Genomic DNA, 57671 nt, shown 5'->3' on the forward strand with positions numbered 1-57671 from the left:
CAAGGCGTGAAAGGTGAGCTAGGAGGTTACTACTTACTAGACGATGCATTGGTTTCTAAATTGATGCGTCCAAGCGAAACCTTTAACGCAATCATTAACAAGTAAGTTAGTGTTAAAAAACACGTCGTTTTCGGCGTGTTTCCTATCCTGTAAGTGCGTTGTAAGTGTTCCTTTTGTAACACGTGCTCTAAATAGTAAGAAACCCGCTATCTTGGCGGGTTTATTTTTCTCTTCAAAACATCAACGTGGCGTTTCGAGAGCAATATTTTTATATTTCGACAGCGCTCTAATTATTTGGCTTGGCCTTCAAGAGGCACGACGCTACTCGCGTGACAGCCTTTGGGACCTTTTTCAATCTCGTAAGAGACTTGTTGGCCTGCTTTCAGTGTACGATAACCGTCCATCTGGATAGTTGAGTAGTGGGCAAAGATATCTCCCTCTTCTTCATCTGAACAAATAAACCCAAATCCTTTGGCATTGTTAAACCACTTTACTGTACCTGTAGCCATGCTTTACATCCCTCATGCATTTTTTACTGATGTTGTTACTGCAACCAAGTTATACCTTTAACTTGGTACTACCATTGTCAGCGAATGCCAACAAACGTCAAATCAATGATAAGTCACATTCATCAAACCACTTAAAGAAGAGAGGTTTCAAAATGATGATTTATGCATCGACACTTTCCACTGTAGTCAATGAATTTCGACAGTCAATAGCAGTGAGCAACAAACAGAAACATAATTGAAAACAAATCACTTTTGAGATTAACAAATTTGCAAACAGTTTTTCGTATATACGCAGAAGTTTAGTCAATTTGCCTATGAAGTGGCTCATACTGAAAAAGCCATACTGTCCGTGTTGCTTATGGGAGAAGAATCCTCTGACTGAATAAAAAATGAAGTTTTCGTGATAATTACCGTATTCTCAATGAGGAAGTGTGATCCAGATAGAAGATGATGGGGTGGTTTGCAATAGTCCGAAAGCAATAAATAGAAAGTTCTTTTATAAGAAAAAATGTGTAACTTATCGACAAGCATCTTTTATTTGCGCCGTATCAAGACGTGCATTAGTCTCTATATTAGGTAGCAACTTTTATCGATCAAAGATCGAATTCGGTGCCATAACTCACTACACCGCGCTGCACGCTTGTGGTAGATTGTTTTTATAGGTCGAAAACATCAACCCTTTGATACGATATCTTTAGATTGCCATGAGTAAAAATTTTGAATGGGTCACTCCGGACTCTGATCTTCTGGAGCGAGAAAGTACGAAAGTCCAGCCACCTAAGCTGTACAATGTCGTACTCAATAATGATGACTATACACCTATGGATTTCGTCATAGAGGTGCTTGAGCGATTTTTCTCACATGATATTGATAAAGCAACTCAAATCATGCTTCAGGTCCACTATGAAGGAAAGGCAATTTGCGGCACATACAGCGCAGAAATTGCCGAAACAAAAGTAGCGCAAGTTACGATGTACGCAAGGGAAAATGAACATCCGCTACTTTGCACTATGGAGCAAGCGTAAACAAAGAAGACTTGCTCGAACAACCCCAGTTGTTTTTTCGGGAGGTACTTATGCTAAATAAAGAACTAGAGTCAAGCCTTAACGGTGCATTTGCTCGGGCGCGAGATAAACGCCACGAGTTTATGACTGTCGAACACCTCCTACTTGCATTGTTGGAAAATGATGCAGCTAAGGAAGCCCTTCTAGCTTGTAAGGCGGATCTTGACGCTTTACGCAACGAACTCGATATTTTCATCGATCAAACTACGCCTCTTATCCCAGATAGTGATGAGACGCGTGAAACGCAGCCGACTTTGAGTTTTCAACGTGTACTACAACGCGCCGTCTTTCATGTACAGTCGTCTGGTCGTAATGAAGTAACAGGCGCCAACGTGCTTGTTGCTATCTTCAGTGAGCAAGAGTCGCATGCCGCTTACCTTCTGAAGAAAAATGACATCTCCCGATTAGATATTGTTAACTTCATCTCCCACGGTATTACTAAAGCATCAGGTGCAGGTGAGGATTCATCATCAGACTCGTTTAGCTCAGAAAGTGTTGAAGAGCCTAATTCTGAAGAACGCTTAGAAAGTTTTGCGACGAATCTTAATCAAGTCGCTAAAGATGGAAACATCGACCCACTCATTGGACGTGATAAAGAGTTAGAGCGCACTATTCAGGTACTTTGTCGACGCCGCAAGAATAATCCCCTACTAGTGGGTGAGGCAGGGGTTGGTAAAACAGCCATTGCGGAAGGTCTTGCATGGAGAATTGTTGAAGGGCAGGTCCCTGAGGTCATTCAAAACAGCGTGATTTATTCACTAGATATTGGCTCTTTGCTCGCTGGTACCAAATATCGCGGTGATTTTGAAAAGCGCTTCAAGGCGATTTTGAAACAACTTGAAAAAGAAGAAGATGCCATTTTGTTCATCGATGAAATACATACCATCATCGGTGCAGGCGCGGCATCTGGTGGTCAAGTCGATGCAGCAAATCTTATTAAGCCTCTTTTAAGTAGTGGTAAGTTGCGTTGTATTGGTTCGACGACATACCAAGAATACAGCAACATTTTCGAGAAAGAGCGTGCGTTGTCTCGCCGTTTCCAAAAGATAGACGTTGTAGAGCCTTCATTGGATGATACAACTAAAATCTTGATGGGCTTGAAGCCGAAGTACGAAGCTCACCATGAAGTACGTTATACCAATAAAGCACTGCGTGCCGCGGTAGAACTGTCGGCTAAATACATTAATGAACGCCATCTACCAGATAAGGCTATTGATGTCATTGATGAAGCTGGTGCGCGTAGTCGTCTTGCTCCTGCAAGCCGTCGTAAAAAAACGGTCGGAGTGGCTGATATCGAATCAATGGTTGCCAAAATGGCGCGAATTCCAGAGAAGTCGGTTTCTTCTTCAGATAAAGACATTTTGAAAAACTTAGATAGCAAAATGAAGATGTTGGTATTTGGTCAAGATAATGCGATTGATGCATTGTCCGAGGCGATCAAGCTGACACGTGCAGGTTTAGGTGTAGACAACAAACCTGTTGGTTCATTCTTGTTTGCAGGCCCAACAGGGGTTGGTAAAACAGAGGTGACGGTGCAGTTATCTAAGCTTCTAGGTATCGAGCTACTTCGTTTTGATATGTCTGAGTATGGTGAGCGTCACTCCGTAAGTCGCTTAATTGGTGCGCCTCCTGGTTATGTCGGTTATGACCAAGGTGGTTTGCTAACCGATGCTGTTATTAAGCACCCACACTCAGTCGTATTACTTGATGAGATTGAAAAAGCGCACCCTGATATCTTTAACCTGTTGTTGCAAGTCATGGATAACGGTACGCTAACGGACAACAATGGTCGCAAAGCAGACTTCCGAAATGTCATTCTTGTTATGACAACTAACGCAGGTGTGGCGGAAACCGAGAAGAAATCAATTGGTTTGATTCAACAAGACAACAGTCACGATGCAATGGCGGAAATTAAGAAGGTGTTTACTCCTGAGTTCCGTAACCGTCTTGATAACATCATCTGGTTTAACAGCCTTGATGAAAGCGTTATCCATCAAGTGGTTGATAAGTTCATTGTTGAACTGCAAGTGCAACTTGATGCGAGAGGCGTTTCAATGGAAGTATCTCAAGACGCTCGCCATTGGTTAGCACATAAAGGTTATGACAAAGCTATGGGGGCTCGCCCAATGGGGCGTGTTATCCAAGAACAGCTTAAGAAGCCTTTGGCTAACGAACTGTTGTTTGGATCTTTAGTTGACGGCGGTACAGTGAAAGTAACGCTGGTCAACGATACGCTTGAGTTTGAATACTTAAGTGAGAAAGAGACAGCGATGCATTAATCGTTAGTCGGTAACAAACGCAAAAGCGCACGAGAAGATCGTGCGCTTTGTTATCTGAACTAAATCGGAAAAAATTGTGCAATAAAAAACGGAGCAGCTTGCTCCGTTTTTTATTGCATCCGAAAATCAGAGATTAACGAGCGCGGAAGACGATGCGGCCTTTTGACAGGTCGTATGGAGTCATCTCTACAGTTACTTTGTCACCCGTTAGGATACGGATGTAGTTCTTACGCATCTTGCCAGAGATGTGAGCAGTCACAACGTGACCGTTTTCAAGTTCAACACGGAACATAGTGTTTGGTAGAGTGTCAAGGACTGTGCCTTGCATCTCGATTACGTCTTCTTTAGCCATTTAATCCTCTTTAGAAATTAGGCAATATTAGCGGGCTATATTCTGCCGCTAAATAGTAATTATGTAAAGTTGAGGCGTATTCTACCCTCGCCAACGCTGATTTACTAGCCTTTGGTGGCGTTGAAAGCGTGTTTTGTAGCTCATTGCTGGGCACTCATCAATCTGATATCCCAAATATAGCCACTGTTGTTTGTTTTCTTGGCAGTATTTAATTTGATAAAGCACCGCTAATGTCCCAAGAGATAACTCGTAGTCAGGGTCAAAGAAAGTATAAAAAGCACTCGAGCATTGTGGCATCAAATCTGTCACTGCAATGGCGAGCAATTGATCTGATTCATCGTAAATGTGTAAAAACGACGTTGTCAGCCAGCTGGTTTGAGCAAATCGAGCAAACTCATCACGCTTTGGTGGGTACATAGTGCCGTTTTTATGCCGTTTGCAGATGTACCGACTGTAAAGCTCAAACCATTCCTCATCCATTTCAGGTTTCATTTCCCAGCGTAAAGACTGTGCTTTATTAAGCAGCCTCTTCTGACTTTTTGATAGTCTAACGTCTGGAATCGAGACTCGAATTGGCTGGCAAGCGGTGCAATGCTCGCAATGCGGTTTATATATGGTATCTCCGCTACGACGAAAACCGTTAGCCATGAGCAACTGGTAATTTTCTTCAGTATGCAGCCTTTCATCAAGCGCCACCGCAACCCGCTCTTGCCGTTCAGGCAAATAACTACAAGGGTGATTATTCGTCAACCCTATTCGAATATGTTGTATATCCGTACTCATACTGAATCCTGCAAAACTTGGGGCTGATAGGCATCAAATAGTGTTTGCTTTTCTCTTAAAGATAGTAGTTTTTGCATAAATTCGTCACGCTCAAGTTCAAATGCGCCAAGTGATGCCAAGTGAGAATTCATAACTTGGCAATCTATTAATTGACCTTGCTTTGACGCCAAATGGTTGCATAAGTACCACAATGCAATTTTGGATGCGTTATCTTTTAGACTAAACATCGACTCTCCGCAAAAAAGTTGGCCCACGCAGATGCCATATAGTCCGCCAATCAGGTTGGTGTCATGCCATACTTCTACAGAGTGACAGTGACCAAGTTTGGCTAACTCAATGTAGGAAGTTTGCATTTCCTCGTTGAGCCATGTTTCCTCTGCAGGGCGTGTTGAAGAACATAGTCTAATCACTTCTTCTGTCGCGAAATTGAGTGTTACTTTATAGTTATGTTTACGCTGAAATTTTTTGAGACTTTTAGATGGCTTAAACTGCAATGGGTCAAACACAGCGCGCGGAGAAGGGCTCCACCATAAAATAGGTTCACCAGGACCATACCAAGGGAAAATGCCTTGATAGTAACCATTGAGGATTCTCATGGGGTTTAAGTCACCACCAAAAGCCAGCAAACCATTGGGGTCGCTGAGTGCTTTATAGGGTGAGGGAAAGTTGAACGTTTCATCGAGTTCAGTTAAATAAATAGCCATAAGAAGTCGTTACCAACATTGGAGTCAGAGGAGTTTATGATGACCTGGTTAAGAAATATCGTAAAAGTATGGCTTGGGATCATACTGTTTTTACCACTTGTCGCCAACGCAGCCTATGAAAGAAATGTTGCCAAGCCAGTTAATGAAGTAGTTTACGGGAAGATTGACTCTGTCCGTTATATTACTCAACAAGAGGTTGTTCAATCGAAAAGTAACGGTTGGAAGACACTACTTGGTGCCACTATCGGTGGTTTAGTCGGTAATCAATTTGGTGGCGGTACGGGAAGAGAAGTCGCGACGGCAGTGGGTGCGCTTGCAGGTGCCGCAGTTGCTCAAAACCAAAGTAATTACCAATACACGGTTGAATATAAGTTAGTTGAGCTACTCATCAAAGTGAAGGGTGATAAGCTAATTAATGTCATCCAAGATGTTGATAAAAATATGTTATTTAGTCGAGGGGATGAAGTTCGTATTTTATATTTTGATGATGGAGTCAGGGTTGATATCACTTATTAACCCTAGGTTGTTTTAGTCTAACGAAGCCTAATCAGGCATGTACAGTCGGGCTGGCTTATCGTCAAATAAAGTCGAAATAGTTTGCTGTTTCGCCGTGCTTCTTTCGCTCTGATTTACATCTCTGGCAATGCCTTTAATTCTGTATCTTTAGGCTGCTTGAGGATATTCATAAATTAGCGCCGATTTACTCTGGTTTTGTCGTGTTTTTTTGGGTAGTCTGAATTCACGAAGAATTGTTTAGCCCTCATAAAAAATCGTATGTTGAGGGCACAAAGGATTATCAACTTTTAATGGAAAGCCTAACGTTACAACCTATCAATAAAATTCAAGGGGAAGTGAACCTTCCTGGCTCTAAAAGTGTTTCTAATCGAGCTCTTTTACTTGCTGCTCTTGCTAAAGGCAGAACTCGCCTTACTAATCTCCTCGACAGTGATGATATTCGTCATATGCTGAATGCGCTGACTAAACTAGGCGTTCAATACCAACTTTCCGAAGATAAAACAGAATGTCTCGTTGACGGCCTTGGGCGTCCGTTTTCTGTCTCAGAGCCGGTAGAGTTATTTCTCGGCAATGCTGGCACTGCGATGCGACCATTAGCTGCGGCTCTTTGTCTTGGAGAAGGGGAGTATGTACTGACGGGCGAACCTCGTATGAAAGAGCGTCCAATTGGTCACCTTGTCACGGCACTGAAAGATGCTGGTGCGAACGTTGAGTACATGGAAAACGAGAACTTTCCGCCTCTCAAAATAATTGGTACTGGCCTAAAAGCAGGTACAGTTTCTATCGATGGGTCCATTTCAAGTCAGTTCTTGACCGCTTTCTTAATGTCTGCGCCATTGGCTGAAGGTGAAATTCGCATCAACATCGAAGGCGATTTGGTTTCTAAGCCTTATATCGATATCACCCTGCATATCATGAAGCAGTTTGGAGTCGATGTGATCAACAACGACTATCAAGAGTTTGTGATCCCAGCCGGTCAGCAATACATCGCTCCAGGTGATTTCTTGGTTGAAGGTGACGCGTCTTCTGCTTCTTACTTCTTGGCGGCGGCAGCCATCAAAGGCGGAGAAGTTAAAGTCACGGGTATCGGTAAAAACAGCATTCAAGGTGATATTCAATTTGCTGATGCGCTTGAAAAAATGGGTGCAGAAATTGAATGGGGTGATGACTACGTAATTTCACGTGTTGGTCAATTAAAAGGCATTGATATGGATTACAACCATATCCCTGATGCTGCAATGACCATCGCGACAACAGCGTTATTTGCCGAAGGCACTACCGCTATTCGTAACGTTTATAACTGGCGTGTAAAAGAAACAGACCGTTTGTCAGCTATGGCGACTGAGTTACGTAAAGTTGGTGCGGAAGTGGAAGAAGGGGAAGACTACATCATCGTCAAACCTGTCTCTCAGTTAAAGCATGCTGCGATTGATACTTACGATGATCATCGAATGGCGATGTGTTTTTCGCTGGTGGCACTTAGTGATACGCCTGTGACGATTAACGATCCAAAGTGTACGTCGAAAACGTTCCCTGACTACTTCGACAAACTTAAGGCTTTAAGCTGCTAAATATTCTGACCTGAAACCGGAAAGCCAGAGTGAATAACACTCTGGCTTTTTTGTTTCCCAATACTATTTAACCAGCGTAAATTCCTTAGAAAGGTGATGCGCTAAGTATTTGAACATATTGAATACTGCAGTCGTATTTGAAGTTGGTAAACCTTTGTCATCAAGGAAGTATTCACCTTTAAAAACTAAAACACCTTCTTTTTCTTCTACGCTTGTTGCTCGCATTCCCTCGATGTAATCATCGTGCTCTTGGATGATTTGGTTAGCGATCAAAAGAAGGTCGAACTCTTCGATAAACGTTCTATCAGACATATTCTTTCTACCATTCTATTCAGTTAAGAGCGCTGAGTATACCTACAACTAAAATGGGTTTGCATGATTAATTCAGTCAATCGTTCAGTAAGACTAAACAGATCAATTTTTAGAGTATAAGTATGATGTGGAGGAAGATGGCAGAGCATTGAACCAAACTATTTTGTGATGGGTAACAAAATTTATTGCATTGGATTAGCGGATGCTAAGTTTGCCTGTTTAGATATGCCGCTCAATACCTTTCAGAACCCTGTCTCTTTGAAGTATAAAGACGATGAATTGTCAACCAATCGGATCTGAATTTCAAAAAAGCAGTTGATCTTCTTTTCATCTCGCACAATAGTAAAAAAAGAAGCAATGAAATAGAACATTATGCGGGTGGCCTTTAAATAAGGTTTCTACCCGCATTATTATGAAGGACGTTAGAGTCAGTTATGGGTAAATCACTCGTTATAGTGGAGTCACCAGCCAAGGCAAAGACGATAAATAAGTACCTTGGTAAAGACTTTATTGTTAAGTCTAGTGTTGGTCATGTGCGTGATCTGCCTACGGCCGGTCAAAGCACTGGTGAGAAAAAAGCCGCAGCCATCTCAACTAAAGGGATGAGTCCGGAAGAGAAAGCGCGCGTTAAAAAAGAGAAAGACCGCAAAGCGTTGATCAAAAAAATGGGGATTAACCCATATCATGACTGGGAAGCGAATTACCAAATCCTTCCAGGCAAAGAAAAAGTTGTCAACGAACTACAAAAACTCGCCAAAGACGCAGATTGCGTTTATCTCGCAACCGATTTGGACCGCGAAGGGGAAGCAATCGCATGGCACCTTCGTGAGATCATCGGTGGCGATGAAGAGCGATACAAACGTGTAGTTTTTAACGAAATTACGAAAAACGCGATCCAACAAGCTTTCCAGACACCTGGTGAGCTGAACATGGATGGTGTAAATGCCCAACAAGCACGTCGCTTCATGGACCGTGTCGTTGGTTTTATGGTTTCACCTCTACTTTGGAAAAAAGTGGCTCGTGGCTTATCTGCTGGTCGAGTGCAGTCTGTTGCGGTGAAACTGTTAGTTGAGCGTGAGCGTGAGATTAACGCGTTTGTACCAGAAGAGTTCTGGGACATTCATGCGAATACGAAAACGAAAGACAAAGCGGACTTTAAACTGCTTGTTGCTCAGAAAGACGGTTCTGCGTTTAAGCCAGTTAATGAGGCAGAAACCAAAGCAGCGATGTCTGTACTTGAGAATGCAAGTTACGAAGTATGTAAGCGTGAAGACCGCCCTACAAAGAGCAAGCCCTCAGCACCTTACATCACCTCTACGCTTCAACAGGCAGCAAGTACACGTCTGGGCTACGGCGTGAAAAAGACCATGATGCTAGCTCAGCGCCTCTATGAGGCCGGTTACATCACTTATATGCGTACTGACTCGACTAACCTAAGTGCCGAGGCTGTGGACGCTGTACGTGACTTTATTGGTTCTGAGTTTGGTGATAAGTACCTACCAGCGAAACCATTGACGTACGGTAGCAAAGAAGGAGCACAGGAAGCGCACGAAGCGATCCGTCCTTCAAATGTGGGTGTTAAGGCGGAAGACCTGCAAGGTGTCGATGCTGATGCGCACAAACTTTACGCTTTGATTTGGAATCAGTTTGTAGCGTGTCAAATGACGCCAGCAGAATACGATTCAACAACCATCAGCGTAAAAGCGGCAGAATACACGCTTAAAGCGAAAGGTCGTATCCTTAAATTTGACGGCTGGACTCGTGTACAGCGTCCAATGGGCAAAAACGAGGATACAATCCTTCCAGCGGTACAACTTGGCGATAAGCTAAGCTTAGAGTCACTTGACCCTAAACAGCACTTTACAAAGCCACCTGCGCGCTACACTGAAGCAGCACTGGTTAAAGAGCTGGAGAAACGAGGCATTGGTCGTCCGTCGACTTACGCATCGATCATTTCTACGATTCAAGATCGTGGCTACGTGAAAGTTGATCAGCGCCGTTTCTACGCTGAAAAAATGGGTGAAATTGTTACTGACCGCCTTGATGACAGCTTTAACGATTTGATGAACTACGACTTTACTGCGCGTATGGAACAGAAATTGGACCAAATCGCTGAAGGTGAAGTGAACTGGAAAGCTGTGTTAGACAACTTCTTTGCTGATTTTACTGGCGATCTTGAAAAAGCGGAGCTAGATGAGTCAGAAGGCGGTATGAAGTTAAATCACATCGTCATGACGGATATCGAGTGTCCGACGTGTAGCCGTCCAATGGGCATCCGTACTGCTTCGACAGGTGTGTTCTTAGGCTGTTCAGGTTACGCGTTACCACCAAAAGAGCGTTGTAAGACAACCATCAACTTGGGTGACGAAGAAGGTATTATTAACGTTCTAGAAGAAGACGTTGAAACCGCAGCTCTTCGTGCTAAAAAGCGTTGTCCGATCTGTGAAACAGCGATGGACGCATACCTGATTGATGACAAGCGTAAGATGCATGTTTGTGGTAATAACCCGAACTGTGAAGGCTACCTTGTTGAATACGGCGAGTTCAAAGTAAAAGGCTACGATGGTCCAGTTGTTGAATGTGACAAATGTGGCTCTGATATGGTGCTTAAGAACGGTCGCTTTGGTAAATACATGGATTGTACGAGCGAAACGTGTAAGAACACTCGTAAGATTCTTAAGAATGGCGAAGTCGCGCCACCGAAAGAAGATCCTGTTCATTTTCCTGAGTTACCTTGTGAAAACTCAGATGCGTATTTTGTGCTTCGTGATGGTGCTTCGGGGCTATTTATGGCGGCAAGCAACTTCCCTAAATCGCGCGAGACACGTGCTCCTTTGGTTGCTGAACTGGCGCGTTTTGAAGAGCGTTTACCTGAGAAGTTCAAATACCTAGCAACTGCGCCGCAAGAAGATCCTGATGGTCGTCCTGCTGTTGTACGCTTTAGCCGTAAAACAAAAGAGAACTACGTTCGTTCGGAAGAGAACGGCAAACCATCTGGTTGGACAGCGCTCTTTGTTGACGGCAAGTGGGAAGTCACTGATAAGCGTAAAAAAGCGAAAGCATAAAAACGTACGAACTAAGTAATGTAAAAAGGCAGCGATATCGCTGCCTTTTTTGCGTAAAGGCCACTGTGTTGTTCGTATAGATCTTTGCTGCTTTGACTGAGTTTTGCTGACGCGAGAAGATTCTAGCATCAATATTTCTTGGTCGCTGACGTATTTTTTATGTAAAAAATATTCGTTGTAACTTTCATTTTGCATTCACATATTTGTTATACATTGGGCTAAAAAATCGGCGGTGTAGTGAATCCGTTCGTAAATTGTTTTCATAATGTAATCGTTTGCTTTTCCATGTGTGATCTAGATATCGTCTTGAGTACGCAAGAGCTGTATGGTACACAGAATGGCGTATTAAAAATTGTAATTTAGAACCCGCTTAGATAATTTATTACAAAAATTAGTGCAACTGTGTGCATTGTTTGCGTCAAAAAATAAGGAAAGAGTGGACGTTGCATACTGGAAGTGCCGTAGCTTTTTTATCCGTGTTGTAAGAGTTCACAGAAACTCAGAGACGGTTGCTAAATGTATTCGCTTGACTCCCCGAGTATGACTCATTCAAGCGAGTACCAAATCCAAGCTATAACGATATGGAGAACAACAAATGGCTGGTGTTTTGGGAATGATTCTTGCTGGCGGTGAAGGCTCTCGTTTGAGACCTTTAACGGAATCTCGCAGTAAACCTTCGGTACCGTTTGGTGGTAGTTATCGATTGATCGATTTTGCTCTAAACAATTTTGTTAATGCGGATCTGATGCGCATTTACGTCCTAACCCAATTTAAATCTCAATCTTTATTCCATCACTTAAAAAAGGGGTGGAACATCAACGGCATTACAGACCGCTTTATCGATCCTATTCCCGCTCAAATGCGTACTGGTAAACGTTGGTACGAAGGGACGGCGGACGCGATCTATCAAAACCTGCGTTTTATGGAATTAGAGGAACCAGAGCAAGTTTGTATTTTTGGCTCTGACCATATCTATAAGATGGATATCAAACAAATGCTGAACTTCCACTCAGAAAAGAAGGCTTCTCTGACGGTATCTGCATTGCGCATGCCACTAAAAGAGGCGTCGCAATTTGGGGTTATCGAAGTGGATAGCGAAGGTCGTATGATTGGCTTTGAAGAAAAACCAGCAAATCCGAAGTCGATTCCTGGTGATCCTGATTACGCTTTAGTTTCAATGGGTAACTATGTTTTTGAAGCTCAGGTACTGTTCTCAGAGTTGGTCGAAGATGCGGATAATGAAGCTTCATCACATGATTTTGGAAAGGACATCATTCCAAAGATGTTCCCTAGAGGTGATGTGTTCGTGTATGACTTCAGTACCAACAAAATCAGTGGCGAAAAAGAAGAGGTGTACTGGCGTGATGTCGGAACTATTGATGCGTACTGGCAAGCGCATATGGATCTGCTAGAAAAAGATGCACCATTTTCGCTGTACAACCGTAAATGGCCATTGCACACTTACTACCCACCATTGCCACCTGCGACATTTACCGACTCTGATAATGGTCGTGTGCAGATAATCGATAGTTTAGTGTGTAATGGCAGCTATGTTAGAGGCTCAAGAATCGAAAAGTCGGTGCTTGGTTTTCGCAGTAATATTGCTTCTGCTTGCGATATCAGCGAATGTATACTTCTTGGTGACGTAAAAATTGGCGAAGGCTGTGTTTTACGTCGTGTGATTGTCGACAAGGATGCTGATATTGCTCCTGGTACTCAGATTGGTGTGAATCTTCAAGAAGATAAAAAACACTTCCACGTGTCTGAGGAGGGCATTGTTGTTATTCCGAAAGGAGCTCGAGTTGGCTACTAACAACTTATCTATTCTGTTTGTAGCTTCTGAGGTTGAAGGCCTCATTAAAAGTGGTGGCTTGGCAGATGTTGCCAAGGCACTACCGGAAGCCCTTCAAAACCTACAGCAAGACGTAAGAATTACCATCCCTGCGTACAGCAGTATTGATAAACTCGCAGACGCAGAAGTTGTATTAGAAACAGAATTAACATCATGGCCGCATACGGAGTACCGAGTTTTGCGGCTCATGTTAGGTCAAAATCCTGTTTACCTGATTGATTGTCCGCCGTATTTCAATCGACCATCAATGTATGCGGAGAACAACCAAGCGTATACTGATAACGGCGAGCGCTTTGCGTTTTTTAGTGCAGCATGTCTCGACATGTTACCCAAGCTCGCCTTTCAACCTAATATCATACACGCGAACGATTGGCACACAGGTCTTGTTCCATTTTTGCTCAAGCACAGGTATGGCAATGATCCGTTTTTTGCTCATACTAAAAGCGTCATTTCAATTCACAATGCGGTCTTTAAAGGCGTATTTAGTTATGAAGACGTGCAGTGTTTGCCAGAGTTTCATTGTAGAAACGTTCCCGATGCTGCGGTGAGTGCAACGCATATTACGATGCTCAAAGCTGGTGTAATGAATGCAGATAAGATAAACGCGGTCAGCCCTACGTACGCAGAGGAACTCAAAACAGAGCTTGGCAGTCATGGAATGGCTTGGGAGTTTCAGCAACGCGCGCAGGACTTAGTTGGTATTTTGAACGGTTGTGATTACAGTGCTTGGAACCCGGAAACGGATACTTACTTGCCAGTTAATTACTGCGCCGACCAGCAAAGTATGTCGCAAGGGAAGAAAGCTTGTAAAAAAGCATTACAACAACGACTAAATTTGCCCGAAAAAAATGTAGCTATGTTCGGTATGGTTTGTCGATTGACCCAGCAGAAAGGCGTTCATTACTTGTTGCCTGCTTTGGCCGATTTTTTGAAGCACGATGTTCAGCTAGTTGTCGTTGGGACCGGAGACCCTATTCTTGCCGCTCAGCTACGAGAGGTTGCCGCGCAGTTTTCTAGCAAATTTGCCTTTGTAGAAGCGTATGACAATGAACTTGCGCATATCGTTGAAGCTGGTTCTGATTTCTTCTTGATGCCTTCTGAGTTTGAACCATGTGGCTTAAACCAAATCTATAGTATGGCTTATGGGACATTACCGATAGTACGCGGTGTTGGTGGCTTAAAGGACAGCGTTAGCGATTATGATGTAAACCCATCTGAAGCAACGGGGTTTGTTTTTTTCGAACCGACACCGCAGGCATTGTTGTTAACGATGCTAAGGGCACTGTTGCTCTACGCTCAAAACGAGCCTGAAGTGAATAAAGTACAGTTGCACGCGATGCAACAAGACTTTTGTTGGCAAAAGGCCGCAGAATCTTATTTGCAGCTTTACCACTCAGCGTTAGTTTGACTTAAAATTGTAACGAAAGGCACCGAATGAGGTGCCTTTATTATCTTGAGTAAGGGGAGTGTGGTAGGATGGCTTTTTACTCAATAGCACGATCTTTTTGATACTCAATATGACCCAGCCGCTACTTTTTCATAAAACCTATTTGCACCCTACTAGTCATGAGTGGGTTGTATTTGTGCACGGTGCTGGTGGTAGCTCTTCTATCTGGTTCAAGCAAATTAAAGCTTACAAGCAACACTTTAACTTATTGCTGATCGATTTAAGAGGTCATGGAAAGTCAAATCAGTTACTTAAAGAGCTCATTGCTAGCCGTTATACCTTTACGGAAGTTACCCAAGATATTTTGAAAGTATTGGACCATTTAAAGATCCAATCCGCTCATTTTGTCGGTATGTCGCTTGGTACTATTATTGTTCGAAACCTTGCTGAATTGTCATCAGAGCGCGTACGTTCGATGGTGCTCGGCGGTGCTGTCACAAGGCTTAACACTCGTTCTCAGATATTGGTGAAATTAGGTAATTTTTGTAAGCATATCCTACCGTACATGTGGCTCTACAAACTGTTCGCTTATATTGTTATGCCTCAAAGAAGCCAACGAGAATCTCGCCACCTTTTTATTCGCGAAGCCAAGAAGCTTTGCCAAAAAGAATTTAAACGTTGGTTTATTCTCGCCGCTGATGTAAATCCGTTAATGAAATATTTTAAAGATCGAGAGTTACCCATTCCGACTCTTTACTTAATGGGCGACAGGGATTACATGTTTATTAAACCTGTCAAAGAAATGGTTGCAGCACATAAGCTCAGCATTCTACGAGAAATCCCGAATTGTGGTCATGTATGCAATGTAGAGCGTCCAGAAGACTTCAATCAACACTCCATCGAGTTTATTAAACAGCAAGCTGTATGTGCTTAAAACTGAGTGCATCCACTGAATAGGAGAGCCGCTATAGCTCTCCTAGTTGATATCCACATTGCCAACATGCACCAAATTGCCCTTCGTTTATTTCATGACATTTTGGGCATTGCCAATCTTGATACTCATGCCTATCGGATTGTTTTCGATATGCTTTTACTATTTCTTCAGCTTTCATCTTTTGTGCAGTGTCAAAAAGCCACACATAAGGATCGGTATCATCACCAAACGGCAGTTCTCCTTTTAAGCCGAAAATACCTTCTCCACGAACTTCACAGTAAATTTGTTCCACTTTAAGCAGCTCACATACAATGTGTGCTTCTGCTGGGTTTTTAGCGATAAATATTTTCATCAAAATACCCACTTCACCAATTACGAGTTTTGCTGACTTGGTGTCGGCCTTACTTTATTCATAACCCATTTAGTGATGATTGGAAATAGTCCCAATAGCGCAAAAGACGCTAATACTGCGGGTGAAACAATGCCCGATAGGCTTTCAATTGTTGCTAATTGAGTACCTGCATTCAGATATACGGCTGTGCCTGGCAGCATACCTATTTGGCTAGTGAGATAAAATCTACCTACAGACATCGGCGTTAAGCCCATCAGTAAGTTGATTAGAAAGAAAGGGAATACAGGGATTAGACGCAAGGAAAATAGATAAAAAGCTCCGTCTTTTTCGACACCTTGATTAATTGCGTTGAGTTTATTTCCGAATTTGTTTTGTACCCAGTCACGCAATAAGTATCGGCTGCTCAAGAAGGCCAGTGTTGCCCCCATAGTGCTAGCGAAAGAAACCAGTAGCAAGCTTGTCCAAAAACCAAATAAGGCTGCACCAAGTAAGGTGACTACTGCCGCTCCTGGGATAGAAAAAGCGGTAATTGCAATGTAGGTAAAAAAGTAAATCGCAGCCGAGAATACAAAATTCTGATCGATGTATGTAGTTAGTGCTTCTTGTTGGGCTTTTGCATTCTCTAAGGTTAAATACTGGCCAAAGTTAATACCTAAAAAGACGATAGCCGCTAGTAGGATGAGACCTAAAATCAGTTTCTTATTCATAATTTTGATTCCAATTTGGGATATATGTAATAAGACAGTAGGAAAACCGAAAAAATTTCACAAAAAAACCGCAGATTAGACTGCGGTTTTACAAGATAGTTTTTAGGCCGACTTTTATTGGAGGCCGTTCATCAACTCATCTCGGCGAGCTTGAGGTACCACACTCCAATGAGTGCCGTTGATAGCACCTTCTAGTGCCCATAGCAACTCAATGTTGACGGTTGCAGAGTGCGTATCTCTTATCGCTTTATAGGCGTTAAGCGCACCTTCCTCTTCAAGCTTCTCTACGGATTCGATGCCGGCTTTTTTTAGCATGCGCTCGGTAGCCAGTCGTAAGTTAGGCAAATCTTTCAAACGGTTAGGCTTTGTACTTGCTTGCTGTTCTTTCTCAAGCTTTGCCTTTTTCAATGATTGATTCGCTACTTCGATTAAGCGTTCGCTTGATTCCCATAAATCGCTGGAAATAGCGTAGTACTTTGTAACGACTGGGAAGCCACGTTTTTTATAAACGTAAGGCTTTAGCCCTTGTTTCTCGAAGTCAGATGAAGTTTTTTGGTCTGCTCTGATATGAAGCTGATTGTTTACCACTAGTGCAAACATTGTTTCATCAGCGAATAGTCCGAAGCCACCAAACATTGAGCGCGACTTGATATTACCAAGTGCCTCAAATAGCTTCATAGAGTCTTTGAGTATCGGTTTATCCATGTTTTGTTATCTCGGTGTAATTAATATTACGCCACCAAAAGTCAGGTCCGAGAGAGTAGCAAACATGCGTAAAAACAATGTCATTACAGAGTAAAGTCATTGCTTACACACTTGCCATCGGTAACCCCGCTACCTTCCATATCGTAATATGGTTCAGGCCGGAGGCTTTGCGTCCCACTCTTTCGAATGGTTTGCCCTGTGCGTGACACAATGAGCATACTTCTTATATTGAATTAACATCACGGTTTAGCGTTAAAAGTGTGATTTCGGTTCAATAAAAATGATAGATTGAATGCTCTATTTTGCATATGGAAAGGTGTAAATTGGCCTTTGAAAAGTAGTTCTTAATATATATTACATTTATATAAAACAGGGAGTTAACGTTAGTCAATTGTTATTAGAGCAGTGTGAAGTATTAGAGAATGCTTAATTTTCCCAAAAAAATAAGCACCCCTATAGAGCGCTTATTTAACACGGTTAAATACAGTGAAATTTAGTTCATTTTTTTCACAGTATTTCGAATTACAAGCTCAGGTTGCATTTCGAAAATTCGTTTTTCGTGTTCTTTATCTTTGATACGCTCAAGTAGAATTTCGAATGCATTTTTACCAACACGACGCTTAGGTTGGTGGATAGTCGTTAGCGGTGGAGAGAAGTATTCCGCAAGCTCGATGTTGTCGTAGCCGATCACTGAAATATCTTCAGGAATTTTGATCCCGTTTTGTTGCAAGCGGCTCATTAGGCCTAGAGCCATTGTGTCGTTAAAACAGAATACCGCCGTCGGGCGCTTGTCCATTGCGGTAATTTTATCTGCAACTAATACGGCCGTATCACATTCAAAGTTACCTTCAAGGATCCAGTCTTCATTTACAGCTAGGTTCGCTTCGCTCATTGCGCGACGGAAACCTGCAATGCGCTCTTGGCAAGCAAGCTTTTCAAAATGACCGCTTAGACAAGCGATATCCGTATGACCATTGTCAATCAGATGTTTGGTTGCAATGTAGCCACCTTCTTCTGAGTTATCCATGATCTTGTCTGCTTGTGAGCTCTCTGGGCCCCAATCCATGACCACTTTAGGAATGTCCGCATGACGGTCAAGCATCTCTTTTAGTTCTTCGGTTAAGTCAGAACACATCACAAGGATGCCATCAACGCGCTTTTCAGCCAGCATACGAATGTAATCGCGTTGTTTTTCGTAAATCCCGCCTGTGTTACATAAAATCAGAGTATAGCCTTGGCGGTAACAGTAGCTCTCAACGCCATCAATCACTTCTGAGAAAAATAGGTTAGTTGATTGAGTTACTAACATGCCAATCGTACGAGTTGAGTTGCATTTTAGGCTGCGTGCAACGGCACTTGGCGCGTAATTCAGCTCGTCAACGGCTTTCATTACTTTTTCTTGCGTTGCTTCTGCAACGAAACGCGTTTTATTGATAACGTGCGAAACTGTCGTAGTGGAAACGCCGGCTAAGCGAGCAACGTCTTTTATCGTGGCCATAAATGGTGTCCTGTATCGAGCTACTGAAATATGTCGTATTGGATGTACCTGATGCTCTAATGGTTTCACACCTAGCAATCTAAAATTGGCGCTAAGTGTCTCGGCAGCGGTTGATCCAAGTGCGACAAAAGGGTGCGTAGCAGCATCGGTCGATGAATTTTATCTTTTTTCTATCTGATGAGAAATTGCCATCAACCTGTTAAGAAAACACAAAAACCGCTATATTTCAGCGGTTTACATATAAATCATATTTAATCGTTTGCGCTCACATTTTAGCCCTATGTGGACTGACTAGCAATGTTTTCAGCAAGAGATTTGTGTATTTGAAGTCACATTTTGACTGCTAAATAACCAAGCGTCTTTGCGCTAAGTTAAGGCAAACGAATATTATACCCAAGTTACTTACAATTGGTCACTTTCAGGCATACAGGAAGCCCGATAGGCAGGCTCCCTAAAAATAGGCGGCAATTATTCACCAAGAAGGTAGGCGCTGTCTAGTTTACAAAATGCAACTAATAGTTTCGCGACACTCGAGTAAAATCCAAATTCGTCGAATTTTTTACATTTGTCTGAAAACTGAGGTAACCAAGACATCAATTGTTGCTGGATAAAGTCGTTTTGTTTAACGAAGGCTTCTTCCATGTGTTTTTCTTGTTCAAGCTCGTTTGAGCGGATAATCATGTTCCCGAGAAAGTCGAGCTCAACGGCTAAGTGATCCGCAGGTTCCTTTAGGTTTTCGTCTACTTGAACGCCAAATTCAGCCATCAACTTTTCCATTTCCTCAGCTGGCTTGTCATTCAGTAAACCTGATTCACCAATGTACATGGATGCGTAAGGAAGAGCGCCGTATTTTTCTGTCTTCAAAAACAGTTCACAAAAGTCAGCTGCAAGCTCTAGTTGTGCATCTTCACGATCTTGTAACCGATTCAATGCATCAACTAGGCTATCAACAGCTGGTTTCAGCGACTCATTTTCACCTAAACCTGCGAGAAAACTGCGAATTTCAACACTGTGATAGGCTTCCAATTCTTTCTCTGTTAGTTCTTTTGCGAACAAGCTCGAAAACCACCAGTAAATTTCAGCGCGTTTTTCATTAAAAGCTTTCACTTCTTGCATTTTGGGCTCCTGAATGATGCTTCAAGTCATGCATCACAAAGTCAATTAGGGATATCCCCTAAGTGTAATCAATTAAAATGAATAGCAGTAACTATAATTGTTATGTTTTATGGTCAAAAATGACCGTTTATTAATAGCAATGGGCAAGCTTGTTTTGAATCAATAAAAACGCTAAATCTTGCGTTTTAATGTATCTATGACTAGAAATGTTACTAGTTATGAATAGAATACGTCTTGGATAATAAGAAGACAGAAAAGTGGTGTAAATGAGCTATCACGTATTAGTCGTAGAAGATGATGTTGTAACTCGTAGTAAGCTTGCGGGATATTTCCAAAATGAGGGCTACCAAGTCAGCGAAGCAGAGAGTGGCGCAGAAATGCGTGAAGTTTTGCAAGCGGGCGATGTAGACCTGATCATGCTGGATATTAACCTGCCTGGTGAAGACGGCCTGATGCTTACTCGTGAGTTACGTAGCCAATCGGATATTGGTATCATATTAGTAACAGGACGCACGGATAGCATTGATAAAATCGTAGGCCTAGAAATGGGTGCTGACGATTATGTGACAAAACCTTTTGAACTGAGAGAGCTGTTAGTTCGCGTTAAAAACTTGCTGTGGCGTATTTCAGCAGCGCGCAGTGGCAGCTCGAAAGCGAATGAAACCAGTGAAGAGCACATTGTGCGCTTTGGGGAGTGGACATTCGACATTCAACGTCGCGCACTTAGCCGCAACGGTGAGCCAGTAAAACTAACTAAAGCAGAGTATGAACTTTTGGTGGCATTATCGTCTTACCCTAACCAGGTGTTAAGTCGTGAGCGTATTTTGAACATGATCAGCCATCGAGTGGATGCGCCGAATGACCGCACCATTGATGTTCTTATTCGACGTATGCGCGCAAAAATGGAGTTCGATCCTAAGAACCCACAGATTTTTGTAACGGTACACGGCGAAGGCTATATGTTTGCTGGTGACTAGTTTGAACATAACTCAATCGTAAAAAGAAAAAGGAGAGCTTCGGCTCTCCTTTTTTGTGGCTTCAAGATAATACTAGTTTGCTTCAACCATTGGTGTTTGGCCGACAGTATCACGCAACCTTTGCCAAATACTGCCCAAGTACTCATGCCAATAAAGCTCTGTTTGTTCTAAGTAACGCGCTTTAGGTGAGTATTTATCCCAAGGTTGACTGATTTCGCTAATAGCTAAGAAGTTGGTCGGAGCTGGGATTGGTTTAATGCCTGCTGCGTTGAACTCATACAATGCACGGCTCATGTGGCTTGCAGAGGTGACTAACACAATCTCCTTTTGCTGAACGAATGCAGCCGCTTGACGTGCCTCTTCCCACGTATCCTTTGCATCCTCTAATAAAATGATATCGGATTTTGCTACACCTAAGGCTAGGGCAACGTTCGCCATCATTCTCGCGTGGCTAATTTCAGATCCGCCAGCATAGCCGGATAAGATTAATTTCGCGCCTGGATACATTCTTAAAATACGAATGCCCTCAGTTAAGCGCATTAATGCTGCACGGCTTAACTGCGAGGTGGGTGGAATTTCGTCATCGATAACATGACCATTCCCTAAAACCATCACGTAGTCGATGGTGCCAGAAACTGGCAAAAAGGCTTTATGCTCTCGCTCTAACGGCATAAGAAGCTTGGTTGAAACAGGTTGGAAGGCAACAAGAAAAATGCCAACAAAAGAGAATAGAACAACGAAGCAGCCAGTTTTACGTTTTGTAGTAAAACTAATGAGAGCAAGACCCAACAAGCCTATCAGCAGCAATGCCGGAAGGGGCATAAGCATGGCTGACACTACTTTTTTCAGCTCAAACATACATAAATAGTCCGAAAAAACATCAATTGATAATAAAAATGAGGGTATCCCTCTTTATTCCTGCTTTCCTTGTGCCAGAATAGCGGCACAATCCGTTATGATAACTCAGCAGAAGTGACAGAAGACCGCAATTTCGACGATATCGCCCACAAATTTGCAAAAAATATTTACGGCTCCGATAAAGGGGAGATCCGCCAAATCATTGTGTGGGAAGATTTTCTACAGATTCTAAGTGAATTAGATGCTGACCAGCAACCCCTAGAAGTGTTAGACGCTGGTGGTGGTTTGGCACAAATGTCGCAAAAGCTTGCTAAGCTCGGACATCGAATCGCTTTATGTGATCTATCTTCGGAAATGCTGCAGTTGGCTAAGCAGGATATTGAAAAAAACGGTTTGCTTGAGCAGTATCGCCTGATTCATTCGCCTGTCCAATCCATCGGTGAACATATTGATGGACGGGTCGATCTGGTTATGTTCCACGCTGTGATGGAGTGGCTGGTTGATCCTAAGGCCGCACTTGAAACAGTTCTAGAACAAGTAAAACCGGGAGGCATCGCATCAGTCATGTTCTACAACCACCACGGTTTAGTCTATAAAAACGTGGTTTGTGGCAACATTCCTCATATATTAGACGGCATGCCTCACCGAAAAAGATTTAAACTACAGCCGCAAAAAGGCTTAAAACCTGAAGAAGTCTACCAGTGGATAGAAAATTCAGGTTTTAATATTTGTGGCAAATCTGGTATTCGCTCATTTAGTGATTACATAGGCAATATGGAATACATGGGTGATTACGAGTTTGAAGATGTGTTGGCGCTAGAAAAACAACTTTGTCGACAAGAGCCATACCTCTCATTAGGCCGCTACATTCATGTGTGGGCTAAAAAGAACGATAAACAGGAATAACAATGAGTGAGATGACTCTCAATGCTGCAGAGCAACCAATCGATGAGCTGGTTGGCTGGGTTAAGCAGCACGATTTCTCGTTGAACCTGACCACAGAGCGATTGGCATTTTTGATAGCCATTGCCGTACTGAGTAATGAAAGGTTCGATGAAGAACTGGGTGAAGGTGAACTGCATGATGCATTTGCCATCGTCACTCGACTATTTGATGAGACCGGCGAAGCCTCCGCTTTTCGTGCGAACAATGCGATCAACGAGATGGTTAAGCAGCGTCTTATGAGCCGTTTTGTCAGTGAGATTACTGACGGAGCGAGCATTTACCGCTTGTCGCCATTAGCGATAGGAATAACCGACTACTACGTGCGTCACCGTGAGTTCTCGAAACTGCGTCTATCTATCCAGCTATCCATGGTAGCGGATGAAATGGCGAAAGCGATTGAGGCAGCACAAAAAGGTGGCACACCGGGTCACTGGAAGAAAAACGTATACGGTGTTTTAAAATATTCTGTAGGCGAAATCTTCGATCAAATTGACCTCAACCAACGTGTTATGGATGAGCAGCAACAGTCAGTGAAACAACAGATTGCTGACCTGCTTAACAAAGACTGGCGCGAAGCGATCAACAACTGTGAAGCACTTCTGTCAGAAACATCAAGCACGTTGCGTGAACTTCAAGATACGCTGCAAACCGCCAGTGATGAACTGCAAACTCAGATCCTCGATATTCAAGAAATTGTTTACGGTGACCCTGAGCTGGAGTTTATCGAAGAAGCCTTGTTTGGTCTGCAAATGAAGCTGGACCGAATCACAAGCTGGGGCCAGCAAGCGATCGACCTTTGGATTGGTTACGACCGACACGTGCACAAGTTTATTCGTACTGCAATCGATATGGATAAGAACCGTGCGTTTAGCTCGCGTCTGCGTCAATCCGTCAAAGATTACTTCGATGCGCCTTGGTATCTGACTTATGCAGATGCGGAGAGGCTTTCTGACCTTCGTGATGAGGCCCTAGTACTGCGTGATGACGAGGTAACGGGTCAAGTTCCGATGGAAGTAGAATACGAAGAGTTTCAACAAGTCAATGATGAGCTGTCTGAACGAATTGGTGACATGCTAAAAGCGCATAAAGATCAAGGCACACCAATCGATTTGAGTGTGGTACTGCGAGATTACCTTGCACAGCACCCTTACACTCATCATTTTGATTTAGCTCGCATTATCGTCGATCAAGCTGTACGTCTAGGGTATTCAGAATCGGATTACCAAGCGATTCAACCAGACTGGAAAGCAATCAACGAATTTGGGGCAAAGGTACAAGCGAATGTCATCGACCGATACTAATGAATACATGTCAGAGAATCTGGCAAAAGCAATTTCTAACCCTCTGTTCCCAGCGCTAGACAGCATGCTTCGAGCAGGGCGTCATATCTCAAGTGAAGATCTAGACAACCACGCGTTGCTGTCGGATTTCGAACTTGAGCTTTCTTCTTTCTACCAACGCTACAACACCGAATTGGTGAAAGCGCCAGAAGGTTTCTTCTATCTTCGTCCTCGTTCAACGTCTCTGATTGGCCGTAGTGTTCTTTCTGAACTGGATATGCTGGTGGGTAAGGTACTGTGTTTCCTTTATCTAAGCCCAGAGCGTCTTGCGCACGAAGGCATCTTCACTAACCAAGAGCTGTACGACGAACTGCTTGCTCTAGCAGATGAAAACAAGCTGATGAAGCTAGTGACGAACCGTGCGACTGGTTCTGACCTCGATAAAGAAAAGCTGTTTGAAAAAGTACGTACGTCACTTCGTCGTCTGCGTCGCCTAGGCATGATCATCAACATCGGTGAAACCGGTAAATTCAGCATCAGTGAAGCGGTATTCCGCTTTGGTGCCGATGTACGTATTGGCGATGACATGCGTGAAGCGCAGCTGCGTCTGATCCGTGATGGTGAAGCAGTAGTGCACACCAAAGAGCCAAGCCAAGGCAGCTTATTGTCTGAAGAAGATCAAGACGACCAAGCCCAAGAAGAAACAACAGAAGAGGGTGAAGCATGAGCATGATTGAACGCGGTAAATACCAATCGCTGACCATGGTCAACTGGAACGGCTTCTTTGCCCGTACGTTTGACATCGATGGTCTGGTCACCACGCTATCAGGTGGTAACGGTGCAGGTAAATCAACCACAATGGCGGCGTTCATCACCGCATTGATTCCTGACCAAACGCTACTGCACTTCCGTAACACGACAGAAGCAGGCAGCAGCCAATCGTCTCGCGACAAAGGTTTGTACGGTAAGCTACAGCCGGGCGCATGTTATGCGGCGCTAGACGTGGTGAACTCACGTAACCAACGCCTATTGTTTGCAGTAAAACTACAGCAAGTTGCGGGTCGTGATAAGAAAGTAGACATCAAACCGTTTGTTATTCAAGGTCTTCCAAGCCATGTGAAACCAACGGATATCTTGGTTGAAAGCGTATCTGCGACTCAAGCTCGTGTACGTCAAATCAATGAAGTAAAAGAATCAATCACAGAATTTGAAGGCGTTCAATTTAAAGCCTTCTCTTCTATCGTGGATTACCACTCGCAGATGTTCGAATTCGGTGTGATTCCGAAGAAACTGCGTAACTCTGGTGACCGTTCTAAATTCTACCGCCTGATCGAAGCATCGCTTTACGGTGGTATCTCAAGTGCGATTACCCGCTCGCTACGTGACTACCTTCTGCCACAAAACGGCGGCGTGAAAAAAGCGTTCCAAGATATGGAATCGGCGCTGCGTGAAAACCGCATGACGTTAGAAGCGATCAAAACTACGCAAGCAGACCGTGACTTGTTCAAACACTTGATTACAGAGTCGACCAACTACGTGGCAGCGGACTATATGCGCCATGCCAACGAGCGTCGTAAAAAACTAGAACAGACATTGTCTTTGCGTTCAGAGTTATTTGGTTCTCGCGAGACCTTGATTGAGCAAAACAATCTGCTTAACCGCGTTCAAGAAGAGCTGGAACTGTTGATCGAATCAGAATCTTCTTTAGAGCAAGACTACCAAGCGGCTTCTGATCACTTGCAATTGGTGCAAAACGCACTGCGCCAGCAAGAGAAGATCGAACGCTACCAAGAAGATCTTGAAGAGCTAAGTGAGCGTCTTGAAGAACAAATGATGGTCGTGGAAGAAGCGCAAGAACGCGTGATGATGGTAGAAGAGCAAGCGACCGTTGCAGAAGAAGAGGTGGATAGCCTTAAGACGCAACTTGCTGATTACCAGCAAGCTCTTGACGTTCAGCAAACTCGCGCCCTTCAATATCAACAAGCAGTTCAAGCGCTGGAGAAAGCGAAGCAGCTACTTGGCGATGACAGCCTAACGGCGGAATCGGCTCAAGCGCTTGTCTCTGAGCTTAAGAGCAAAGAATCAGAAAGCACCAATGCGTTGCTATCGGTTAAGCACAAACTGGACATGTCTTCTGCAGCGGCAGAGCAGTTTGAAACCGCGCTTAAACTGGTACAAAGCATCGTTGGTCAAGTTGAGCGCAAAGACGCGTCTGAGCATGCGAAAACTGCAATTGCGAAAGCGCGTGAGTCACAACAAATTGCACAAAACGAACAACAATGGCGAGCACAACACCGTGATCTCGAACGCAGCCTTAACCAGCAGCTTCAAGCACGTGAACTGGTTGCTGAATACAAAAAGCAATATCACGTTGAACTAACCGATGAGGTTACGTTTGAACAAGAACGTGAACGTCATGCGACGCAAATCGAATCACTAGAGATAGCTCAAGAAGAAGTTCGTGATCAGCGTGGTGAACAGCGCCGTCTAGAGCAAAACGCGGTGGCAGAAATCAGTAAGCTTGAAGCAATAGCACCAGCTTGGATTGCGGCGAACGATGCGCTAGAGAAACTGAGAGAGCAGAGCGGTGAAGAGCTTGAGGATCGCCATGCGGTAATGAACCACATGCAAGTTGTCCTTGAACAAGAAAGGGAGTTGTCTTTAGCTAAAGATAAGCTTGCTGAGCGCCGTAGCCAGCTAGACTCTGAGATTGAGCGTCTTGCTTCTCCTGGTGGTTCAAATGACCCTCGCCTGAAAGGTTTGGCAGATACGCTGGGCGGTGTATTGCTGTCTGAGATCTACGATGACATCACGATTGATGACGCGCCTTACTTCAGTGCGATGTACGGTCCGGCTCGTCACGCTATCGTTGTTTCTGACTTGTCAGGCATCGAAGAGAAACTGGTAGAGCTAGACGACTGTCCAGAAGACTTGTACATCATTGAAGGTGACATCGATGCCTTTGATGACAGCTCGTTCGATGCAGAAGAGTTAGAGGGCGCGGTTTGCGTTCGTATGAACGATCGCCAAATGCGTTACTCTCGCTTGCCTGAGATCCCATTGTTTGGCCGTGCGGCACGTGAGCAGCGTCTAGAGTTGCTGCGTAACGAACGAGAAGAAGTGGTAGAGAAACACGCAAAAGCGGCGTTTGATTCTCAGAAAATGCAGCGCTTGTACCAAGCGTTTAACCTATTTGTGTCTAACCACATTCAGGTTGCTTTTGACGCCGATCCAGAACAAGCACTGGCAACTATTCGTGATAAGCGTAACCAAATTGCTCGCGTGCTGGCGGATCTGGATGCGAAAGAGCAACAACAACGTTCTCAGCTTCAAACCAGCAAGCAAGCGTTGTCTTCTCTGGACAAGCTAGCGTCACACATGGTGCTTGTTGAAGATGAGTCATTGCAAGCGCGTTTTGATGAGCTAGAAGAGAAAATCGCTCAGCTTGCAGAGGCGAAGAACTTCTTAAGCAACCATGCAAAAGCCGTCGCGCAATTAGAGAATATTGCGTCTGCGCTTGATGCTGACCCAGAGCAATTCGATGCACTAGAAGCAGAATACAAAGCGGCAGACGAGCGGCTACAAGATCTTAAGAAGCAAATCTTTGCACTCTCGGATCTCGTTGAACGTCGTCACTACTTCGCTTACTCTGATTCAGTAGACCTACTGAACAAGAGTAGCGAACTGAGTGAGCAGTTAAAAGCTAAACTGGTTCAAGCTGAACAAATGCGTACTCGCTCTCGTGAAGAGTTGAAGCAATCGCAAGGTCAAATGAACCAATACAACCAAGTATTAGCTTCATTGAAGAGTTTACACCAAGCGAAACTGGAAACGGTTCAAGAGTTCAAACAAGAGCTTCAAGAGTTTGGCGTGAACGCTGACGAAGGTGCAGAAGAGCGCGCAATGCGTCGTCGTGACGAATTGCACGAGCGTCTACACACGTCTCGCAGCCGTAAGAGCGAATACGAGCGCACGATCACCTCTACTGAACTAGAGATGAAAGGCTTGGCAAAACGTCTGAAGAAAGTTCAGAAAGAATACGTTGAGCTGCGTACGTTCGTGGTTGCTGCGAAAGCTGGCTGGTGTTCAGTACTTCGTCTGGCGCGTGAAAACGATGTTGAGCGTCGTCTACACAAGCGTGAACTGGCTTACATGTCAGCGGATGAACTGCGTTCGATGTCGGATAAATCACTGGGTGCGCTGCGTCTAGCGGTTGCGAACAATGACGACCTGCGTGATGCGCTGCGTCTATCAGAAGACAACGCTCGCCCAGAGCGTAAAGTTCTGTTCTATATTGCTGTATACCAACACCTTCGTGAGCGTATTCGTCAGGATATCATCCGTACTGATGACCCAGTTGAAGCAATCGAAGAGATGGAAGTCGAGCTGGCGCGTCTAACGGAAGAGCTAACGCAACGTGAAAACCGTCTAGCGATCAGCTCTGAGTCGGTAGCGAGCATCATCAAGAAGACGATTCAGCGTGAGCAAAACCGTATTCGTATGCTGAATCAAGGCTTGTCGAACATTTCGTTTGGTCAGGTGAAGGGCGTACGTCTAAACGTGAAGATCCGCGAAAGTCACGAAGTGCTACTGAACGGTCTAGCGACACAACAAGAGCAGCACAAAGACCTGTTTGAATCGACTCGCTTTACTTTCTCCGAAGCAATGGCGAAGCTGTTCCAACGTGTGAACCCACATATCGATATGGGTCAACGTTCTCCTCAGGTTTTGGGTGAAGAGCTACTGGATTACCGTAACTACCTAGAGCTAAGTGTAGAAGTGAACCGTGGTACAGATGGTTGGCTACAGGCTGAGTCTGGCGCGCTATCAACAGGTGAGGCGATCGGTACTGGTCAGTCAATCCTACTGATGGTTGTTCAAAGCTGGGAAGAAGAATCACGCCGCCTGCGCAGTAAAGACATTGTGCCTTGTCGTCTGCTGTTCTTAGATGAAGCAGCGCGTCTGGATGCGAAATCGATCGCGACATTGTTCGAATTGTGTGACCGTCTGGATATGCAGCTTCTTATCGCGGCACCAGAAAACATCAGCCCAGAGAAAGGTACGACCTACAAACTGGTGCGTAAGGTGTTTAAAGACCACGAACACGTACACGTAGTGGGTCTGCGCGGTTTTGGTCAAACGGATAAGCCTAAGACCGAAGCACAAGAGATGATTGAAGAGTTTGAATCGTAAACTTCGAATCTAACAAAACGCCCGCAATGAACGCGGGCGTTTTTGTATCTGTTTACGAGGCAGGCTTCGAAATACATAAGATAAGCCGAGACTGTAGGACGGCAGTCTCGGCTTATTAACGGAACTTAATGAGGAAGCGACGTTTATTCCTCTGGAATATCGTCCCTGACTTCGATCATTTCAGCAAGCTCTTCAAGTGCTTGGACAGAAAGCTCAGACAAGCGTTGTAGGTGTTGGTCTAAGCTCTCTTGTTCTTCAAGCTCTGGTTCATCATTATTTGTTTCTTTTATTAGCATTTCCCAACCTCTCAAGTTGAGTAAGGGGAGCTCTCATCATACTCAAAAGGCAAAGTAGAAAAGAAACGATCTATGTTGATTTTGTTAGCTCGATCATTGATTCAACTTATATATGAGAAGGATGTGTTTAATAAGGAGAGCAAGTGCAAGGTTTTTGGATGCGGGAACAAAAACGCCAGTAATCATGACAATTACTGGCGAGTAATAACGAACATTAGGTCGGAGGGTTAGAACAACGGCTTCACACCGAACTGCTCTGCTGCGTAAGCGACGCGTTCAATCGGTTTTGGATACTCAGCAGGTGTGCCAAGGCTCTCTATGTGTTTCAAACGAGGAAGCAAGCCTGCACCATTAGCGATTTGGATTGCCAGACCAGGGCGAGCGTTAAGCTCTAAAACCATAGGTCCTTCATCTTTATCCAGCACCATATCCGTACCCATGTATCCCAAACCTGTCATTTCCCAGGCACTTGACGCAAGCTCCAGCAAGCGCTCCCAATGCGGTACTTGAAGGGTCGAAAGGTCTTTACCTGTATCAGGGTGATGAGTCACTGGATGATCGAACTGCACCGCTCTGACGGCTTTACCTGTCGCGATGTCAATGCCTACTCCTACGGCACCTTGGTGAAGGTTTGCTTTGCCGTCGGAAGCCGCTGTAGAACAGCGCATCATCGCCATAACTGGATAACCTTTAAATACGATGATCCGAACATCTGGTACGCCTTCATAACTGAAGCCATCAAAACAGTCATCAAACTTGATTAAGTTTTCAACCACAGCAACGTCATTTTTACCACCAAGAGAGAAAAGGCCAGCAAGCGCATTACTAATGTGACGCTCGACCTCATCCCTACCAATTGTAGAGCCGGAGGGTTTGGTATATACCCCGTTTTTGTGAGACGTAACAACCAGAATGCCTTTACCGCCACTACCTTGTGCAGGTTTGATTACAAAACCAGGCCAGTTCTCAACCATTTTGTGGATAGTCTTAACTTCAGCTTGGTTATGAATGACACCGATCAGGGCAGGAACTGTTGCTCCTGCTGCCTGTGCAATAATTTTGGTCTTTAGCTTGTCATCGACAAGTGGGTATTTAGAACGATCATTGTAACGGCCAATATAGCTGTGGTTACGCTTGTTCATCCCCATAATGCCTTTATGGCGAAGCTTAGACGGCGAAGTAAAACTTTCGAACATCGTTTAGTCCTCCGCTAGTGGTTTGAAGCGTCGTAGCTCAGTGAGGCGGTAACCTGTGTAAGTACCTAGTAATAGAATACCGGCCAGAACAATCAACTGTAGACCAATGAAGTTAAAGGTTAAGTGTTGAATGTATGAGTTCGTCATTGCAAGGTAAACTAATACCGCTGTCAGCAATGAACCACCACCTTGCAGAGCAACTTCCTTCGCACCTTCTTCTTCCCATAGGATTGACATACGTTCAATCGTCCAAGACAAGATGATCATAGGGAAGAAGGTAATTGTTAGGCCTTCCGTTAAGCCCATCTTAAACGCAACAACGGTGAACACCGAGATGATCATGATAACGGTAATAATGACCGCAGATATCCTTGCTACCAGCAATAAGTTCAACCTAGACAAATAGCTTCGAATAATCAGGCCTGTACCTACGATTAGCAAGAAACCGACAATACCAGTTAATAGTTGAGTTTGAACAAAAGCAACGGCAATCAACACCGGCATGAAGGTACCGGATGTTTTCAGGCCGATAATCACACGCAAGAACACAACGATCAGAGCACCGATAGGGATGAGCATGATGGTTTTGAACATCGCTTGCTCTTCCAAAGGTAAGCTATGAATTGAAATATTCAGTAATCCATCTGCTTCTATTTTGTTGTTTGTAGCTTGTTGTGGTGTCATTTCTTGCTTAATCATCGAGAAATGCACTTGGCTATTTTTACCACCAACAAGGTCAAGTAAGGATACGTTTGATTCATCCCACACTAACAAGTTGGGTTTCACTGCTTTTTGTTCGGATTTTGGTGAAAACAGTACCCAATCTTTACCTGACCAAACCTGAACCATTGGTTGAATTGTTTGGCGTCGACGACCATCTTCTAGTTCGATAACACCGACGGTTTTGCTCTGTATACCTGCGGTAAGCAAAATGTTATGCAGTGCATCAGTACGGCTGAAATCGTTCAGTAGTAGCGACGAGTTTTGGCTATCAGGGTCATTAAGCGCTTTGATAAGCTCACGAGTAAACGTCACATTATCGGCTGAGCGACTCATCGCACGTTCGATAAGGGCATTTGCCGCTGCTGCTTGTGGCGCTGAAAGCGTTGGTGGCGTAATGTCTTCCGTTGGCGGTAAAGGAGTGACTTTAGCCTGAGGGTCTACTAAGAACTGGGCTTTGTAGTATATGGTTTGTGGCCCTTGAGCTTGGCGAATTGACCATTCTGCACGACGGCCTGAATCGTCATTGATGTAGGAAACGCCATAACCTGATGAGGAAGCAGATTCACCGATAAGTGTGTAACCACTTTGCGTATGAGGTGCTGCAAGTGACGCTTTTACTTCGTTGCCGTTAGCATTGAACTCAATACGAGCTTCTACATCCCACACCTGGCGAGTTTCGCCTGGCGTCCAAGGCACGCCGTAGTTTTCATGTCTGAAAACACTCAGAGCAATGCCCGCAATCACCAATAAGATGATAGAAAGGTAAAACGGTATTTTTGACGTCATAATCTACCTTATTATTTTTTATCTTCGTCCGTTTGGATATAGGTACGACTTACATCGACAAGTGCTATGTCGCGCATAAATTCTCTACCCAGTAAAATAGGATGGTTCATATGTGAGCGATCTGCCAACGTAAATTGCGCTTTTTCATGAATTTTTCCAACGCGCACCCAAAGTTCTACCACAGCGCGGCGTTCTAACTCTTCACTGGTAACCTGGCGGATTTTGACGTAGCGAATGACAGGAGCTTCGATCCAAGTACTTTTCTCTTCTTCGGATTTACTGGTGTCTGCTAAGTGGAATCGGACCCATTTTTTGCCATTTCTTTCGAACTCTTCAATATCAACGGCATTTAAAGACGACGTCGCGGCACCAGTGTCGATACGTGCATCAAAAGTTTGCTTAATCGACTCTACAGTGACCTTTTCGATAGAGCCAAGGACAATATCGTGAGTTGGGGTTGGTTCCACAGGAGCGGGAGATTGGACAATAATCGGCTCTTTCGGTTTTTTTACTTCTGCCATTGCTTCATCGCGAAATGTAAGAAGTTCAACCTGTAGCTTATCGACTTGTTCTTCAAGGCTGTCGATATAGTCCGATTGGTTGCTGAGCTGTAGCTCTAGGTTGGTAATGCGATTATTGACATTCGCTTCTGAATTTTGAATCGCCGCTAACGTTTCTTGGTGGTACTGTTCGCCTTTGGTTAGTGAGCATCCAGATAGTAAGGCGATGGCAACAATCGGGGTCAATCGTAATAACATTGAAAACCTTGGGATTGGATTAAGTTGTTTATTTTTTAGGAGTTTAGCTTATATCGATAAAGCCTCACAAGTAAGAATGTTTCTCTATTACTTATTGTTTGAGGAATAGTGATGAAAAGCCAAAAATCAAGGACATAAAAGCGCATCCTTATTTAGAGCGTGCTTATATTTTGACGTGACAAATGGATTCAAAAAACAAACTCGCTCATTACGAGGAAAGAGGGTAATGTCTTAACTCGTAAAATGAGTTAAGACAATGTCAGGAATCTCAGCGAATTATGATTTGCGAGCGACAAGAACCGCGCGGCGAGGGGCAGGGTAGCCTTCTACAGTTTTGCTTGGGTCGTTCGGATCTAAGTAGTCAGGTAGAGAGTTATGCGTCATCCAATCTGTGGTACGTTGTTCGTCTACGGACGTGATGTTTTCATCAACGATACGAACATCTTCAAAACCGACCAATTCTAGCCACACTTTTAGGGCTTTTGCTGAAGGGAAGAAATAGACATTACGCATTTGCGCGTAACGAGAAGTCGGGACCAGTACTGCATTCTCATCACCTTCAATCACGAGTGTTTCCAATACGAGTTCACCTCCAGATACCAATTGATCTTTTAGTTGCACTAAATGATCGAGAGGCGAGCGGCGATGGTAAAGCACGCCCATGCTGAATACCGTATCGAACGCTTCTAACTTAGGTAGTTGTTCAATACCCAATGGCAATAGGTGTGCACGTTGGTCATCGCCCATTAGTTTACGAATTGCTTCGAACTGAATTAGAAACAGGTGAGATGGATCGATACCGACAGTTAAGCGTGCACCTTCACCTAGCATGCGCCACATGTGGTAGCCGTTACCACAACCTACATCGAGTACGCTGCGATTCTTTAATGGAGAAATATGTGGAAGCACGCGGTCCCATTTCCAATCACTGCGCCACTCAGTATCAATATGGATGCCGTGTACGTGGTATGGGCCTTTGCGCCAAGGATGGAATGTACGAAGTAAGCTTTCTAGCTTTTTAAGTTCCCCTTGAGGCATCGGCTCATTGTTTGAAATCGTGACAGAATCAACAATGTCGATGTTGTCCGGTCTACCCGCTGGGATTTTGTTCAGGGCTTTCAACCAGCGACCAAAGTCACCGTGCTCTGCATTTTGCCAATCCGTTAGCTGTTGTGGAAGCACATTAAGCCAAGGTTGAAGACGAGTGTCTTGGGCAATCAATTGGTAGAAATTTGCAAAGTTAAACATAGTTAGTCATCGCTGAGTTGATGGGTATAAATTATTAACAAAAGCCGAAATCGGTATGGTTCAGGCTTGGTATGCATGGTCTATTTAATCGCGAACATGGAGCCGAAGTTAAAGCATTGGAACCAAACGTCGTAGCTAGAAAAGCCAATTTTAGCGAAACGCTCTTTATGTTCTTTCTTTGAATCTGGGCGCATTACGTTTTCTATCGCGCTGCGCTTTTGGCTGATTTCTAGTTCGCTATAACCATTCGCACGTTTAAAGTCGTGGTGAAGGTCAATTAACAGTTCGTTCGACACTTCATCTTCGAAGACGAACTTCTCCGATAGAATCAAAATGCCGCCCGGACGAAGGCCAGCGTAAATTTTTTCGAGCAAGGAGTAACGATCTTCTGGAGAGAGGAATTGCAAAGTGAAGTTCAACACCACCACTGACGCGTTTTCAATTTCGATATTGCGAATGTCTGCTTCTACTACATCCACAGGAGTGTCACTGCGGTAAGCGTTGACGTGAAGTTTACAACGCTCAACCATCGCAGGAGAGTTGTCCACTGCGATGATTTGGCAACCTTCTTGTTTGATATGGCGACGCATAGACAATGTTGCAGCACCCAAAGAACAGCCAAGGTCATAGATGTTTGAGTGAGGTTTTACAAAACGCTCTGCCAGCATACCGATTGCAGAAATAATATTGCTGTAACCCGGTACCGATCGTTGAATCATGTCAGGAAATACTTCCGCTACGCGTTCATCGAACGTGAAATCCCCAATTTTATCGATTGGAGCCGAAAAAATAGTATCTGGATTGCTCTTAGGGTTCATAACTAAGTCTCTGCATACAAGCCGCCTGAAAATGTCAGGCACCAAAAAAGGCGCGTATTTTATGGGAATTTCGCGCCTCTGTCATGTGTTGCGTTAGAACATCTGTAACTGCGAGTTGCCATCGTCAGCTGGGAAAGGTGATAACTCAGGGAGTGTGATACGCTTTTGTATGTCTTTATATAGGTTTGCGGCCAACTCTGGCGCAATTATATTGTCTGCGGTATGGATCATGACATATGGCTGTTTACCTTCGGCAATCCATTGTGGCAACTTGTTGAGCCATGGTTTAAAAAACTCGTAATTTTGTTGTTCTTCTGGATGACCAATAAAGCGAATCAAAGGATGTGAAGCGGTAGCAATGGCGTGAACAGGGACTCGTGGTTTTTTCATTTGTGCATCAATAATCGCCTCATTGTCGGGCTTAGCGGCAAAGACTGGGCGGCTATCCATAATAATGCGGTCAATATTATTCTCTACTAACCATTGGTTAAGTGCTCGCTCTTCTTCGCCTTTGGAGAAAAATGCCATATGGCGAACCTCAACACCGAGAGGGAAGTTAGGTGGAAAGCTCGCGCAGAACTTTTTCAGTCGATCAAGGTGCTCAGGACCGAATGCGGCTGGTAATTGAATTGTCCATTGCCCCACACGATCATGCAAAGGCTCCATGACTTTCATGAAGTCTCTCAGTTGTTCGCTGCAACCTCTTAGCATTTGGTCATGAGTAATGGCTTTAGGAAGTTTGAAAGTAAAGCGAAAATCATCGTGGGTTGCGGTTCTCCAGTTTTGCACTGTATTGAGCGTCGGTGTGGCATAAAATGTCGTGTTGCCTTCCACGGTATGAAACACTTGCGCATACCTTTCTAAACGTTCAGCGGGCTTTGTCCCGCTGCCGTAAAAACTTTGTTGCCATTGGTTGTGTGACCACATTGTCAATCCAAGTCGAAGAGGTAAGTTATCCATTATTCTTTACTGCTTGATACTCGTGTGAATACTTTACGAGAGTTTTGCTGAAATAGGTAATTTCACGCTATAATCCTCCCCAATTTTTTCGCTTTGGTGCGCTTTTGAACATTTGTTGTACTAAAAAGCACCAGTGAATGATAAAACACACGTAATTGTATGTTGAGTAGTCGATTTTCGTGGACATTCAGCGTATAACTGAATCTTTACTCTGCTTAGCAATGAGGCTGACAGAGCGTAGTTAACAACATTTGAGAGATTGGGAAATTCATTATGCGTACCCATTACTGTGGTCACCTGAACAAGTCCCTTGCAGGACAAACTGTAGAACTTTGCGGCTGGGTTAACCGTCGTCGTGATTTAGGCGGTCTTATTTTTATTGATATGCGAGATCGCGAAGGTATCGTTCAGGTAGTTGTTGATCCAGATATGGCGGATGCGTATGAAGTGGCGAACACACTTCGTAATGAATTCTGTATCAAACTAACGGGTGAAGTGCGCGTTCGCCCAGAGAGCCAAGCAAACAAAGACATGGCAACAGGTGAAGTCGAGATCCTTGCGAAAGGTCTTGAAATCATCAACCGTTCTGATGTTCTGCCTCTAGACTTCAACCAAAAGAACTCTGAAGAGCAACGTCTGAAGTACCGTTACCTAGATCTACGTCGTCCTGAAATGAGCGATCGCATCAAGCTACGTGCTAAAGCGTCTAGCTTTGTTCGTCGTTTCCTAGACGACAACGGCTTCCTAGACATTGAAACTCCAGTACTAACCAAAGCGACACCAGAAGGTGCGCGTGACTACCTAGTACCTAGCCGTGTTCACAAAGGCAGCTTCTACGCGCTTCCTCAGTCTCCACAGCTATTCAAACAACTTCTAATGATGTCTGGTTTTGACCGTTACTACCAAATCGTTAAGTGTTTCCGTGATGAAGACTTGCGTGCTGACCGTCAACCAGAATTCACTCAGATCGATATCGAAACGTCATTCATGACGGCTGACCAAGTTCGTGCAACGACTGAGAAAATGGTTCGTGAAATGTGGCAAGAGCTACTAAACGTTGACCTAGGTGAATTCCCAGTAATGCCGTTCAGCGAAGCGATTCGTCGTTTCGGTTCGGACAAGCCAGACCTACGTAACCCACTGGAACTAGTAGACGTTGCTGACCTAGTGAAAGACGTTGAGTTCAAAGTATTCTCAGGTCCAGCAAACGACGAAAAAGGCCGCGTTGCCGTTATTCGCGTTCCAGGTGGCGCTTCTCTGACTCGTAAGCAAATTGATGGCTACGGTGAATTCGTTGGCATCTACGGTGCGAAAGGTCTAGCTTGGATGAAGGTTAATGACCGTGCAGCGGGCATGGAAGGTATCCAATCTCCAGTCGCTAAGTTCCTAAATGAAGACGTGATCAACGGCATTCTAGATCGTACTCAATCGGAATCTGGTGACATTATCCTATTTGGCGCTGATAAAGCGGGTATCGTTGCAGAAGCAATGGGTGCGCTACGTTTGAAACTAGGTAAAGACCTAGAGCTAACGGATGAGTCTGCATGGGCTCCACTATGGGTTGTTGACTTCCCAATGTTCGAAGAAGATGACGAAGGCAACCTACACGCGATGCACCACCCATTCACATCGCCTCTAGGTGTGACTGCAGAAGAGCTAAAAGCAAACCCTGCTGCGGCAAATTCTAACGCTTACGATATGGTTCTAAATGGCTACGAAGTGGGCGGCGGCTCTGTTCGTATCCACAACGCAGATATGCAAGAAGCCGTATTTGATATTCTAGGCATCACACCTGAAGAGCAACAGCTTAAGTTCGGCTTCCTGCTTGATGCGCTGAAATTCGGTACGCCTCCACATGCTGGTCTTGCATTTGGTCTAGACCGTCTAGTAATGCTGCTATGTGGCACAGAGAACATCCGTGATGTTATCGCGTTCCCTAAAACAACAGCAGCGGCGTGTCTACTAACAGACGCACCAAGTATTGCGAACCCAGCAGCGCTAGAAGAGCTAGCCATCGCAGTAACTGCAGCGAAAGAAAAAGACGCAGAATAAGCGCACAACATTTGAAGAAAACTCCCGCAACTGCGGGAGTTTTTGTTTAAATAAACCCAAGAAACTTCCAAAGCAATTTCCCAAGCAACGCTTTTTAGAACATGTTTTGTTATTAAGCGTCAAAATACATTAAAAGGTGAATTATGGCTGGTCATAGTAAATGGGCGAATATTCGTCACCGTAAAGCAGCGCAAGATGCGAAGCGCGGCAAAATCTTTACTAAATTAATTCGTGAAATCGTTGTTGCGGCAAAAGAGGGGGGCGGTGAGCCAGAAAATAACCCACGTTTGCGAGCAGCAATTGATAAAGCACTGTCTAACAACATGACACGTGACACTGTCAACCGCGCTGTCAGCCGAGGTGCTGGTGGTGAAGGCGACGACAACATGGAAACCGTGAGCTATGAAGGTTATGGTCCAGGTGGTACGGCGGTCATGGTCGAATGTATGACGGATAACCGAAATCGTACGGTATCTGGCGTACGTCATGCATTCTCAAAGTCAGGCGGTAATCTGGGGACGGATGGTAGCGTCAACTATCTTTTCGACAAGAAAGGCGTGATTTCATATGGCCCAGGTTTAGATGAAGATGGGGTAATGGAAGTAGCATTAGAAAGTGGTGCTGATGACATTGAAACGGCAGAAGATGGCTCGATTGATGTCTACACGGCCCCAGGCGATTTTGGACTCGTAAAAGATGCTCTTGATGCCGCAGGGTTTGAGGCAGAGAACGCTGAGGTGTCGCTGATCCCATCTACGAAAGCAGATTTGGACGCGGATACTGCGCCAAAACTACTTCGTTTGATTGACGCTTTGGAAGATCTGGACGACGTTCAAGAGGTTTATCACAATGGTGATATCTCTGACGACGTTGCGGCTACGCTAGATTAAACTCAAGGTGTCGGGAGCGGTATTTGCTCCGAAGTTAGCAAGTAATAATAAAAAGACTGAGGCCGAATTAGGCCTCATTTTTAGGAACATTCATGTCAATTATTTTGGGCATTGACCCAGGTTCGCGCATTACCGGCTATGGGGTCATTCGTCAAAATGGACGCCACTTGCAATACCTTGGTAGTGGCTGCATTCGTACTTCAGAAAAAGAACTTCCGGGTCGGCTTAAACAGATTTATGCAGGCGTCACGGAAATCATTACCCAGTTTCAACCGGACGTTTTCGCGATCGAGCAAGTGTTTATGGCCAAAAACGCGGATTCAGCGCTAAAACTTGGCCAAGCTCGTGGCAGTGCAATTGTTGCTGCGGTGAATGCGGAGTTGCCGGTATTTGAATACGCGGCTCGTCTTATTAAGCAAGCTGTCGTCGGCACTGGTGGCGCGGACAAAGCGCAAGTTCAGCATATGGTTCAGCAGATGCTTAAATTGCCCGCCAAGCCTCAAGCGGATGCAGCCGATGCTTTAGGTGTGGCGATTTGTCATGCCAATACTAACAAGACTCTCGTTGCGTTAGCGGGCAAAGCAACCAGTGCCAGAAAAGGGCGCTACCGTTAAAATTAACTGGATGTCTATCCAGTTCTTTATTATCCTGTCGCAAATTCATTTCCAAAGAGTATTTATAGTGATTGGACGTCTTCGTGGCATACTGATTGAAAAACAACCACCTGAAGTATTAATTGAAGTTAATGGCATTGGCTATGAAGTCCAGATGCCAATGAGCTGTTTTTACGAACTGCCAAATGTTGGCGAAGAAGCCATTATTTATACTCACTTTGTTGTCCGTGAAGATGCGCAATTGCTATACGGTTTCAACACAGTAAAAGAACGAGCACTTTTCCGTGAAGTGATCAAAGCCAATGGCGTTGGTCCTAAACTCGGTCTTGGTATTCTCTCTGGTATGACAGCAACGCAATTTGTTACTTGTGTGGAACATGAAGACGTTTCTACGCTGGTTAAGCTTCCAGGCGTTGGCAAGAAAACCGCAGAGCGATTGGTTGTTGAAATGAAAGACCGCTTGAAAGGGTGGGGCGCAGGCGATCTATTTACACCATTTACGGATGCTGCTCCTGCGGATTCTAGTGCGACATCCAACAACGCGGAAGAAGAGGCAATCAGTGCGCTTCTAGCTCTAGGTTACAAGCCGACTCAAGCGTCGAAAGTGGTATCTCAGATCGCTAAACCGGACATGAGCAGTGAGCAAATGATCCGTGAAGCTCTAAAATCAATGGTGTAACGCTGGTTGCACAGTGAACATTTGTTCAAGATAACTCATTCTCTAAGGTTAATGCCAATCGCTTAACGATGTTTTTTGTGTCATTCCAGCGAGCCTGGCGAGACTGGGAATCTAATAGCAGCACGCTGAGCGGTTAATGAAACAATTTGACCATAAATCGCTCGGATAGAAGATCCTGTATCACGCTCCTTCGTCGCTGTACAGGATGACGAGATATAGAAATATGCCACTTGCTGTTAAACGAGCGGCATTATTCTCTCAGGTAACCATTTTTCAAGGTAAAAAGATGATTGAAGCCGATCGTTTAATCGCGCCAGAAAACCCTGCCTTTCGTGATGAAGATGTCATTGATCGTGCTATTCGGCCAAAAAAATTAGCGGATTACCAAGGTCAGGACCATGTCCGTGACCAAATGGAGATCTTCATTAAAGCTGCTCAGTTACGTAGCGAAGCACTTGATCACCTTTTGATTTTTGGTCCCCCAGGTTTGGGTAAAACCACACTTGCGAATATCGTTGCCAATGAAATGGAAGTGAACATTCGCACTACTTCAGGCCCTGTACTTGAGAAAGCAGGCGATTTGGCCGCGCTGTTAACCAACCTTGAAGAAAACGATGTGTTGTTCATCGATGAGATTCACCGCTTGAGTCCGATGGTTGAAGAGGTGCTATATCCGGCGATGGAAGATTATCAACTGGATATTATGATCGGTGAAGGTCCGGCCGCTCGTTCTATTAAGATCGATTTACCACCGTTTACGTTAATTGGTGCGACGACCCGAGCGGGCTCTTTAACGTCACCATTGCGCGACCGCTTTGGTATTACTCAGCGCCTTGAGTTTTATAAGATAAAAGACCTCCAAGATATCGTGCAGCGAAGCGCGGATTGTTTAGGTTTATCAATGGAACCTGAAGGTGCATTGGAAGTGGCAAGACGTGCGCGTGGCACACCACGTATTGCTAACCGTTTGCTACGCCGTGTTCGTGATTATGCGGAAGTAAAAGGCAATGGTCACATTTGTGCCGATGTTGCCGATAAGGCGTTGAATATGCTTGATGTGGACGCCGAAGGCTTCGATTACATGGACCGTAAGCTACTACTCGCGATTATGGAAAAATTTGGTGGTGGTCCGGTCGGGCTCGACAACATGGCAGCGGCGATAGGTGAAGAAAAGGACACTATTGAAGACGTTCTTGAGCCTTATCTTATTCAGCAAGGTTATTTACAACGCACTCCGCGTGGAAGAATCGCGACAGATCGTGCGTATTTGCATTTCGGAATTGAAAAATAAGATTCCCTCGCTGGGCCTTTGTTGCCCAGCGCTTCATTAAAGTTGACCAAACTCACATTTTTTGAATTTTTTCTCATACTGGTTTAGTAAGTAAAAAGCATTGATTGTTAACTCGATGTTTGCTTGCAACTGGTTAATTTCTCTCCTGATTACTCTCTCTTAACATCCGTATCCAATACTGGTTGATCTAGATCAATGTGATGGATTTTTGTGCAAATTCCGCGCATAAACATTGATGTATATCAAAGCGCGTTACGGCTATAAACCTTTTGAAACAATCTGTTTTTACAAGTAATATTAGCCCTAGCTATATTAGCTGATGCTTAACAATTAACTAACCAATGAAGCACATTTTTGCAACAATGAGTTGTGATAATTCAACATTTTTCAAGTGTAAATAACACCTGAATATGGATTGCAATATGTAGAGAGTGTCATTCAGCCGACACATAGGAGTTACCATGATTGACGTAGTTGATCTATCGCGGTTGCAGTTTGCACTGACAGCGATGTATCACTTCCTATTCGTACCATTGACCCTTGGTATGGCCTTCCTTCTGGCCATTATGGAATCGATGTACGTAATGACGAACAAGCAAATCTATAAGGACATGACCAAGTTCTGGGGTAAGCTATTCGGTATTAACTTTGCACTTGGTGTGGCGACAGGCCTTACCATGGAGTTCCAGTTTGGTACGAACTGGTCTTACTACTCCCACTATGTAGGTGATATCTTCGGTGCACCGCTAGCGATCGAAGCACTTGTCGCATTCTTCCTGGAGTCAACTTTTGTTGGTCTATTCTTCTTCGGGTGGGATCGTCTATCTAAACGCCAACACTTAGCGGTTACCTGGCTTGTGGCACTAGGCTCTAACTTCTCTGCTCTTTGGATTCTTATCGCAAACGGCTGGATGCAAAACCCAGTAGGCGCAGATTTCAACTTCGAAACCATGCGAATGGAAATGGTGAGCTTCTCTGAGGTTGTACTAAACCCAGTTGCTCAGGTTAAGTTCGTGCATACGGTTGCTTCTGGTTACACTTGTGGCGCAATGTTTATTCTAGGCATCAGTTCATACTACCTATTAAAAGGTCGTGACATTGCGTTTGCTCGTCGTTCGTTTGCTATTGCTGCTTCTTTCGGTATTGCAGCTATCTTATCTACCATCGTTCTTGGTGACGAATCTGGCTACGAGCTTGGTGAAGTTCAAAAAGTGAAACTCGCTGCAATTGAAGCAGAGTGGCACACTGAACCTGCACCTGCCGCATTTACGTTATTTGGTGTTCCTAACCAGGAAACGATGCATACCGATTACGCAATTAAGATCCCTTACGTAATGGGTATTATCGCGACACGCTCTTTTGATGAGCAAGTAACAGGTCTTCGTGATTTACGTGATGAACACGTCGATCGTATTCGTGACGGCATGTACGCTTATGAACTTCTAGAGAAGCTTCGTGCGGGCGACAAGTCAGAAGAAAACATGACTGCGTTTGATGAAGTGAAAGGTGACCTAGGTTACGGCCTACTTCTAAAACGCTACACAGACAATGTTGTTGATGCAACAGAAGAGCAAATCCAAGCTGCTGCGGACGACTCAATCCCAACAGTATGGCCGCTATTCTGGTCATTCCGTATCATGGTTGCTTGTGGCTTCATCATGTTGTTTGTCTTTGGTGCGGCGTTTATCCAAACGTGTCGTCAGAAGATTGAACAGAAACAATGGATTCTAAAAGCTGCACTATTTAGCATTCCACTACCTTGGATTGCAATTGAAGCGGGTTGGTTCGTCGCTGAGTACGGCCGTCAGCCTTGGGCTGTAGGTGAAATTCTACCAGTGCATGTTGCAGCTTCTGCGCTAACTGCAGGTGAAATCTGGACTTCACTCTTCGCAATTCTGGCGCTATACACGGTATTCCTGATTGCAGAAGTTTACCTAATGTTGAAATTCGCTCGTAAAGGCCCAAGTAGCCTGAAAACGGGTCGCTACCACTTCGAGCAAAATGCTGACTCTGTTGAAGACAAAGTTAGTCGCCAAGTAGAAGCGTAAGGTAAGGAGATAACAAGATGTTTGATTACGAAATCTTGCGACTCATCTGGTGGGTACTAATCGGTGTTCTACTAGTTGGTTTTGCAGTAACAGACGGCTTCGATATGGGTGTAGGCGCGCTTGTACCTATCATCGGTAAAAACGACACGCAACGCCGTGTCATGATTAACTCAATTGCTCCTCACTGGGATGGTAACCAAGTTTGGCTTATCACTGCTGGTGGTGCACTGTTCGCAGCTTGGCCTTTGGTTTACGCAACGTCATTTTCAGGCTTCTACTTAGCGATGATTTTGACACTAGCAGCGCTATGGCTTCGTCCTCTTGGCCTAGACTACCGCTCTAAAATCGAAGATCCAAAATGGCGCAATAGCTGGGATATCTGTATCTCAATCAGTGGTTTTGTTCCGCCAATCATCTTTGGTGTAGCGTTTGGCAACCTTCTACAAGGTGTACCATTCCAATTGAGTGAGTTCTTGATGCCAACATACCATGGCTCATTCTTTGGTCTACTAAACCCATTTGCACTGTTGTGTGGTCTAGTAAGCTTGTTCATGATTTTGATGCAAGGTTCTACTTGGCTACAAATGAAAACAACAGGCGAAGTGCATGTGCGTGCGCGCAACGTTGCTCAGTTGGCTGGTTTACTGACGGTTGCTTCGTTTGTAGCGGCTGGTTTCTGGATCCAAAATATCGATGGCTACGTCATTGTTGGCGGTATCGACACTAACGCAGCTTCTAACCCTCTAAACAAAGAGGTTATCCGTGAAGCTGGTGCGTGGATGAAGAATTTTGAAAACTACCCATTACTATGGGCTGCTCCTGTACTAGGTGTTGCAATGCCGCTTCTCGCTGTATTGGCATCTCGTCTTGAAAAATGTGCGATTTCGTTCATTACTTCAAGCTTGGGTGTTGCTGGTGTTATCTTTACTGCAGGTTTTGCGATGTTCCCATTCATCATGCCTTCAGACTTAATGCCAAGCCACAGCTTAACAATGTGGGATGCAACGTCATCTGAGCTGACTCTGAACCTAATGACAGGCGTTGCGTTTGTTATGGTGCCAATCATCCTTGGCTACACATCTTGGACTTACTACAAGATGTTTGGTCGCCTTGATGACCAGTACATTGAAGACAACAAAAACTCACTTTACTAAGGAGCATTTACTATGTGGTATTTCGCATGGATTCTAGGTGTACTACTTGCTTGTGCATTCGGTATCATCAACGCTCTTTGGCTAGAGCACTCAGAAATGATGGATAAAGACAGTGAGTAACCTCGCTGATAAGGTAGCGAAACTTCACGCACCAATGGATAAGACTCTGCTACGAGTCTTATCTCTCATCCTTGGCTTTATGCACGTAGGATTGGTGATGTGGGACCCTGAAGCTTACCATCAAGCAATTGGTGGTTTTAACTCAATCATCGCACCAGCACTGATTTGGTCTGTATGTTCAAGCATGGTGTATGGGGTGGGCTTCAAGCCAAGAAACTGGTACTGGCAAGTTTTGTTTAGTCCTTATTTCTCGTTAGCTATCTTAATTTATCTAACGGCACTTTATTTCATTTAGGCTGAAATATGCTGTAATAAAGTCGGTTACTAAATCATCGAATAAAAGCTAGGTATCTCGCCTAGCTTTTATTTTTTCTACAAATTTCAAAAATATTTCCTTAGCTCGGTACCAATTGCTGTCGCTTCAGTTATAGTAATTACTTTAAAGAATTGAATATATTGGTACTCCCTTGCAAGGCACATCAAATCTCTTTCACTGGCCGATCACCGTGTACTATGAAGACACTGATGCGGGCGGTGTTGTATATCATTCTAATTATCTAAAATTCTTTGAGCGCGCACGGACAGAGATGTTACGTGCTAAAGGCATTTCTCAACATGTGTTACTGGAACAAAATATCGGCTTTGTTGTCCGACACATGGATATCGATTTCAACCAAGGGGCTAGGCTGGACGAGCATCTGACAGTCGTAACCCGAGTGTCAGAAATAAAACGTGCTTCTCTGCAATTCTGTCAAGAGTTGGTCAATGATCAAGGCAAGATATTGTGCAAGGCCTCGGTTAAGGTAGCATGTATCGATAATAAGAAAATGAAACCAATAGCTATTCCAACCTTTATAAATTCGGAGCTAACAAATAGTGACTGCTGATATTTCCATTTTAGATCTCTTTCTTCAGGCCAGTCTGTTGGTAAAGCTTGTGATGCTGACGTTGCTTGGCATGTCAATTGTGTCATGGGCAATGATCATCAAGCGCAGCAAAGTGCTTTCTCAAGCATCAAAAAATGCAGAGCAGTTTGAAGACAAATTTTGGTCGGGTACTGATCTTTCTCAGCTTTACCAAAAAGTAAAAGCGCGTAAAGACGAAATTGAAGGCACAGAAGAAATCTTCTACGCAGGTTTTACAGAGTTTGCTCGCCTACGTAAGAGCAACGCAAATTCACCAGCTTACATCATGGAAGGCACTGGCCGCGCAATGCGCGTTGCTGTTTCTCGTGAAGTAGATGAGCTAGAAACAAGCTTACCGTTTTTGGCAACAGTCGGTTCTATAAGCCCTTATATCGGCCTATTTGGTACCGTTTGGGGCATCATGCACGCCTTTATTGCGCTGGGTGAAGTAAAGCAAGCTACGTTGTCTATGGTTGCACCGGGTATCGCCGAGGCACTTATCGCGACAGCGATGGGGCTATTTGCGGCTATTCCGGCAGTAATGGCGTACAACCGTCTAAGCAATAAAGTGAGTAAACTAGAGCACACTTACGCAACATTTTCTGAAGAATTCCACAGCATCCTTCATCGTCAAGCGATGGCTGGCCGAGACAGCGCGGATAAGGAATAAAGCATGGCGGGTTATCAACCTAAAAAGCGAAAAATGACAGCGGAGATCAACGTTGTTCCGTATATCGACGTAATGCTCGTACTGTTGATCATTTTTATGGCGACCGCTCCATTTGTGACTCAAGGCGTCGACGTTGATCTTCCGAAAACATCGACCGCAGAATCTATGCAAGACCTTGCTGGCGAGACTGACAGTAGCTTTATTATCATCGAAATTGATAGCGAGGGTAATTTAGGCCTAAGCGTAAATGATGAAGAAGTTCAGCGAGGTTTGTCGTTGCAAGATGTTATTGTGCGAGTGAAAGCGGAGCGAGAGGTTAAGCCGGATTCACCAGTTGCGGTAGGTGGCGACGCGGCAACACCATATGCCGATGTTGTTCTATTGCTAGATGAACTAAGTCGAGCTGGTATCCCTAAGGTAGGTCTAATGACCGATATCAGGGAATAGACATCAATTATCTATGAAAGATCACAAGAAGAAACCCAACCAATACGCCAAACCGATAGCAATATCGGTTGGTTTGCATGCAATTCTAGTTGCAGCCCTGCTTTGGGGGACGGACTTCAACATGTCTAAACCAGAGCCTACAGGGCAAATGGTTCAAGCTGTTGTCATCGATCCAAAACTTGTGCAGCAACAAGCGAAAGAAATTCGCCAGCAACGCGAAAAGGCAGCGAAAAAAGAACAAGAGCGTCTTGATAAACTGAGACGCGAAGCAGAGCAGCTAGAAAAAAACCGCAAAGCTGAAGAAGAGCAAATTCGCAAGTTGAAAGAGCAGCAAGCGAAAGATGCTCAAGCGGCACGAGAAGCAGAAGCTGCACGTAAGAAAAAAGAGCAAGAGCGCAAGCAGGAAGAAGAACGTGTTCGCAAAGAAAAAGAGCGAGCTGCTAAGCTAGAAAAAGAGCGCAAGGCAAAAGAAGAAGCCGTGCGTAAAGCTGAGCAGGAGCGTTTAGCAAAAGAAGCGGCTATAGCAAAAGCTGAGCAAGAACGTTTAGCTCGTGAAAAAGCAGCAAAAGAAGCGGAAGAAAAAGCACGTCGTGAGCGTGAAGCTGCTGAAAAAGCTGAACAAGAGCGCATTGCAAAAGAGAAAGCGGCAAAAGAGGCAGCGGAGCGAGAGCGTAAAGCGAGAGAAGCAGCTGAGCGTGCCGAGCGTGAGCGTAAAGCTCAAGAAGCCGCGTTAGATGATATTTTTGCGGGTCTCGAGAGTGAGTCAGAACAGAATCAGCAAGCGAAAAATCAACATGTGCAATCTGAAGTTGACCGCTATGGTGCAATTTACAAACAATTGATAGAGAGTCGTATCATTAAGGACGATTATCTTGTGGGAAAGTCGTGTAGGCTTAATGTGAAGCTAGTTCCAACTGGGACTGATGGTATTGTGAGTAATGTTACTGTGTTAAACGGTGACTCTCGTCTTTGTAGTGCAGCCAAAAGTGCAGTAGCCCAAGTTGGCAACTTTCCGATGCCTAAAGATAGAGATGTTATTGATAAAGTTAGAGATATCAACTTAACCGTTGAATACTAGAATAAGGAATAAGACGTGATTAGACGCCTTTTACTAGGAATGTTTGTACTGTTTAGCAGTATGACAAATGTGGCGAATGCCGCATTAGAGTTGGTCATTACCGATGGTATTGATTCAGCACGACCAATTGCTGTTGTTCCGTTTAAGTGGGAGGGCACACAAGCGCTTCCAACGGATGTTTCTGCTGTTATCGCCTCGGATTTACAACGTAGTGGTAAATTCAGCCCAGTTCCAACGAGCAAAATGCCACAAACACCGTTCAGTGAATCAGAAGTTAATTTTGATGCTTGGACCAATTTAGGTGTGGATGCGCTATTGACTGGTTCAATCAAGCAAAACGACCAAGGTGACTACGTTATCAACTATCAACTTGTTGATATTGTGCGTGGTCAGTTAACAGGTGGGAAGAGTAAGGCGCTTGGTAGTGACGGTGAATTAGTCCTGTCAAAAGATCATGTGCTGTTCAATAAAGTAGCCACTGTTCAAGGGCCTCGTATGCGTGAGTACGCTCACCGTATCTCTGATTTGGTGTATGAGCAGTTAACTGGCGACCGTGGCGCTTTCATGACTCGTATCGCATATGTGGTAGTGAACGATAAAGACCGTTTCCCTTACCAACTTCGAGTCGCTGATTACGATGGCTACAATGAGCGTCTGGTTTTACGCTCTAAACAACCATTAATGTCACCAGCGTGGTCCCCCGATGGTAAAAAGCTTGCATATGTTAGCTTCCAAAATGGCCAAGCAGAAATCTTCATCATGAACATCTACACCGGTGAACGTGAGAAAATTACTTCATACCCACGTCACAATGGTGCGCCAAGATTTTCGCCAGATGGCAATAAGTTAGCGATTGTTCTTTCTAAAACAGGCTCGCTTCATGTTTATACGTTTGACCTTAACACTCGTAAGCTGACGCAAATTACGCGTGGCAGATCAAATAATACGGAACCGTTCTGGCATCCGGATGGAAAATCGTTGATTTTCACATCGGATAGGGGTGGTAAACCACAGATTTATCAAGTAAATTTGGGCAGCGGTTCTATTGACCGTTTGACTTGGCAAGGCAGCCAAAATTTGGGTGGTCAGATTACTCCTGATGGGCGATTCCTAGTTATGGTGAACCGCAGCAACGCAGGATTTAATTTGGCGAAACAAGATTTGGAAACTGGTGCTCTTCAAGTCTTAACTAAGACCTTGCTTGATGAGTCTCCTAGTATTGCCCCAAACGGTGGCATGGTTGTGTATAGCTCGATTTACAACAAGAAAAACGTACTATCGATGGTGTCAATTGATGGTCGATTCAAAGCTAGATTACCGGCAACAAATGGGCGTGTTCGAGCGCCTGCATGGTCACCGTTTTTGTAGTAATAAGTTTGATTAATAAAGGAAAATAAGATGCAACTGAACAAGGTTCTAAAAGGGCTACTAATCGCGCTTCCTGTAATGGCTGTTACAGCGTGTAGTTCAAGCGACGACGCTGCTTCTAACACTGGTGCAGCAACAAACAACAATGGCGCAGTGGAAACAACAGTAGCTACGCCAATTGATCAAAGCGGTCAGTTGACAGAGCAAGAGCTAAAAGAGCAAGCGCTACGTGAAACTCAAACAATCTACTTTGCTTTTGACAACTCAACAATTGCAGCAGATTACGAAGAGATGCTAGCGGCTCACGCTTCTTACCTAAGCAAGAACCCAGCACTTAACGTAACTATCGAAGGTCACGCTGATGAGCGCGGTACACCTGAGTACAACATTGCTCTAGGTGAGCGTCGTGCACAAGCAGTAGCGAACTACCTACAAGCACTAGGTGTTCAAGCTGACCAAATCTCAATCGTTAGCTACGGTGAAGAGAAGCCACTTCTTCTAGGTCAATCAGATGAAGTTTACGCTAAGAACCGTCGCGCGGTTCTAGTATACTAATTCGAGGTAATCCTCATGTTCAGTAACACTAAGCGCGCTGTTGCGCTTACGTTACTGGCAAGTGCAGCGAACTTTGCGTTCGCTGCACCAGCTCCAGTATCCGATCTCAACAGCACATCATCCGTCTCTAAGAGCCGTTCATCTGAAACGGAAGTAGAGCGTCTAGAACGTTTGCTACAAAATCGCAATCGCGTTCAGCTCCAAATGCAACAGCAAATTGACCAAATGTCACAAGAGATCAGTGAATTGCGTGGTCAATTAGAGCGAAATAGCTACGAAATGAAACAAATGTTGCAACGTCAACGTGAGTTGTTTGTCGAGCTGGATCGTGTTCGTGGAGAGATAAAATCCACACCTGCACAAGAAGCACAACCTGTGAAAACAGGTGGCCAGTACACTCCAAATGTTGATGAGCAAACGGCATATCAGAATGCAGTTGACCTGATTCTCAAAAAGCGTGATTACACTGGTGCAATTGCAGCGTTCCAGCAGTTCCAGAAAGATTATCCTGATTCTACATATTCAGCGAATTCTCACTACTGGTTAGGTCAGTTGTACTTCGCTAAAAAGCAGGATGAGGATGCAGTGAAAAGTTTTGCCGCTGTGGTGTCTTATAAAGACTCCAATAAGCGAGCCGATGCGTTGCTTAAGTTAGGCGAAATCGCTGAGCGTAATAACAATGCAGCTCAAGCGAAAAAGTACTACCAACAAGTGGTTGATGAATACCCAGGTAGTGCATCTGCAAAACTTGCCAGCTCTAAGCTGTAAGACGTTATGTTTTAAAAAGGAAGCTTCGGCTTCCTTTTTCTTTTCCATTTTCTGTTGGTGCAGAACGGCTAAGTCGATAGCAATGATGCAGAGCCTCTGACCTTATGTTGCACCGAATTTCGCTACTCGGAAATGCTACCTGTAACAAAGATATACGGCTAGACCGCTAGAAATCCCCGCGACAAGTTGGTTTTTGAAAATTAACGAGGTTACAATACTCGGATTAAAGGAAGTTGCGTAGAGCAAGAGCAATGAGCCATATATTAGATAAAATCGACACTGTTTACCCATTCCCACCGAAACCAGTTCCATTAAGCGAAGAAGAAAAAGCATCTTACATTGAGCGTATTAAAAAGTTACTCAAAGAAAAAGATGCGGTACTTATCGCGCACTACTATACCGACCCTGAGATTCAAGCCCTAGCTGAAGACACTGGCGGGTTTGTTGGTGACTCGTTGGAAATGGCGAAGTTTGGTAATCGTCACCCTGCAAGTACATTGATTATTGGTGGTGTTCGCTTTATGGGCGAGTCGGCCAAAATTCTGACACCAGAAAAGCGCATTCTAATGCCAACGTTGGAAGCGGAATGTTCGCTTGACCTTGGCTGTCCTGCGGATAAGTTCAGCGAGTTTTGTGATGCTCACCCTGATCATACGGTTGTAGTTTACGCAAATACTTCAGCAGCGGTTAAAGCCCGTGCCGACTGGGTCGTTACATCGAGCATTGCGCTTGAAATCGTGGAACACTTAGACGCTGAAGATAAGCCAATTATTTGGGGACCAGACCGTCACCTAGGATCGTACATCGCTAACAAAACTGGCGCAGATATGCTGCTTTGGCAGGGTGAGTGTGTGGTTCATGATGAGTTCTCTGCTGATGCGCTACGAAAAATGAAGAGCGTGTATCCAGATGCGGCTATTTTGGTTCACCCTGAGTCACCAGCAAGCGTCGTAGAACTTGCCGATGCCGTTGGATCAACGAGTCAGCTGATCAAAGCAGCGAAAGAGCTTCCTCACAAACAAATGATCGTTGCGACAGACAAAGGCATTTTCTTTAAAATGCAGCAACTTGTGCCAGAGAAAGAACTTATCGAAGCGCCAACCGCAGGTGCAGGCGCAACATGTCGCAGCTGTGCACACTGTCCTTGGATGGCAATGAACGGTTTGAAAGCAATTGAGAAAGCGCTTAGTGAAGGTGGTGAAGAGCACGAGATTTTTGTTAACGAAGAACTGCGTGTTAAATCCCTTATCCCGCTTAACCGCATGCTAGATTTTGCTGAGCAGCTAAATATGCAAGTGAAAGGTAATGCTTAAAAAGTAGGCGTAACTGAAAATAAATCTCAAAAACCAGCCGAATATGGCTGGTTTTTTTGTGTCTTACTATCAATGAGTTACTATTGATGCAATCAATGAATATCGAGGTCATAAATTTATGGCGGTGTGGTTAGTAGTTAAAAAGTGGCTTAGTTCCCACCTTTTTAAATTGAGCAACCGAAGCCTTCTCATCTTTAGTGGCTTATATGTGAGCCTTTCATGGTGGCTGCTGGTTCTCGCTGGTGAAACAGCATTAACAGACAGTTTCGCTAACTTTATCTATTACCTCATGGTTACGGCGAGTACGGTGGGTTATGGCGACCATTCTCCAGTAACAGATTTGGGTAAATGGGTTGTCGTACTATTTGTAATCCCCGGCGGTTTGAGCTTATTCGCCGCATTATTGGGGCGTGTCGCTGGAGCAGCGATGGACTATTGGCGAGCGGGTATTTTAGGAAAACGGAGAGTAAGAGTGGAAAACCATATTGTATTGTTGGGCTGGAATGGATCGAGAACGATGCACCTTATTCGCATGTTACAACATGAAGAAGAGGGAAAGCGTCCGATTGTTTTATGCAGCCGTTCAGAAATAGAGAACCCGTTACCTGGCGAAATCAGTTTTATCAAAGTGACCAGTTATACCGATTCGCAAGAAATGAAAAACGCCAATATTGCCGAAGCCGCTTGCATTATTGTGGATAATCTCTCGGACGACATTACCTTGTCAGCCGCTCTATACTGCGCATCTGTAAACCCTTCCGCTCATTTGGTCGCTTACTTTAAAGATGAAGCGCTAGGCCGACTTCTAAGTCAGCATTGCCCGAAAGCGGAATGCATACCTGCAGTTGGCGCAGAAATGTTGGCAAAAGCGGCGGTTGACCCGGGCTCAAGTGCGCTTCATCAGGAGCTTTTGGCTTCAACACGAGGTATGACGCAATACTCAGTTATTTATCCCGAGGGTCAGTCTGCCACCACTATTGAGAATCTCTTCGTTTTTCTCAAAAGACGCCATCATGCCACGCTGATTGCTTTTGATATTGGCGATGGTATTCAACTCAACCCAGATTTAGATGCTGAAGTACCCGCGAGTACCAAGCTGTTTTACATTGCAGATGAACGTATTGAAGATTTTGCCTGGAAAGAAATGAACAAGGAACAATAATGCACATGATTGCCGGCCTGTTAGCAGGCTTCCCAAACTTTTTACTCTATTTCTCTGTTTCTATTATTTTTGTATTGGCGTTTAAGTTCATCTACGTCAAGTTGACGCCATACGATGAGTGGCATCTGATCAAAGAAAAACAAAATACAGCAGCAGCGATTGCGCTAAGTGGGGCCTTCCTTGGTTATTGTCTCGCGATTTCGGGGGCGGCAAAAAACTCGGTCAATATCGTCGATTTTATGGTGTGGGGCGTTGTTGCAATGCTTGCTCAAATTATCGCATTTGCAATTGTACGCTTTATTTTACTTCCGAAAGTGGCAGAGCGTATCGAAAAAGATGAACTGCCAGCCGGTATTGTATTAGCCGCAGTTTCTGTTTCGGTCGGCGTATTGAATGCCGCTTGCATGACTTACTAGGAGGAACGATGAAGCGGAGTTCTAACGTTAAACGTTCTTCCATGGACAAAAGCTTAAAGCTTGGGAAAATTCTTCCCTTTGCTGCCTTTGGTGGTATTTTCTTCTTTGCTACGTACGAGTCAAAAACAGAAGGGTACATTTTTTCTGATGCTGATGAGTGTAAATCTAACTCGCCTGAGTTTAGTGAACAGTGTGACATTGCATACCAAGAAGCTTTAGCTCGTGCCGAACAAAATGCCCCTCGCTACCGCAGCGAGTTCGAATGCGAGAATGATTTCTACGAGGATGATTGTTACTACAGTTCCAGTTCCCGAGCTTATGTACCTAACTTTGGCGGTTTTTTTTACAGTCGCTCATTAAGCGGGTTGAAAGGTTATAACAAGAGCTATTACTCAGAGCCGATGTACCGTTATAAATCCAAATTCTATAATGGAGCAGGGCAATTCTTTGGCTCCTACCGAAATCAGCCGACCAAAGTTGCGACGAATAGCCTTAATAAACGTGGTGGCGGCACCATTGGCAGGGCGATGTCTCGAGGCGGGTTTGGTAAAGCGGTGTCGGTCAGTCGAGGCGGTTAAAAAGCACTATGTTTCGACGAGAAATACAAGAGCGCGAAAACTGGCGTGAATTAGCACGCCAGTTTGGTTTTGGTTTCCATACCATGTATGACCAACCGTATTGGGATGAGAGTGCTTACTATCAATTCACGCTGGAGCAAATTGAGCGCGATATAGAAGCGCCCACTGAAGAGCTGCATCAGATGTGCCTGGCTATTGTGGATGAAGTCGTTCGGAGTGAGCGGTTGCTGACGCAATGTGCGATCCCTGAATCTATGTGGGAGCAGGTCGCTTCTTCATGGAGACGAAGCGAACCTTCGCTTTATTCGCGGCTGGATTTCGCGTACAACGGGACCTCGCCAGCAAAATTACTGGAAAACAATGCGGATACGCCAACCAGCTTGTTTGAAACTGGCTTTTGGCAGTGGGTGTGGCTAGAAGATGTTGTAAATAAAGGTCGAGTTCACCAGAGCGCGGATCAATTCAATATTCTTCAAGACTTTTTGATCGAGCGCTTTGCCGAAATAGCAAAATACCAACCAGGACAAACACTTCACTTTAGCTGCTGCAAGTACACTGAAGAAGATAAAGGGACTGTCCAGTATTTAGAGGATTGCGCGCGAGAGGCAGGGTTAGCAACGGCATTCGTGCATGTCGAAGATATTGGAGTGACGGAAGATGGTCTGTTTGTGGATGCTGACGACAGAGCGATTCGTTGGATGTTTAAGCTTTACCCTTGGGAGTTTATGTTTGAAGAGGAATATGCGAAGTACTTAGCGACTGCGAACGTAAACTGGTTAGAACCGATGTGGAAGTCGATTCTATCCAATAAAGCACTTTTACCGTTATTGTGGGAGCGCTTTCCTAATCACCCGAACCTTTTGCCCGCTTATTTTGCTAACGATTCAAAAGCGAACACTATGAGAGATTATGTCATCAAGCCACTATTTTCTCGAGAGGGCGCGAACATCGAGATCGTCATCGATGGAAAACGTTTTGTTAAAACGTCAGGGCCTTATGAATCTAAATTCAATATCGTCCAGCAATACCATCCACTACCTAAGTTTGGGCACAACCATACGTTAATTGGCAGTTGGTTGGTCAATGATAGAGCTGCCGGTATTTCGATTAGGGAAGACAGTAGCTTAGTGACTCAAGATATGGCGCGGTATATTCCACATGTAATTTTAACATGATCAAAAAAGCTCTCCATTTGGAGAGCTTTTTGTCTATTCAGCCGTTCAATGTTGATGGTCGACAGCGTTGCGTCTATTGTTCTTCAGCTAATGCAACACCGCGCTGGGTAAGACCACATAACATCACTGGCATTGCATTGAAGATCTCTTCAAACTGCTCTAAGCCTTCCATACCTTGTTCGGCCAATGTTTCAATGGTTGTTTCTGGGTCGTAAAGCATAGTAAGAGAAAGTAAAACACCACCGAGTAGGACATTATCTTCGCTATCCTCAGGCATCAACGTTTCCCAGTCATCACGCGCAAGTTGCCAGCCTTGTAATACACCTTCACAGAAATCGCGAGCCTGACTTGTTACAATGTCTTGCTCATCTAGCGCGCACCCTGCAGGCCACTGCCAAGTGCCTTCTAGGAGAGCGGGACGAGTTTGGTTCCACATTTGTACAATCTCGTCAATGTACTGCTCTAGTTGTTCACCGTCAGTAAATGGCGCTGTTTCTTCTCCACCCCATAAGAATGGCAACCACTCTTGAGGCATTAATACGTTTGGCGCTGCAGCCATCGCTGTTACAAAGCCTTGAGTTTTTGCTAGGTTTAGTAGTTTACCGTCAAGTTCTGGGAGAGAAAGGATGTCTTGTAGTTTCAAAATAGAATACCATTTGTTAATGGGCTGGTTGATTGCGCTCATCTTACCAATCAATTAGTGATAAATCGATATTAGGGAATGATTCACACATCTATGGAAATTCACTCATCACTTAGAAAAAAAAGCATTCTCGCCCTAACACTTTACCTGTGCTTCTTTATCGCCACTATCGGTTCTGTCGCCTATTTGGTTGTTGAGCCACCGGTTAGACAAAAGCTAGAGCAAAACCTAGAGTTACGTACCCAACTCCTGGCTCTTGAGATAAAAGAGCCCCTCCTCAGTTCTACAGGTGTATTGAGCAGCTTAGTAGGGCTAGCCCAAGGGACTGAAAATATTCAATCTCTCAACACAATAATTCCACATATACTTCAATTGAGTGACAAGATGCTTGTTAGTGGTGGCGTATGGCCTAAACCCGAACTAAAAGCAGAACAATGGAGATATAAAAGTCTATTCTTCAATAAAAACAGTGATAGTGGTATTGACCAAATTCACTCCTACAATAACCCCGAATCTGGCGGTTATGATAATGAAGCCTGGTATGTCGCTGCCGCCGATGCTCCGGTAGGTTCTGTTAGTTGGTCTACGGTTTACATCGATACCTTTACTCAGATCCAGATGATTACCGCGTCTTCTCCGTACTACCAAAACGGTCGATTCGCTGGAGTTGTAACGGTAGACCTATCACTTGATGCACTTTTTCAGTTTATTCGAGAGCACACGAACCAGCATTCTTTGGGGGTAGTGGTTCGCGATGCTGACTCAAACGTGATTATTGAACACAACTTTCAACTGACGGACGAAATTTATGTCAGCGAGCTTGATTTCGGAGAGTTCGATTGGCGCATGGAAGTTGTCAACGCAAAAGCTAAAGTCGCCGATCAAGTGTTTGAACAAGTGATGAGCGTTGAGGGGAGGATCATTCCATTTTTGCTCTTGTGTGTCTTGGTCGGTTACTACTTACTGAATCGCTATATTGTTGAACCAATTGTTCGCATTGCCGCTAAGATTGATGACTCGAAAACTGGTGGGATCATAGATATTGACTACGATAGCGATGACGAAATCGGACAGCTTATCGAGAAGTTCAATGAAAAGACGATCTATTTAGAGCAGGAGAGAATAAAAGCTCAGGCTTCGACAAACGCTAAAACGGCATTCTTAGCCACATTGTCCCACGAGATTCGCACACCAATGAACGGTGTACTAGGAACTGCCCAGATACTGTTAAAAACACCACTTACCGATGAGCAGCGTAAGCACCTGAGAACACTTTATGATTCAGGTGATCACATGATGACATTACTCAATGAGATTTTAGATTACTCAAAAATTGAACAAGGGCATGTTGAGTTTGAAAATAAGCCTTTCCCAATTGAGTCGATTATCGGCAGTATCAAGAGTGTTTATCAAACTCTATGTGCAGAAAAAGGTCTTCGCTTTAGAGTCGTCTCGCATTTACCAACGGGTCGTTGGTACAACAATGACAAAGCCCGTTTGCGTCAAGTACTGTTCAATCTACTCAATAACGCTGTTAAGTTCACCGATCGTGGCATCGTAGAGGTAGAGCTAGCCGAGAAATCGAGTAAGGCAGGCACCAAGCTGATACTAAAGGTAAAAGATACAGGAATTGGTATTTCAAAAGAGGCACAAAAACGCATTTTTCGTCCTTTTGAGCAAGCGGAGTCATCAACGACTAGACGGTTTGGTGGTACAGGGCTTGGTTTAGCAATAGTCAAAGAAATCGCGGAACATATGGGTGGGCAAGTGGTTGTAGAGAGTCAGGAGGACGCTGGAACGACTTTTACTGTCGAAATTGCCCTTACACCTTGCAAGCCGGGTAAAGTAGAGTCAATCAATACACATAAATTGAACTGTAAAGGGTTGAAAGCACTCATTGTTGAAGACAACCGAACAAATGCGATCATTATGGAAACTTTCCTCCGAGCCAAGGGCTTTGAGTGCACAAGTGTCGAAAATGGTCAGCTTGCAGTCGATGAG

The 57671-nt window shown here is 44.4% G+C and carries 55 protein-coding genes and 1 riboswitch (1 of these 56 running past the window's edge); of the genes, 36 read left to right on the forward strand and 19 right to left on the reverse strand.

Annotation, left to right across the window (positions count from 1 at the left end; genetic code table 11):
- A partial coding sequence (locus tag R8N28_RS27465; RefSeq protein WP_412079915.1) for an NADP-dependent isocitrate dehydrogenase occupies positions 1-105 on the forward strand: 105 nt, incomplete at its 5' end.
- A 185-nt stretch (positions 106-290) separates the two neighbouring features.
- Here R8N28_RS27465 and cspD read toward each other — a convergent pair.
- Positions 291-509, reverse strand: a complete 219-nt coding sequence (gene cspD / locus R8N28_RS11935; protein ID WP_005378407.1) for a cold shock domain-containing protein CspD — start codon at positions 507-509, stop codon at positions 291-293.
- A gap of 704 nt (positions 510-1213) precedes the next feature.
- On the opposite strand from cspD, the gene clpS reads away from it, so the two are divergent.
- Together clpS and clpA are read left to right on the forward strand one after the other, a co-directional pair.
- Positions 1214-1534, forward strand: a complete 321-nt coding sequence (clpS, locus tag R8N28_RS11940) for an ATP-dependent Clp protease adapter ClpS (protein ID WP_005378419.1) — start codon at positions 1214-1216, stop codon at positions 1532-1534.
- 50 nt (positions 1535-1584) lie between these two features.
- Positions 1585-3852 (forward strand): ATP-dependent Clp protease ATP-binding subunit ClpA, encoded by a 2268-nt coding sequence (gene clpA / locus R8N28_RS11945; protein WP_005387879.1) that lies wholly within the window; start codon positions 1585-1587, stop codon positions 3850-3852.
- 133 nt (positions 3853-3985) lie between these two features.
- Here the strand turns inward: clpA and infA are convergent, their stop codons facing one another.
- From infA to aat, 3 genes are all read right to left on the reverse strand, one after another.
- Positions 3986-4204: a translation initiation factor IF-1 gene (infA, locus tag R8N28_RS11950; RefSeq protein ID WP_001040192.1), complete on the reverse strand. Its 219-nt coding sequence runs from the start codon at positions 4202-4204 to the stop codon at positions 3986-3988.
- Between the two features lie 81 nt (positions 4205-4285).
- Positions 4286-4987, reverse strand: coding sequence for an arginyltransferase (locus R8N28_RS11955; RefSeq protein WP_005378346.1), 702 nt, complete (start codon positions 4985-4987; stop codon positions 4286-4288).
- Positions 4984-5691 carry a leucyl/phenylalanyl-tRNA--protein transferase gene (aat, locus tag R8N28_RS11960; protein ID WP_065274302.1) on the reverse strand — a complete coding sequence of 236 codons (708 nt, stop codon included), beginning with the start codon at positions 5689-5691 and terminating at the stop codon, positions 4984-4986. The genes R8N28_RS11955 and aat overlap by 4 nt, the downstream gene beginning before the upstream one ends.
- Before the next feature lie 39 nt (positions 5692-5730).
- On the opposite strand from aat, the gene R8N28_RS11965 reads away from it, so the two are divergent.
- Positions 5731-6207, forward strand: coding sequence for a glycine zipper 2TM domain-containing protein (locus tag R8N28_RS11965; RefSeq protein ID WP_005378348.1), 477 nt, complete (start codon positions 5731-5733; stop codon positions 6205-6207).
- A 290-nt stretch (positions 6208-6497) separates the two neighbouring features.
- On the forward strand, positions 6498-7778 hold the full coding sequence (aroA, locus tag R8N28_RS11970; protein WP_017634728.1) for a 3-phosphoshikimate 1-carboxyvinyltransferase: 1281 nt from the start codon (positions 6498-6500) through the stop codon (positions 7776-7778).
- A 63-nt stretch (positions 7779-7841) separates the two neighbouring features.
- Here the strand turns inward: aroA and R8N28_RS11975 are convergent, their stop codons facing one another.
- Positions 7842-8090, reverse strand: coding sequence for a YciN family protein (locus R8N28_RS11975; protein WP_005387884.1), 249 nt, complete (start codon positions 8088-8090; stop codon positions 7842-7844).
- 434 nt (positions 8091-8524) lie between these two features.
- On the opposite strand from R8N28_RS11975, the gene topA reads away from it, so the two are divergent.
- The 4 genes from topA to R8N28_RS11995 all read left to right on the forward strand — a co-directional run bounded on the left by topA (position 8525) and on the right by R8N28_RS11995 (position 15328).
- Complete coding sequence (gene topA / locus R8N28_RS11980; protein WP_005378351.1) at positions 8525-11155, forward strand: type I DNA topoisomerase; 2631 nt, start codon at positions 8525-8527, stop codon at positions 11153-11155.
- A 595-nt stretch (positions 11156-11750) separates the two neighbouring features.
- Positions 11751-12968, forward strand: coding sequence for a glucose-1-phosphate adenylyltransferase (gene glgC, locus R8N28_RS11985; RefSeq protein WP_005378352.1), 1218 nt, complete (start codon positions 11751-11753; stop codon positions 12966-12968).
- Positions 12958-14415, forward strand: coding sequence for a glycogen synthase GlgA (glgA, locus tag R8N28_RS11990; RefSeq protein ID WP_033905051.1), 1458 nt, complete (start codon positions 12958-12960; stop codon positions 14413-14415). Before glgC ends, glgA begins: the two co-directional genes overlap by 11 nt.
- 109 nt (positions 14416-14524) lie before the next feature.
- Entirely contained in the window at positions 14525-15328 is an 804-nt protein-coding gene (locus R8N28_RS11995) for an alpha/beta fold hydrolase (protein ID WP_005387891.1), read from the forward strand.
- 31 nt (positions 15329-15359) lie between these two features.
- On the opposite strand, the gene R8N28_RS12000 is transcribed toward R8N28_RS11995, so the two are convergent.
- The 5 genes from R8N28_RS12000 to torD form a co-directional block, all read right to left on the reverse strand.
- Positions 15360-15680 (reverse strand): DUF2007 domain-containing protein, encoded by a 321-nt coding sequence (locus R8N28_RS12000; RefSeq protein WP_017820033.1) that lies wholly within the window; start codon positions 15678-15680, stop codon positions 15360-15362.
- Positions 15681-15700: 20 nt separating this feature from the next.
- The gene (locus R8N28_RS12005; protein ID WP_005378366.1) at positions 15701-16387 is read right to left on the reverse strand and encodes a TVP38/TMEM64 family protein; all 687 of its coding nucleotides are present in this window, start codon (positions 16385-16387) and stop codon (positions 15701-15703) included.
- Positions 16388-16501: 114 nt separating this feature from the next.
- Complete coding sequence (locus R8N28_RS12010; RefSeq protein ID WP_005378367.1) at positions 16502-17092, reverse strand: TfoX/Sxy family DNA transformation protein; 591 nt, start codon at positions 17090-17092, stop codon at positions 16502-16504.
- 116 nt (positions 17093-17208) lie between these two features.
- Positions 17209-17298, reverse strand: a riboswitch (cyclic di-GMP riboswitch).
- A gap of 287 nt (positions 17299-17585) precedes the next feature.
- Positions 17586-18590, reverse strand: coding sequence for an HTH-type transcriptional repressor PurR (gene purR, locus R8N28_RS12015; RefSeq protein ID WP_005378368.1), 1005 nt, complete (start codon positions 18588-18590; stop codon positions 17586-17588).
- A 468-nt stretch (positions 18591-19058) separates the two neighbouring features.
- Positions 19059-19706, reverse strand: coding sequence for a molecular chaperone TorD (gene torD / locus R8N28_RS12020; protein ID WP_005378369.1), 648 nt, complete (start codon positions 19704-19706; stop codon positions 19059-19061).
- 266 nt (positions 19707-19972) lie between these two features.
- Between torD and torR the strand changes: the two genes are divergently transcribed.
- Complete coding sequence (torR, locus tag R8N28_RS12025) at positions 19973-20683, forward strand: two-component system response regulator TorR (RefSeq protein ID WP_005378370.1); 711 nt, start codon at positions 19973-19975, stop codon at positions 20681-20683.
- A 72-nt stretch (positions 20684-20755) separates the two neighbouring features.
- Here torR and elyC read toward each other — a convergent pair whose 3' ends face one another.
- A complete protein-coding gene (gene elyC / locus R8N28_RS12030; RefSeq protein ID WP_005387893.1) occupies positions 20756-21541 on the reverse strand; it encodes an envelope biogenesis factor ElyC in 786 nt (261 codons plus the stop codon).
- A 114-nt stretch (positions 21542-21655) separates the two neighbouring features.
- Between elyC and cmoM the strand changes: the two genes are divergently transcribed.
- From cmoM to mukB, 4 genes are read left to right on the forward strand one after another with little or no spacing between them, the layout of a single operon-like run.
- On the forward strand, positions 21656-22447 hold the full coding sequence (cmoM, locus tag R8N28_RS12035) for a tRNA uridine 5-oxyacetic acid(34) methyltransferase CmoM (RefSeq protein ID WP_262635329.1): 792 nt from the start codon (positions 21656-21658) through the stop codon (positions 22445-22447).
- A 2-nt stretch (positions 22448-22449) separates the two neighbouring features.
- Positions 22450-23787 carry a chromosome partition protein MukF gene (gene mukF / locus R8N28_RS12040; protein ID WP_065274303.1) on the forward strand — a complete coding sequence of 446 codons (1338 nt, stop codon included), beginning with the start codon at positions 22450-22452 and terminating at the stop codon, positions 23785-23787.
- The gene (gene mukE / locus R8N28_RS12045) at positions 23768-24493 is read left to right on the forward strand and encodes a chromosome partition protein MukE (protein ID WP_005378379.1); all 726 of its coding nucleotides are present in this window, start codon (positions 23768-23770) and stop codon (positions 24491-24493) included. Before mukF ends, mukE begins: the two co-directional genes overlap by 20 nt.
- Positions 24494-24495: 2 nt before the next feature.
- Entirely contained in the window at positions 24496-28959 is a 4464-nt protein-coding gene (gene mukB, locus R8N28_RS12050) for a chromosome partition protein MukB (protein ID WP_065275057.1), read from the forward strand.
- Between the two features lie 143 nt (positions 28960-29102).
- On the opposite strand, the gene R8N28_RS12055 is transcribed toward mukB, so the two are convergent.
- The 7 genes from R8N28_RS12055 to R8N28_RS12085 all read right to left on the reverse strand — a co-directional run bounded on the left by R8N28_RS12055 (position 29103) and on the right by R8N28_RS12085 (position 35711).
- Entirely contained in the window at positions 29103-29255 is a 153-nt protein-coding gene (locus R8N28_RS12055; protein ID WP_005378381.1) for a hypothetical protein, read from the reverse strand.
- 227 nt (positions 29256-29482) lie between these two features.
- A complete protein-coding gene (locus tag R8N28_RS12060) occupies positions 29483-30451 on the reverse strand; it encodes an alpha-L-glutamate ligase-like protein (protein ID WP_005378387.1) in 969 nt (322 codons plus the stop codon).
- 3 nt (positions 30452-30454) lie between these two features.
- A complete protein-coding gene (locus R8N28_RS12065) occupies positions 30455-31960 on the reverse strand; it encodes an inactive transglutaminase family protein (RefSeq protein WP_005378389.1) in 1506 nt (501 codons plus the stop codon).
- A gap of 11 nt (positions 31961-31971) precedes the next feature.
- The gene (locus R8N28_RS12070; protein WP_005378391.1) at positions 31972-32718 is read right to left on the reverse strand and encodes an ATP-dependent zinc protease; all 747 of its coding nucleotides are present in this window, start codon (positions 32716-32718) and stop codon (positions 31972-31974) included.
- A 276-nt stretch (positions 32719-32994) separates the two neighbouring features.
- Positions 32995-33966 carry a tRNA 5-methoxyuridine(34)/uridine 5-oxyacetic acid(34) synthase CmoB gene (gene cmoB, locus R8N28_RS12075; RefSeq protein WP_005387902.1) on the reverse strand — a complete coding sequence of 324 codons (972 nt, stop codon included), beginning with the start codon at positions 33964-33966 and terminating at the stop codon, positions 32995-32997.
- Positions 33967-34046: 80 nt separating this feature from the next.
- A complete protein-coding gene (gene cmoA, locus R8N28_RS12080; RefSeq protein WP_017635063.1) occupies positions 34047-34784 on the reverse strand; it encodes a carboxy-S-adenosyl-L-methionine synthase CmoA in 738 nt (245 codons plus the stop codon).
- Between the two features lie 93 nt (positions 34785-34877).
- Positions 34878-35711: a DUF72 domain-containing protein gene (locus tag R8N28_RS12085; protein WP_230850612.1), complete on the reverse strand. Its 834-nt coding sequence runs from the start codon at positions 35709-35711 to the stop codon at positions 34878-34880.
- Positions 35712-36017: 306 nt separating this feature from the next.
- Between R8N28_RS12085 and aspS the strand changes: the two genes are divergently transcribed.
- From aspS to R8N28_RS12190, 21 genes are all read left to right on the forward strand, one after another.
- The gene (gene aspS, locus R8N28_RS12090; RefSeq protein WP_065274304.1) at positions 36018-37796 is read left to right on the forward strand and encodes an aspartate--tRNA ligase; all 1779 of its coding nucleotides are present in this window, start codon (positions 36018-36020) and stop codon (positions 37794-37796) included.
- A 143-nt stretch (positions 37797-37939) separates the two neighbouring features.
- Positions 37940-38686 (forward strand): YebC/PmpR family DNA-binding transcriptional regulator, encoded by a 747-nt coding sequence (locus R8N28_RS12095; RefSeq protein WP_065274305.1) that lies wholly within the window; start codon positions 37940-37942, stop codon positions 38684-38686.
- 92 nt (positions 38687-38778) lie between these two features.
- Positions 38779-39300, forward strand: a complete 522-nt coding sequence (ruvC, locus tag R8N28_RS12100) for a crossover junction endodeoxyribonuclease RuvC (RefSeq protein WP_005387909.1) — start codon at positions 38779-38781, stop codon at positions 39298-39300.
- Between the two features lie 67 nt (positions 39301-39367).
- On the forward strand, positions 39368-39979 hold the full coding sequence (gene ruvA / locus R8N28_RS12105) for a Holliday junction branch migration protein RuvA (protein WP_017820041.1): 612 nt from the start codon (positions 39368-39370) through the stop codon (positions 39977-39979).
- A 286-nt stretch (positions 39980-40265) separates the two neighbouring features.
- On the forward strand, positions 40266-41270 hold the full coding sequence (gene ruvB, locus R8N28_RS12110; RefSeq protein ID WP_005378312.1) for a Holliday junction branch migration DNA helicase RuvB: 1005 nt from the start codon (positions 40266-40268) through the stop codon (positions 41268-41270).
- A 461-nt stretch (positions 41271-41731) separates the two neighbouring features.
- Positions 41732-43318, forward strand: a complete 1587-nt coding sequence (cydA, locus tag R8N28_RS12115) for a cytochrome ubiquinol oxidase subunit I (RefSeq protein ID WP_005378311.1) — start codon at positions 41732-41734, stop codon at positions 43316-43318.
- Between the two features lie 17 nt (positions 43319-43335).
- Positions 43336-44472: a cytochrome d ubiquinol oxidase subunit II gene (cydB, locus tag R8N28_RS12120; protein WP_053307471.1), complete on the forward strand. Its 1137-nt coding sequence runs from the start codon at positions 43336-43338 to the stop codon at positions 44470-44472.
- A gap of 12 nt (positions 44473-44484) precedes the next feature.
- Positions 44485-44592, forward strand: coding sequence for a cytochrome bd-I oxidase subunit CydX (gene cydX / locus R8N28_RS12125; RefSeq protein ID WP_000270284.1), 108 nt, complete (start codon positions 44485-44487; stop codon positions 44590-44592).
- On the forward strand, positions 44585-44887 hold the full coding sequence (gene ybgE, locus R8N28_RS12130) for a cyd operon protein YbgE (RefSeq protein WP_005378304.1): 303 nt from the start codon (positions 44585-44587) through the stop codon (positions 44885-44887). The genes cydX and ybgE overlap by 8 nt, the downstream gene beginning before the upstream one ends.
- 172 nt (positions 44888-45059) lie before the next feature.
- The gene (gene ybgC, locus R8N28_RS12135; RefSeq protein WP_017820044.1) at positions 45060-45479 is read left to right on the forward strand and encodes a tol-pal system-associated acyl-CoA thioesterase; all 420 of its coding nucleotides are present in this window, start codon (positions 45060-45062) and stop codon (positions 45477-45479) included.
- A complete protein-coding gene (tolQ, locus tag R8N28_RS12140) occupies positions 45469-46167 on the forward strand; it encodes a protein TolQ (RefSeq protein WP_005378301.1) in 699 nt (232 codons plus the stop codon). The genes ybgC and tolQ overlap by 11 nt, the downstream gene beginning before the upstream one ends.
- A 3-nt stretch (positions 46168-46170) precedes the next feature.
- Positions 46171-46614, forward strand: coding sequence for an ExbD/TolR family protein (locus R8N28_RS12145; protein ID WP_005378298.1), 444 nt, complete (start codon positions 46171-46173; stop codon positions 46612-46614).
- A gap of 13 nt (positions 46615-46627) precedes the next feature.
- On the forward strand, positions 46628-47692 hold the full coding sequence (gene tolA, locus R8N28_RS12150) for a cell envelope integrity protein TolA (RefSeq protein ID WP_053303231.1): 1065 nt from the start codon (positions 46628-46630) through the stop codon (positions 47690-47692).
- Between the two features lie 15 nt (positions 47693-47707).
- Positions 47708-49060, forward strand: coding sequence for a Tol-Pal system beta propeller repeat protein TolB (gene tolB / locus R8N28_RS12155; RefSeq protein WP_005387925.1), 1353 nt, complete (start codon positions 47708-47710; stop codon positions 49058-49060).
- A gap of 30 nt (positions 49061-49090) precedes the next feature.
- On the forward strand, positions 49091-49615 hold the full coding sequence (gene pal / locus R8N28_RS12160) for a peptidoglycan-associated lipoprotein Pal (RefSeq protein WP_005378293.1): 525 nt from the start codon (positions 49091-49093) through the stop codon (positions 49613-49615).
- Positions 49616-49630: 15 nt separating this feature from the next.
- Complete coding sequence (gene ybgF / locus R8N28_RS12165; RefSeq protein WP_005378285.1) at positions 49631-50383, forward strand: tol-pal system protein YbgF; 753 nt, start codon at positions 49631-49633, stop codon at positions 50381-50383.
- A 251-nt stretch (positions 50384-50634) separates the two neighbouring features.
- Positions 50635-51696 carry a quinolinate synthase NadA gene (nadA, locus tag R8N28_RS12170; protein ID WP_042522106.1) on the forward strand — a complete coding sequence of 354 codons (1062 nt, stop codon included), beginning with the start codon at positions 50635-50637 and terminating at the stop codon, positions 51694-51696.
- A gap of 118 nt (positions 51697-51814) precedes the next feature.
- Entirely contained in the window at positions 51815-52858 is a 1044-nt protein-coding gene (locus R8N28_RS12175; protein ID WP_017635053.1) for a potassium channel protein, read from the forward strand.
- Positions 52858-53274, forward strand: coding sequence for a DUF350 domain-containing protein (locus R8N28_RS12180; protein WP_005378281.1), 417 nt, complete (start codon positions 52858-52860; stop codon positions 53272-53274). The genes R8N28_RS12175 and R8N28_RS12180 overlap by 1 nt, the downstream gene beginning before the upstream one ends.
- An 8-nt stretch (positions 53275-53282) precedes the next feature.
- Positions 53283-53852, forward strand: coding sequence for a DUF1190 domain-containing protein (locus tag R8N28_RS12185; RefSeq protein ID WP_025766906.1), 570 nt, complete (start codon positions 53283-53285; stop codon positions 53850-53852).
- An 8-nt stretch (positions 53853-53860) separates the two neighbouring features.
- Positions 53861-55027 carry a glutathionylspermidine synthase family protein gene (locus R8N28_RS12190; RefSeq protein WP_042522104.1) on the forward strand — a complete coding sequence of 389 codons (1167 nt, stop codon included), beginning with the start codon at positions 53861-53863 and terminating at the stop codon, positions 55025-55027.
- 73 nt (positions 55028-55100) lie between these two features.
- Here R8N28_RS12190 and R8N28_RS12195 read toward each other — a convergent pair whose 3' ends face one another.
- Positions 55101-55712 carry a YecA family protein gene (locus R8N28_RS12195; RefSeq protein ID WP_114139468.1) on the reverse strand — a complete coding sequence of 204 codons (612 nt, stop codon included), beginning with the start codon at positions 55710-55712 and terminating at the stop codon, positions 55101-55103.
- Between the two features lie 51 nt (positions 55713-55763).
- Between R8N28_RS12195 and R8N28_RS12200 the strand changes: the two genes are divergently transcribed.
- Positions 55764-57671: the 5' portion of a hybrid sensor histidine kinase/response regulator gene (locus tag R8N28_RS12200; RefSeq protein WP_318183385.1), read on the forward strand. Its footprint extends 513 nt past the window's final position; only the first 1908 of its 2421 coding nucleotides appear in the window; the start codon lies at positions 55764-55766; the stop codon falls past the right edge of the window.

The sequence above is a fragment of the Vibrio sp. Vb1554 genome (assembly GCF_033344235.1).

What these genes read in the sequence shown, in the direction of transcription:
- cspD (WP_005378407.1), bottom strand. Translation starts at nt 509, where the DNA reads ATGGCTACAGGTACAGTAAAGTGGTTTAACAATGCCAAAGGATTTGGG.
- clpS (WP_005378419.1), top strand. Translation starts at nt 1,214, where the DNA reads ATGAGTAAAAATTTTGAATGGGTCACTCCGGACTCTGATCTTCTGGAG.
- clpA (WP_005387879.1), top strand. Translation starts at nt 1,585, where the DNA reads ATGCTAAATAAAGAACTAGAGTCAAGCCTTAACGGTGCATTTGCTCGG.
- infA (WP_001040192.1), bottom strand. Translation starts at nt 4,204, where the DNA reads ATGGCTAAAGAAGACGTAATCGAGATGCAAGGCACAGTCCTTGACACT.
- R8N28_RS11955 (WP_005378346.1), bottom strand. Translation starts at nt 4,987, where the DNA reads ATGAGTACGGATATACAACATATTCGAATAGGGTTGACGAATAATCAC.
- aat (WP_065274302.1), bottom strand. Translation starts at nt 5,691, where the DNA reads ATGGCTATTTATTTAACTGAACTCGATGAAACGTTCAACTTTCCCTCA.
- R8N28_RS11965 (WP_005378348.1), top strand. Translation starts at nt 5,731, where the DNA reads ATGACCTGGTTAAGAAATATCGTAAAAGTATGGCTTGGGATCATACTG.
- aroA (WP_017634728.1), top strand. Translation starts at nt 6,498, where the DNA reads ATGGAAAGCCTAACGTTACAACCTATCAATAAAATTCAAGGGGAAGTG.
- R8N28_RS11975 (WP_005387884.1), bottom strand. Translation starts at nt 8,090, where the DNA reads ATGTCTGATAGAACGTTTATCGAAGAGTTCGACCTTCTTTTGATCGCT.
- topA (WP_005378351.1), top strand. Translation starts at nt 8,525, where the DNA reads ATGGGTAAATCACTCGTTATAGTGGAGTCACCAGCCAAGGCAAAGACG.
- glgC (WP_005378352.1), top strand. Translation starts at nt 11,751, where the DNA reads ATGGCTGGTGTTTTGGGAATGATTCTTGCTGGCGGTGAAGGCTCTCGT.
- R8N28_RS11995 (WP_005387891.1), top strand. Translation starts at nt 14,525, where the DNA reads ATGACCCAGCCGCTACTTTTTCATAAAACCTATTTGCACCCTACTAGT.
- R8N28_RS12000 (WP_017820033.1), bottom strand. Translation starts at nt 15,680, where the DNA reads ATGAAAATATTTATCGCTAAAAACCCAGCAGAAGCACACATTGTATGT.
- R8N28_RS12005 (WP_005378366.1), bottom strand. Translation starts at nt 16,387, where the DNA reads ATGAATAAGAAACTGATTTTAGGTCTCATCCTACTAGCGGCTATCGTC.
- R8N28_RS12010 (WP_005378367.1), bottom strand. Translation starts at nt 17,092, where the DNA reads ATGGATAAACCGATACTCAAAGACTCTATGAAGCTATTTGAGGCACTT.
- purR (WP_005378368.1), bottom strand. Translation starts at nt 18,590, where the DNA reads ATGGCCACGATAAAAGACGTTGCTCGCTTAGCCGGCGTTTCCACTACG.
- torD (WP_005378369.1), bottom strand. Translation starts at nt 19,706, where the DNA reads ATGCAAGAAGTGAAAGCTTTTAATGAAAAACGCGCTGAAATTTACTGG.
- torR (WP_005378370.1), top strand. Translation starts at nt 19,973, where the DNA reads ATGAGCTATCACGTATTAGTCGTAGAAGATGATGTTGTAACTCGTAGT.
- elyC (WP_005387893.1), bottom strand. Translation starts at nt 21,541, where the DNA reads ATGTTTGAGCTGAAAAAAGTAGTGTCAGCCATGCTTATGCCCCTTCCG.
- mukF (WP_065274303.1), top strand. Translation starts at nt 22,450, where the DNA reads ATGAGTGAGATGACTCTCAATGCTGCAGAGCAACCAATCGATGAGCTG.
- mukE (WP_005378379.1), top strand. Translation starts at nt 23,768, where the DNA reads ATGTCATCGACCGATACTAATGAATACATGTCAGAGAATCTGGCAAAA.
- mukB (WP_065275057.1), top strand. Translation starts at nt 24,496, where the DNA reads ATGATTGAACGCGGTAAATACCAATCGCTGACCATGGTCAACTGGAAC.
- R8N28_RS12055 (WP_005378381.1), bottom strand. Translation starts at nt 29,255, where the DNA reads ATGCTAATAAAAGAAACAAATAATGATGAACCAGAGCTTGAAGAACAA.
- R8N28_RS12060 (WP_005378387.1), bottom strand. Translation starts at nt 30,451, where the DNA reads ATGTTCGAAAGTTTTACTTCGCCGTCTAAGCTTCGCCATAAAGGCATT.
- R8N28_RS12065 (WP_005378389.1), bottom strand. Translation starts at nt 31,960, where the DNA reads ATGACGTCAAAAATACCGTTTTACCTTTCTATCATCTTATTGGTGATT.
- R8N28_RS12070 (WP_005378391.1), bottom strand. Translation starts at nt 32,718, where the DNA reads ATGTTATTACGATTGACCCCGATTGTTGCCATCGCCTTACTATCTGGA.
- cmoB (WP_005387902.1), bottom strand. Translation starts at nt 33,966, where the DNA reads ATGTTTAACTTTGCAAATTTCTACCAATTGATTGCCCAAGACACTCGT.
- cmoA (WP_017635063.1), bottom strand. Translation starts at nt 34,784, where the DNA reads ATGAACCCTAAGAGCAATCCAGATACTATTTTTTCGGCTCCAATCGAT.
- R8N28_RS12085 (WP_230850612.1), bottom strand. Translation starts at nt 35,711, where the DNA reads ATGTGGTCACACAACCAATGGCAACAAAGTTTTTACGGCAGCGGGACA.
- aspS (WP_065274304.1), top strand. Translation starts at nt 36,018, where the DNA reads ATGCGTACCCATTACTGTGGTCACCTGAACAAGTCCCTTGCAGGACAA.
- R8N28_RS12095 (WP_065274305.1), top strand. Translation starts at nt 37,940, where the DNA reads ATGGCTGGTCATAGTAAATGGGCGAATATTCGTCACCGTAAAGCAGCG.
- ruvC (WP_005387909.1), top strand. Translation starts at nt 38,779, where the DNA reads ATGTCAATTATTTTGGGCATTGACCCAGGTTCGCGCATTACCGGCTAT.
- ruvB (WP_005378312.1), top strand. Translation starts at nt 40,266, where the DNA reads ATGATTGAAGCCGATCGTTTAATCGCGCCAGAAAACCCTGCCTTTCGT.
- cydA (WP_005378311.1), top strand. Translation starts at nt 41,732, where the DNA reads ATGATTGACGTAGTTGATCTATCGCGGTTGCAGTTTGCACTGACAGCG.
- cydB (WP_053307471.1), top strand. Translation starts at nt 43,336, where the DNA reads ATGTTTGATTACGAAATCTTGCGACTCATCTGGTGGGTACTAATCGGT.
- cydX (WP_000270284.1), top strand. Translation starts at nt 44,485, where the DNA reads ATGTGGTATTTCGCATGGATTCTAGGTGTACTACTTGCTTGTGCATTC.
- R8N28_RS12145 (WP_005378298.1), top strand. Translation starts at nt 46,171, where the DNA reads ATGGCGGGTTATCAACCTAAAAAGCGAAAAATGACAGCGGAGATCAAC.
- tolA (WP_053303231.1), top strand. Translation starts at nt 46,628, where the DNA reads ATGAAAGATCACAAGAAGAAACCCAACCAATACGCCAAACCGATAGCA.
- pal (WP_005378293.1), top strand. Translation starts at nt 49,091, where the DNA reads ATGCAACTGAACAAGGTTCTAAAAGGGCTACTAATCGCGCTTCCTGTA.
- ybgF (WP_005378285.1), top strand. Translation starts at nt 49,631, where the DNA reads ATGTTCAGTAACACTAAGCGCGCTGTTGCGCTTACGTTACTGGCAAGT.
- nadA (WP_042522106.1), top strand. Translation starts at nt 50,635, where the DNA reads ATGAGCCATATATTAGATAAAATCGACACTGTTTACCCATTCCCACCG.
- R8N28_RS12175 (WP_017635053.1), top strand. Translation starts at nt 51,815, where the DNA reads ATGGCGGTGTGGTTAGTAGTTAAAAAGTGGCTTAGTTCCCACCTTTTT.
- R8N28_RS12180 (WP_005378281.1), top strand. Translation starts at nt 52,858, where the DNA reads ATGCACATGATTGCCGGCCTGTTAGCAGGCTTCCCAAACTTTTTACTC.
- R8N28_RS12185 (WP_025766906.1), top strand. Translation starts at nt 53,283, where the DNA reads ATGAAGCGGAGTTCTAACGTTAAACGTTCTTCCATGGACAAAAGCTTA.
- R8N28_RS12190 (WP_042522104.1), top strand. Translation starts at nt 53,861, where the DNA reads ATGTTTCGACGAGAAATACAAGAGCGCGAAAACTGGCGTGAATTAGCA.
- R8N28_RS12195 (WP_114139468.1), bottom strand. Translation starts at nt 55,712, where the DNA reads ATGAGCGCAATCAACCAGCCCATTAACAAATGGTATTCTATTTTGAAA.